The sequence below is a fragment of the Chitinophaga terrae (ex Kim and Jung 2007) genome, assembly GCF_900107795.1.
Lineage (GTDB): Bacteria > Bacteroidota > Bacteroidia > Chitinophagales > Chitinophagaceae > Chitinophaga > Chitinophaga terrae.
Genome location: NZ_FNRL01000020.1, coordinates 1 through 57,671 on the forward strand (window position 1 = coordinate 1; position 57,671 = coordinate 57,671).

At 47.6% G+C, this 57,671-nt stretch carries 37 protein-coding genes and 1 pseudogene; 16 read left to right on the plus strand and 22 right to left on the minus strand.

What is annotated here, in order from left to right:
• Positions 1–11 precede the first annotated feature (11 nt).
• Positions 12–272: pseudogene (locus BLV62_RS19190) on the minus strand (transposase); the annotation flags it as partial.
• Positions 273–389: 117 nt separating this feature from the next.
• Between BLV62_RS19190 and BLV62_RS19195 the strand changes: the two are divergent.
• The 3 genes from BLV62_RS19195 to BLV62_RS19205 all read left to right on the plus strand — a co-directional run bounded on the left by BLV62_RS19195 (position 390) and on the right by BLV62_RS19205 (position 3,044).
• Positions 390–1,394, plus strand: coding sequence for an aldo/keto reductase (locus BLV62_RS19195; RefSeq protein ID WP_089763591.1), 1,005 nt, complete (start codon positions 390–392; stop codon positions 1,392–1,394).
• A gap of 69 nt (positions 1,395–1,463) precedes the next feature.
• Positions 1,464–2,360 (plus strand): helix-turn-helix domain-containing protein, encoded by an 897-nt coding sequence (locus BLV62_RS19200; RefSeq protein WP_089763592.1) that lies wholly within the window; start codon positions 1,464–1,466, stop codon positions 2,358–2,360.
• A 45-nt stretch (positions 2,361–2,405) separates the two neighbouring features.
• Positions 2,406–3,044 (plus strand): class I SAM-dependent methyltransferase, encoded by a 639-nt coding sequence (locus tag BLV62_RS19205; protein ID WP_089763593.1) that lies wholly within the window; start codon positions 2,406–2,408, stop codon positions 3,042–3,044.
• A gap of 65 nt (positions 3,045–3,109) precedes the next feature.
• Here BLV62_RS19205 and BLV62_RS19210 read toward each other — a convergent pair whose 3' ends face one another.
• Positions 3,110–4,009 (minus strand): helix-turn-helix domain-containing protein, encoded by a 900-nt coding sequence (locus BLV62_RS19210; RefSeq protein ID WP_089763594.1) that lies wholly within the window; start codon positions 4,007–4,009, stop codon positions 3,110–3,112.
• Between the two features lie 252 nt (positions 4,010–4,261).
• On the opposite strand from BLV62_RS19210, the gene BLV62_RS19215 reads away from it, so the two are divergent.
• The 3 genes from BLV62_RS19215 (at position 4,262) to BLV62_RS19225 (ending at position 10,952) form a co-directional block, all read left to right on the plus strand.
• Complete coding sequence (locus BLV62_RS19215) at positions 4,262–8,488, plus strand: two-component regulator propeller domain-containing protein (RefSeq protein WP_168927913.1); 4,227 nt, start codon at positions 4,262–4,264, stop codon at positions 8,486–8,488.
• A gap of 66 nt (positions 8,489–8,554) precedes the next feature.
• Positions 8,555–10,237, plus strand: a complete 1,683-nt coding sequence (locus BLV62_RS19220; RefSeq protein WP_089763596.1) for a DUF5060 domain-containing protein — start codon at positions 8,555–8,557, stop codon at positions 10,235–10,237.
• A 49-nt stretch (positions 10,238–10,286) separates the two neighbouring features.
• Complete coding sequence (locus tag BLV62_RS19225; RefSeq protein ID WP_089763597.1) at positions 10,287–10,952, plus strand: hypothetical protein; 666 nt, start codon at positions 10,287–10,289, stop codon at positions 10,950–10,952.
• Positions 10,953–11,002: 50 nt separating this feature from the next.
• Here BLV62_RS19225 and BLV62_RS19230 read toward each other — a convergent pair whose 3' ends face one another.
• The 8 genes from BLV62_RS19230 to BLV62_RS19265 form a co-directional block, all read right to left on the minus strand.
• Positions 11,003–11,929: a hypothetical protein gene (locus tag BLV62_RS19230; RefSeq protein ID WP_139170287.1), complete on the minus strand. Its 927-nt coding sequence runs from the start codon at positions 11,927–11,929 to the stop codon at positions 11,003–11,005.
• Entirely contained in the window at positions 11,920–12,948 is a 1,029-nt protein-coding gene (locus BLV62_RS19235) for a glycoside hydrolase family 26 protein (protein ID WP_089763599.1), read from the minus strand. The genes BLV62_RS19230 and BLV62_RS19235 overlap by 10 nt, the downstream gene beginning before the upstream one ends.
• Before the next feature lie 9 nt (positions 12,949–12,957).
• Positions 12,958–13,881, minus strand: a complete 924-nt coding sequence (locus tag BLV62_RS19240; RefSeq protein ID WP_089763600.1) for a hypothetical protein — start codon at positions 13,879–13,881, stop codon at positions 12,958–12,960.
• 5 nt (positions 13,882–13,886) lie between these two features.
• Positions 13,887–15,410 (minus strand): RagB/SusD family nutrient uptake outer membrane protein, encoded by a 1,524-nt coding sequence (locus BLV62_RS19245; protein WP_089763601.1) that lies wholly within the window; start codon positions 15,408–15,410, stop codon positions 13,887–13,889.
• Positions 15,411–15,428: 18 nt separating this feature from the next.
• Positions 15,429–18,500, minus strand: coding sequence for a SusC/RagA family TonB-linked outer membrane protein (locus BLV62_RS19250; RefSeq protein ID WP_168927914.1), 3,072 nt, complete (start codon positions 18,498–18,500; stop codon positions 15,429–15,431).
• 464 nt (positions 18,501–18,964) lie between these two features.
• On the minus strand, positions 18,965–20,629 hold the full coding sequence (locus BLV62_RS19255) for a glycosyl hydrolase family 28-related protein (protein ID WP_089763603.1): 1,665 nt from the start codon (positions 20,627–20,629) through the stop codon (positions 18,965–18,967).
• A 132-nt stretch (positions 20,630–20,761) separates the two neighbouring features.
• On the minus strand, positions 20,762–21,631 hold the full coding sequence (locus tag BLV62_RS19260) for a nucleotidyltransferase domain-containing protein (RefSeq protein WP_089763604.1): 870 nt from the start codon (positions 21,629–21,631) through the stop codon (positions 20,762–20,764).
• A gap of 42 nt (positions 21,632–21,673) precedes the next feature.
• Complete coding sequence (locus BLV62_RS19265; protein WP_089763670.1) at positions 21,674–23,623, minus strand: alpha-L-arabinofuranosidase C-terminal domain-containing protein; 1,950 nt, start codon at positions 23,621–23,623, stop codon at positions 21,674–21,676.
• A 251-nt stretch (positions 23,624–23,874) separates the two neighbouring features.
• Here BLV62_RS19265 and BLV62_RS19270 point away from each other — a divergent pair, with 251 nt between their 5' ends.
• On the plus strand, positions 23,875–24,366 hold the full coding sequence (locus tag BLV62_RS19270; RefSeq protein ID WP_089763605.1) for a hypothetical protein: 492 nt from the start codon (positions 23,875–23,877) through the stop codon (positions 24,364–24,366).
• 70 nt (positions 24,367–24,436) lie between these two features.
• Here the strand turns inward: BLV62_RS19270 and BLV62_RS19275 are convergent, their stop codons facing one another.
• Together BLV62_RS19275 and BLV62_RS19280 are read right to left on the minus strand one after the other, a co-directional pair.
• Positions 24,437–25,336, minus strand: coding sequence for a DUF6892 domain-containing protein (locus BLV62_RS19275; protein ID WP_089763606.1), 900 nt, complete (start codon positions 25,334–25,336; stop codon positions 24,437–24,439).
• 206 nt (positions 25,337–25,542) lie between these two features.
• Entirely contained in the window at positions 25,543–26,601 is a 1,059-nt protein-coding gene (locus BLV62_RS19280) for a hypothetical protein (protein ID WP_089763607.1), read from the minus strand.
• Between the two features lie 176 nt (positions 26,602–26,777).
• Here BLV62_RS19280 and BLV62_RS19285 point away from each other — a divergent pair, with 176 nt between their 5' ends.
• Positions 26,778–29,225 (plus strand): beta-propeller fold lactonase family protein, encoded by a 2,448-nt coding sequence (locus tag BLV62_RS19285; RefSeq protein ID WP_089763608.1) that lies wholly within the window; start codon positions 26,778–26,780, stop codon positions 29,223–29,225.
• A 55-nt stretch (positions 29,226–29,280) separates the two neighbouring features.
• On the opposite strand, the gene BLV62_RS19290 is transcribed toward BLV62_RS19285, so the two are convergent.
• From BLV62_RS19290 to BLV62_RS19305, 5 genes are all read right to left on the minus strand, one after another.
• Positions 29,281–29,727, minus strand: coding sequence for an SRPBCC family protein (locus BLV62_RS19290; protein WP_089763609.1), 447 nt, complete (start codon positions 29,725–29,727; stop codon positions 29,281–29,283).
• Between the two features lie 200 nt (positions 29,728–29,927).
• Entirely contained in the window at positions 29,928–30,749 is an 822-nt protein-coding gene (locus tag BLV62_RS19295; protein ID WP_211117857.1) for a GH39 family glycosyl hydrolase, read from the minus strand.
• The gene (locus BLV62_RS28605; protein WP_211117859.1) at positions 30,683–31,186 is read right to left on the minus strand and encodes a GH39 family glycosyl hydrolase; all 504 of its coding nucleotides are present in this window, start codon (positions 31,184–31,186) and stop codon (positions 30,683–30,685) included. The genes BLV62_RS19295 and BLV62_RS28605 overlap by 67 nt, the downstream gene beginning before the upstream one ends.
• 80 nt (positions 31,187–31,266) lie before the next feature.
• A complete protein-coding gene (locus tag BLV62_RS19300) occupies positions 31,267–32,727 on the minus strand; it encodes a cellulase family glycosylhydrolase (RefSeq protein ID WP_211117864.1) in 1,461 nt (486 codons plus the stop codon).
• Between the two features lie 96 nt (positions 32,728–32,823).
• Positions 32,824–35,592: a substrate-binding domain-containing protein gene (locus BLV62_RS19305; RefSeq protein WP_089763610.1), complete on the minus strand. Its 2,769-nt coding sequence runs from the start codon at positions 35,590–35,592 to the stop codon at positions 32,824–32,826.
• Positions 35,593–35,801: 209 nt separating this feature from the next.
• Here BLV62_RS19305 and BLV62_RS19310 point away from each other — a divergent pair, with 209 nt between their 5' ends.
• Genes BLV62_RS19310 through BLV62_RS19345 form a run of 8 tightly spaced genes read left to right on the plus strand, consistent with a single transcriptional unit; the run spans position 35,802 to position 49,074 of the window.
• On the plus strand, positions 35,802–37,163 hold the full coding sequence (locus BLV62_RS19310) for a sugar porter family MFS transporter (RefSeq protein WP_089763672.1): 1,362 nt from the start codon (positions 35,802–35,804) through the stop codon (positions 37,161–37,163).
• A gap of 26 nt (positions 37,164–37,189) precedes the next feature.
• Positions 37,190–38,095 carry a carbohydrate kinase family protein gene (locus BLV62_RS19315; protein ID WP_089763611.1) on the plus strand — a complete coding sequence of 302 codons (906 nt, stop codon included), beginning with the start codon at positions 37,190–37,192 and terminating at the stop codon, positions 38,093–38,095.
• Positions 38,096–38,130: 35 nt separating this feature from the next.
• Positions 38,131–41,196 carry a SusC/RagA family TonB-linked outer membrane protein gene (locus tag BLV62_RS19320; protein ID WP_089763612.1) on the plus strand — a complete coding sequence of 1,022 codons (3,066 nt, stop codon included), beginning with the start codon at positions 38,131–38,133 and terminating at the stop codon, positions 41,194–41,196.
• A gap of 23 nt (positions 41,197–41,219) precedes the next feature.
• On the plus strand, positions 41,220–42,917 hold the full coding sequence (locus BLV62_RS19325; RefSeq protein WP_089763613.1) for a RagB/SusD family nutrient uptake outer membrane protein: 1,698 nt from the start codon (positions 41,220–41,222) through the stop codon (positions 42,915–42,917).
• Positions 42,918–42,940: 23 nt separating this feature from the next.
• Positions 42,941–44,329 (plus strand): DUF4960 domain-containing protein, encoded by a 1,389-nt coding sequence (locus BLV62_RS19330; protein ID WP_089763614.1) that lies wholly within the window; start codon positions 42,941–42,943, stop codon positions 44,327–44,329.
• A 28-nt stretch (positions 44,330–44,357) separates the two neighbouring features.
• Entirely contained in the window at positions 44,358–46,001 is a 1,644-nt protein-coding gene (locus tag BLV62_RS19335; RefSeq protein WP_089763615.1) for a glycoside hydrolase family 32 protein, read from the plus strand.
• A gap of 24 nt (positions 46,002–46,025) precedes the next feature.
• Complete coding sequence (locus BLV62_RS19340) at positions 46,026–47,591, plus strand: glycoside hydrolase family 32 protein (RefSeq protein WP_089763616.1); 1,566 nt, start codon at positions 46,026–46,028, stop codon at positions 47,589–47,591.
• A gap of 10 nt (positions 47,592–47,601) precedes the next feature.
• Complete coding sequence (locus BLV62_RS19345; protein ID WP_089763617.1) at positions 47,602–49,074, plus strand: glycoside hydrolase family 32 protein; 1,473 nt, start codon at positions 47,602–47,604, stop codon at positions 49,072–49,074.
• Between the two features lie 78 nt (positions 49,075–49,152).
• On the opposite strand, the gene BLV62_RS19350 is transcribed toward BLV62_RS19345, so the two are convergent.
• The 5 genes from BLV62_RS19350 to BLV62_RS19370 form a co-directional block, all read right to left on the minus strand.
• On the minus strand, positions 49,153–50,622 hold the full coding sequence (locus BLV62_RS19350) for a TlpA disulfide reductase family protein (RefSeq protein ID WP_089763618.1): 1,470 nt from the start codon (positions 50,620–50,622) through the stop codon (positions 49,153–49,155).
• Between the two features lie 96 nt (positions 50,623–50,718).
• A complete protein-coding gene (locus BLV62_RS19355) occupies positions 50,719–52,152 on the minus strand; it encodes a RagB/SusD family nutrient uptake outer membrane protein (RefSeq protein WP_089763619.1) in 1,434 nt (477 codons plus the stop codon).
• Positions 52,153–52,165: 13 nt separating this feature from the next.
• Positions 52,166–55,486, minus strand: a complete 3,321-nt coding sequence (locus tag BLV62_RS19360) for a TonB-dependent receptor (protein ID WP_089763620.1) — start codon at positions 55,484–55,486, stop codon at positions 52,166–52,168.
• A gap of 127 nt (positions 55,487–55,613) precedes the next feature.
• Positions 55,614–56,750 carry a FecR family protein gene (locus BLV62_RS19365; protein WP_089763621.1) on the minus strand — a complete coding sequence of 379 codons (1,137 nt, stop codon included), beginning with the start codon at positions 56,748–56,750 and terminating at the stop codon, positions 55,614–55,616.
• A 73-nt stretch (positions 56,751–56,823) separates the two neighbouring features.
• A complete protein-coding gene (locus BLV62_RS19370) occupies positions 56,824–57,417 on the minus strand; it encodes an RNA polymerase sigma-70 factor (RefSeq protein WP_139170290.1) in 594 nt (197 codons plus the stop codon).
• Positions 57,418–57,671: the final 254 nt, after the last annotated feature.

The window sequence follows — 57,671 nt, forward strand, 5'->3', positions numbered from 1 at the left end:
GGGCTTCAAAGCTTTTTTGCAATGACCTCCTTTGCCGCCTCCAAATCAAGGGCAAGATCAGCGTACATCCGCTTAAGCTTGCGGTTCTCTTCCTCCAGTTCCTTTACGCGTTTCAGCTCGCTGCCCTCAAGGCCACCGTATCGCTGCCGCCATTTGTAAAATGAGGCCGGACTAACTCCGTGTTCGCGCGTAATCTCCTGAACACTTTTACCCGCCTCGAATTCCTTAAGAATCTTACTGATCTGCTCCGGGTTGAATCGTTTACCTTTCATAATACACTGTTAAAGTTATCAATCATTTTTCTATTCTCTAACAGTCTTTTTTTAAGGGAAGCTTACACACCCATTAAAACACCCATAACGAAATTTGGCCTATAAAAATTCATATGTATGGTAACAAAAAAAATTAACTTGGGAAGCGAAGGCTTAGTTGTTCCGATCATAGGCTTGGGTTGTATGGGGATGACAGGTTTTGAAGAAGGAAATATGTATGGAGAGGCCGATGAGCAGGAAGCTATTGCCACAATTCACCGATCGCTGGAATTAGGCGGAAATTTCCTGGATACCGCGGATTTGTACGGCCCTTTGAAAAATGAGCAGTTGATCGCTAAAGCAATAAATGGTAATAGGAGTAAATATATTATAGCCACGAAATTCGGTTGGGAAATAGATGATAACAACAAAGTGACCTGGGCTATTAATGGTAAAAAAGAATATGTGAAAACAGCGGTGGAACGTTCTCTTAAAAATCTTGATACCGATTATATTGATTTGTATTATATGCACAGGCTTGATAAGAACACTCCCATCGAAGAAACCATTGAAGCAATGAGCAAGCTGGTAAAGGAAGGAAAAGTAGGGTATCTCGGCCTATCAGAAGTATCTTCAGAAACCATAAGAAGAGCTCATGCAGTTCACCCGATTACTGCTGTACAAAGTGAATATTCGTTGTTTGAGCGTACAACAGAAGAACGTGGCATACAGAATACTTTAAAGGAACTTGGGATAGGTTTTGTTGCGTATTCCCCCTTAGGTCGCGGCTTTTTGTCCGGACAGATCCGAACCATAGACGACTTACCTGAAAATGATTTTCGCCGGGCGATTCCCCGTTTCCAGGAAGCTCATTTTTACAAGAACCTTGAGCTGGTTAAAGCAATTGAGGCAATGGCCGAAGAGAAAAAAGTAACGGCATCACAGTTGGCGCTGGCCTGGATCATAAATAAAGGCATTGTACCTATTCCCGGCACTAAACGGAGAAAATATCTGGAACAGAACATTGCAGCCACCGAAATTGTATTAAGCGAGGCTGATATGTCGAAACTCGAAAGTATTGTGCCGTTGGGTACCGATACTGGTGACCCGTACGACGAGTTTAGCATGGGACTTATTGATTAGCCTTTTCGTACGGTTGCATTGTTAAAATGCAACCGCTACCTTTCACATTAAAATGTTTGAATCAGTGTTATGAACGTCATTGGATCAATTTCAGAATTTCACCGGTTACTTTCTTTGCCGGAGCCACGCCATCCATTGGTAAGTGTAATTAACCTTGCCGAAAGCATTTTCCTGGAAGATGATGTATGGAAAGGTTTTGTGAATAAATTTTATTGTGTTGCCCTCAAAAGGGAAGCCAGGGGGAAAATACGATATGGTCAGCAACATTATGATTACGACAAAGGTGTTCTGAGCTTTACCGCACCTAATCAGGTCCAATACCTGGATCTCAACAACATGGAATGCGGATCCGGTTACCTGCTTATTTTCCATCCCGACTTTTTACTGGCCCATCCTTTAGCAAGTACTATCAACGATTATAACTTCTTCTCTTATGCTGTAAATGAAGCACTGCATCTGTCTGCCGAAGAAGAAGATGATCTTATTGCAATATTGAACAAGATCGATAAAGAATGCCTGCATATAGATAAATATACCCAGGAAATTATCCTGTCGCAGATTGAGTTGTTGCTCAAATATTCCAATCGGTTTTACGAGCGGCAGTTTATCACGCGAAAAAACCACAATAATCAGCTGCTTGCTAAATTTGAACGCCTGCTTGATGAGTATTTTGACAACAACACGGCAACGCAACCAGAACTACTAACAGTACAACGTATAGCCGAACTCATGAACCTCTCTCCAAACTACCTGAGCGATCTGTTACGCATGCATACAGGGCAAAACACGCAACAACATATACATGAGAAGTTGATTGAAAAGGCAAAGGAAAAACTGTCGACTACCAATTTATCGGTAAGCGAAATTGCTTATGCATTGGGCTTTGAACACGCGCAGTCGTTCAGTACTTTATTTAAGAAGAAAACCAGTTTGTCGCCTCTTCAATTCCGGCAGGCCTTTAATTAATTAATTAATAAATGCAATACAAAAGTTTCTAAACCATAACTCCCCATGAACTCTACAGACAAAATACTCCATTGCTACAACCAGGTAGCCGAAGACTATGCCATCGAACGTTGGGACGAACTATCCAGGAAACGCATTGATCAACTGCTGCTAAAAGAGTTCGCATCTGTCAATAAAGACAAAGGACCGTGCGCCGATTTCGGCTGCGGCCCCGGACAAACAACAAAATTCCTGTACGATAATGGTTTGGAGAACATTGTCGGTATCGACCTGTCGCCAGCCATGGTGAAGGTAGCGCAGCGGCTTTCTCCTCACATTAAATTTGAAACAGGCGATCTGTTGAACATCGCTTTTCCTTCCGGGTACCTGGGCAGTGCGTTGGCCTTCTATGCAATCGTTCATTTTAACCACAACCAGATCCGGACCTGTTTTACAGAAATAAACCGGGTGCTGAAAACAGGAGGTGATTTCCTGTTCTCCTATCATGCAGGAGATGAAGTTGTGCATTTCGACAAGGCACATGACAAGGAAATTGATATTGACCTGTTTTTCTTTAAAACAGAGGATATTGTACAATTATTGAAGGAAACCGGTTTTAAAGTTATTGACGCCATAGAAAGGCGTCCGAATGAGGAAATGGAATATCCTACCAGGCGGGCTTATGTTTGGGCGGAGAAAAGATGATGTATCTTCCCGGCATCTCCTTATTAATTTCATCTCCTGAAAATCATCTCCCGTTAATCAATTCCTCATCCTACTCTCTTCAACAACTGTTTGCTGTATTTCATTTTATACTCTTTTGGCGTACAGCCTTTATGCCTTTTAAATAGTTTATTGAAGTTAGCCATGTTATTGAAGCCGCAATGATAGGCTATTTCCGCAATGGTCAGCTGGGTGGTGACCAGCATCCTCGTAACGTGACCCAGGCGGAGCTCCACCAGGTTTTCTGTAAACGTCATCCCGGTTTGGGCCTTCATAAACCGGCTGAACGAGGCCTCCGACATATGCAGTACCCTCGCAATATCCGTCAGGGCAATGGCGCTTCCATAATGCCGGTTCATATATTCAAAGGCCCGTTCCAACTGCCCGCTGTCGGGGCTGACTTCTTCTCTTTTAAACAATACACTGGAAAGCAGGGTGCTGTTGCCAGCCACGGCAAGTTCCTGCAACAATAACAGCAAACCAATAAAAGCCTCGAAGCCCCTGGTCTTTTGCAACTTTACTAACCGCCTGTACACCGTTTCGGCAAGCGTCGGCGTAAACATGATACCCCTGCCCGCGTTTTCCAACAGCTTCCGGATATTATGTAACTGATCTTTATACAGGAAATCGTCTGAAAACAGATCCTTCCTGAATTGCAGGGTTACTTCCAGGGCGTCGTCGTCCAGGTCGCCCTGCGTAAACCAGCCATGTGGGAGGTCCGGGCCCACCATCACCAGCTCGGCATGCCCGATATAACCAATATGGTCGCCTATGATCCTTTGTATACCCGCTCCTCCCAGCACCAGGTTTAACTCATATTCTTCATGGGTATGCAGCGGGAAGGTAAACTGTTTCTTATGGCGGAAATAAATAGAGAAACTTTCATGTTCGCTGATGGAGGTGATCTCGCGCAGCACCTTTTTCTGGAAAATAGTTGCGTTCAACATGGAATTCAGATTTTGTAGCTGCTCAATATTATTTCAGCTGCCCGACTCCCTGTTGAAACCGGGTTCAGGATACTTGAAAAATAGTTCAGACAATAAATAATTTATTAATTATCAGTACCTTCAGTATTGATTTTTAAAAAATACCCGTGAATATAGGTGAGGTGAATATATTTGAGATGACCAGGTAATCAGAAAGCTATTTTATCAACCAGCTCAATTCCACGGGAGAGTATAATGAGACCAAGCGTGTGTATGCCTGCTTTTTTGCGGATCAGTGTCCTGATATTTATGATATTTGTGGGAGCGCCGCTTGCGGCGTCGGGGCAATCATCGAACTTTAATATATACAGCATTTCTACAGACAATGGGTTGCCGACCAACGACTACCAGAAGATCTACTACGATTCAAAAGGTTTTCTGTGGCTGGCCTCTTTCGATGGTTTGTTTCGCTGGGATGGTTATTCCATTACCAAATATCTGCACCGGGAAAACGATTCCCTGACCTTAAATAACAATATTGTCTATTCCATTTTCGAAGACAGTCATCAGCGGCTGTGGATCGGTACCATTGATGGACTGAACTGCTATGACCCTGCCAGGAACGTGTTCCGGCGCATTCCATTGAACGGGGCAAACGATAAGATCCCTGTCAACGCCATCCTGGAAGACGACGATCATCAACTCTGGCTCGGAACCTCCAATGGCCTGTGCCGCTTTGATGCAGCACTGCAGAAAGCCACATGGTATGCAGGCCATGGCGATGAAAATATTATCTTCTGCCTGGCGCAGGGGCCCGATCATACTCTCTGGGCCGGTACATTTAATAAGGGAATTGTTCGCTTCAATACCCGTACTCACCGGTTCAATTACCTCCGTAACAGTCCTGGCACCCCTGAAATGCTACCCAGCAACAAGATTCAATGCATCCTTATCGACAAACAGCAGAGGGTTTGGGTTGGAACGGAAGACAGGGGGATTGCGGTGCTGGATCTCCAGGGCCGCCGGAAGGCCAGTTTTGATGGCATCAGCAGGCAATCTCTTTCTGCGCACAGCAACATCCGCTGTTTGTATGAAGACAAGGCTGGCGCCATCTGGATCGGCATTGGGCGCGAACCCTTATGCTTTGTGCGGGATAATGAACTGGCGCCGGCCACCATCAGCTATACCCTCCAGAATGGCAATCTGCCCTTAGCTTCCATTACCTCTATCACGGAAGACGACTTTGGCAACACCTGGTTCGCGACCGGCGGCAACGGCATTTTCAGCACCAATAAAAACAAGAATCATTTTACCAACCTGCTGGCCAGTACTGCCGCGCTGCCGGGCCTTGTGACCACCGTGGTAAGTGCCGTTCATGAAAGCCGCGACGGAACTATCTGGATAGGCACCGCCGGAAACGGGTTGGTGCGCTATAATATAAAAGGAAATACCCGCCCGCTGCAGCAAACGCCGTTGTTCGGCAACCTGGCCATCAACGATATACAGGAAGACAAAAATGGAGATCTCTGGATTGCTACCTGGGCCGAAGGTCTTATCCGGTACACGCCGGGCAACGGACAGGTACAACGATATTACCATCAACCCAGCGATTCAAATTCTTTGATCAATAACGATGTAAAGGCCCTGTTGCCAGACGACAGCCTGTTATGGATAGGCACCCATGGCGAAGGACTGACGGTTTATCATCTCAGCAAAGGCACATTCACGAACTACCGGAATAACCATTCCTTCCCGTTTAATATGCAATTGCCCGCCTGGGTAAATCATATCTTTAAAGACCACCGGAACAGGATCTGGATCAGTACCTACAGCGGGCTTTTTCGCTGGGACCGGAAAAAGTTTGTACAATTCAGCCATAATGCCGACAGCAGCAGCATCAACAGCAATTCAGTGAATATGGTCTGTTCCGACAGCAACGGGAATATATGGATAGTCACCGAACAAGGGTTAGACCGGTTCGATGAGCAAACGCAAAGCTTCATTCACCTGAATCAGCAGTATGAACTGCCTGCCTATATGAAATCCATTGTCTGCGATTTGCAGGATAACCTCTGGTTGGGAACAAACGAAGGCCTCATATTTTTTCAACCAGCCACCCATAAACTGCTGCGATATGATAAGAACGATGGTTTGCCGGAAAAGACCTTCTTCCAGAAAGCAGCCATCAGGTCGAACGATGGAACCTTATATTTTGGCGGCCCCAAGGGATTAAGCGGCTTCAATCCGGCTACCATTACGGCGCTGGAACTACCTGCCAGGTTTTACTTCAGCCACCTGTATGTGCTCGGAGAGGAGCAGCAACCAGGGAAGGCGAATAGTATACTTAGCCGTAGCCTGCACCTGACCGATACCATTACGCTTACCCAGAAGCAGTCTTTTTTTACGATAGAATTTGCCGCCATTAACCTGTATGCACCGCAGAAGATCAGGTACAGCTACAAATTGCTCAACCAGTTTTCTGACTGGATCAATGTGGTGGACGAACGAAAAATTTCGTTTGCCCACTTGCCCCCGGGGATATACGAACTGCAGGTGCGATGCACGGATATCAACGGCAACTGGCTTCCTCCCGCAAAGGGGCTTACTATACATATTCTGCCTTACTGGTGGCAAACATGGTGGTTTAAAGTATTGGCCATACTGGCAATCATTATCGGTATCACAGGCATGTTTTACTGGCGGGTGGCCAGCGTGAAGAAAAGAAACCGTCAACTGACGGCGGAAGTAAAGCGGCAGACCGCGCGCCTGGAGCAGTCTAATGCTTCGCTGGTAGAACAGCACGATAAAATTGCCCTGCAAAAAGAAAAACTGGAACACTCCTACGCGGAGATACTCCGGCAAACAGATAAGATACTGGAACAGCAACAGCAGATTTCCACGCAGAACAGGGAACTGGAAATAGCTGTGCAGCAACTGGAAAAGCTGAATAAGTCCAAAGATTACTTTTTCTCCATACTGGCGCATGACCTGAAAAACCCGGTGGCGGCGCTGAAAGAACTTTCAGGTTACCTCTATGGTCATATGCCGGAAATAGAAAGCGGCGCCCTGCGGCAGTACCTGAAAAATATGCATAGTTCCTCCGTGCATGTGTTTGAACTGCTGGTTAACCTGCTAAGCTGGTCTATGTCGCAGTCGCGGCAAATGCAATTGCAGCCTGCCGCCTGTAACGTGGCGGCCATGACAAAGACTATTGCCGCACTGCTGGAACCTGATCTTCATAAGAAAAACATTACCCTTATCAACCAGGTATCAGACTGCTGGATATACGCTGATCCGCAGATGCTGGAAGTCATTCTCCGGAACCTGCTGTCCAACGCCCTTAAGTTCACCGATTACGGCGGCCATGTGAAGATCAGCGCCCGTATGGAGGAGCAACAGGGAGTGCTGACGGTGGAAGATAATGGTATAGGCATGTCCGGCAATACCCTGCAACATCTTTTTGATATAGATAAACAGGAAGTGAGCCGCGGTACAGCAGGCGAGAAGGGGACGGGGCTGGGATTGGTGATCGTAAGAGATTTCCTGAACGCCAATAATGGTACTATCAGCGTAAGCAGCGAGGAGGGGAAAGGAAGTACTTTCCGTATCACGCTTCCGGCGGCCATCCCGGATGAAGATGAAAGTACGAAGGCGGTAGCTGTCCAACAGTCTATCGCGCTATGGCAGGACCTGCCTACAGAGAAATTCATGAAATTAAAAGGCCGGAAATTGTTGTTGGTGGAAGATAATAAGGAGATGCGCGATTACCTGCGACTGCTGCTTTCGGATATATTCGAAATTTTTGAAGCAGAAGACGGGCATGCAGGCTACGCCCTCGCCAAAGAAGTGATGCCGGCGCTGGTAATTGCCGACCTGCTGATGCCCGGCATCAACGGCATTGAATTTTGCCGGCAGCTGAAGGCCGATAGTGCATGCAGCCACATTCCTATCGTTATTCTCACCAGCCAGGAAAGCAGCGTTATGCAGGCATCCGGGTATGAAGCAGGGGCGGAGGCCTATCTTTCCAAACCGGTAAGCCCCGAATTGCTGGCACAGGTGCTGGTAAATATCCTTGGCAAACAGGATGCAACCTATCAGCGCCTGCGCGAACAGATATTCAGCGATATGCCGTTGACCGCCGAGCTACAGCAATTATCGGCTGCCGACCAGGAATTCCTCACACAGCTCATACGCCTGGTGGATGCGGAACTGGGTAACCAGGAACTTGATGCCACGCTGATTGCAAAGAAAATGTATGTTAGCCGAACCCTGTTATACAATAAAGTGAAAATGCTTACCGGGCAAACGGTACATGAATTCATTAAAGCGATCAGGCTGCGAAAGAGCGTACAGCTATTGCTGGAAGGAGATCTGAGCATCAGCCAGATTGCCTTTGAAGTAGGCTTCAACAGCCATTCCTATTTTAATAAATGTTTCATTCGTCAATATGGCGCAGGCCCAAAAGAGTACCTCAACCGCCGGAAAACAGGTATGAAATAGGTTAAACATCATAAACAGACAATTCAGCATTAATCGCCAGTTGCCTCTGCTGCTACCTTTGGCAGCATGAAAAACTATGTATACGCCCTTCCATGTTATGTGCTGCTGATGCTAACTGCGGCGGCTTACGCCAACGAATATACGAAGCTGCGGAATATTACACCGCCTCCCGCTCCTGTAAATCAATATGAGAAGGCCGAATGGAATATTGATCTCACTGCCGGGTATGACAATCCCTATGATCAACGGCAGGTGAAGCTGGACATGCTGCTGGTATCTCCCTCAGGGAAACCACTGCAACTGCCCGCCTATTTTGATCAGGCGGCAGGAAACTGGAAGTCGCGCTTTACCCCACAGGAGGCAGGCAGGTATCAATACTGTTTTGAGCTGGTTGCCGGGGGCGATACCGTAAAAAGCAGCACCGCTGTATTTACCGCAAATAAAAGCCAGCGGAAAGGTTTTCTTCATAAAAACGACCTGTGGACATTTCGATTCGACAACGGCGAATTATTCCGCGGCATCGGCGAAAACGTTGCCTGGGAATCCCGTTCCTTTGAAAACGATAAATGGACATACGATTACCTGCTCCCTTCACTGGCAAAAAATGGCGCTAACTTTTTCCGCACCTGGATGTGTTACTGGAACCTGCCCCTGGAATGGAAGCAGCCGCGCAATACCAAAAGATATCAGCCATCCGCCGACTACTTTCACCCCGGCGCTATCCGCCGTATGGATCAACTGGTAGAACTATGCGATTCGCTGGGCCTTTATTTCATGCTCACGCTCGACTGGCATGGCCACCTGATGGAACAGGGAGGATGGAAACACAGCAGCTACAACAAGGCTAACGGCGGCCCGGCCCACAATCCCACTGCCTTTTTCACCAGCCGGGAAGCAATGGAAAAGTATAAGAACAAGCTGCGTTACGTGGTAGCCCGCTGGGGATGCAGCACAAGTATAGCGGTGTGGGAGTTTTTCAACGAGGTGGATAATGCCGCGTTTACAGCATCCGACAGCATACTGATTCCGCCGCCGGTTATTGCACAATGGCACCTGGAAATGAGCCGCTATTTGAAAGATATCGACCCCTATGGGCACCTGGTCAGCACAAGCGTTTCACACCGGGATATTATCGGGATGAATTCTATTCCCTACATCGATTTCAACCAGAAACATATTTATAAGCATACAGAAAAAATACCGGGCATTTACCCTGAGTATATCCAGACCTATGGCAAACCATACGTGGTAGGCGAATTCGGTTACCGGTGGGAAGACCAGGACCCCAGGTATGCTGCCGAAGCGAATTATGACTACCGCCGTGGTTTATGGTATGGTATGTTTAGTCCTACGCCCATACTTCCCATGTCGTGGTGGTGGGAGCTGTTTGACGATCAGCATATGACACCTTACCTGCAAAGCGCAGCCACGATCAGCAATATGATGTTGCAGGCAGGTAATGGGCATTTTGAACAAATACCTGTACGGGCCGGGCTGCTGGAAGCGTACGCACTGAAATGCGGCGATACATTTTTTATATACGCGCTGAATAATACAAACAGTGAACAACCCGCCGAAATGCAGGTAGCCATTCCTTCCGCTTATTCTATGCAATATTTTCAACCCCTGCAACACAGCTGGCGTAAAACGACATACAGGCAGGCCGGTGGAAAGGTGACAATCAATAATATCGCGGTTCCCCCGAAGGAAGAGATAGTATTTGTCTTTACGCCGCAGAGCAAATTCTGAACGCCCTGAACAACCCTATAATTTGATCATTCCACAAAAATTAAATGTTATGAAAAAAATCTCAGTAGTAATGCTTGCATTCTCCTTATGCGTTGCTGTTGGCTGTAAAAAAGATGTAGCAGCAGATGGTGGTAAGGAAAAATCCCAGCCCCGCGCTGCGTTGCCTCAAAGTGCATTCAACCTGTGGAGCACCTGTAATGGCCATCCATACCTGATTTCAGGCAGCAACGGCATATGCGTACCCGTTGGCAACTGCAGTACCGACATTGATGCGGCGCAGCAAAATGGCGGTCAGAATGCCACCGGCCTGCAATTCTATGGTTGCTTCAAAGGAGGCAGCAACGCCTACAGCAGCGCCAGCGAACAGGCAGTGTTTGTATGCGACAATATTACCCAATGGAACGGTAATGAAATGGGCTTTGTAAAAACGCTCAACGATAATGTATTGAAAGGATATCTGCAGGGTGGGGGACAGTATATTTATCAAACCATCTCGGTAAATGACAACGGCTACCATACTTTCAAATGCCAGGCCAGGAGCACGAATACACACCAGGTTGATTTCTATGTAGACGGTACCTATAAGTTCACCCTTACCAACAACAGCGGTACCTATTACAACAACTGGTACTACTTTGTAGGTACGAACCACTGGTACGGGGGAAGCGACCCTACCGGCCAGCAGATTGAAATGTATAACATGACCACTTTCTGATAATCTTTATTACGGGGCGAAGGGATGTATCTTTTGGATGCATCCCTTTTTTAATGGATCAGGGTGAAGGGCAAGCCTGCGTGCAATGTCCAGCAACTGCTTCTCACATTGTTGAGGCGTGTAACGGCCACATCACCGTTATGCAGGTAGAGATGTTCTGCTCCATACCCGGTAACGCGGTAGTCGTAAGCCAGTTCCAGGTTTAGGTATGCCTTCCCGAACATCCGCATCTTCGCCTCGATCGTCGGATGAACTGCATAACCTTTTGCGGCATGCATGAAACTCAGCGGATGGCGAAAGCTGGGGATAAGGTTCCAGTCGGCTTCGGCATGGTACCACAGCTGGCTGTAAGCCATGCCGGCTACCAGTGAAGTATTGCCTGATACAAGCCATTCAGCGGTTGTTTTCATTATCAGTCCTTTCCATTTACTGGCATAAGTAGACCGCAGATCCGAAGGAGTGAACTGGTCTGCCGGCAGCAGGTAATTCAACTGCTGCTGATTCGTATAGCCGGACTGTATAAGCCATTTCAATTGCGGGGAAGCATGCAATACAAAACCGATCGTGCTGTTAAAATCGCGGAAGTATCCTTTATTGGCACTGAAACGGCCGGCATAGCTGGGATATTGCCGGTTATCTTCCTGGTAATCGTTATCTGTGGCATGGCCGCCTGCATATCCCATCCCGGCAAAACCAAGCGTGGCATACCATCTTCGTAAGGGCTGAAACGTAAGCCTGCTGTACATGCCGGCGCCCAGCAGGTTATGCCATTGTAATTCCGACATGATATTGGGAGATGTACCTGCGCTGTTTCCGGCCACTGACCACGAAAGGTTCGCGGTTGTTCCGGCGGCGCCAACTTCCGCACGCAGCAGGGGCTCAAGCGCAGCAGCCTGTTGCGCGGCTGCCGATGTAAAACATCCGCAGCACACACAACAGGCTGTAATTAGTTTTCCCAGCCGAGGTATTATTTCCATCCGGGCATTCTTTCTAATGTGACAACATTATCTGCGTTATATAATTGTTTGAGATCAGCATTCGTATTTTTCTCATAAGTGAGTTCGGACCAGCTCATGAAAAACACCCAGCTGGGTTGGTTCATCAGCGTTGCCGCTGAAGGCAGCTTATCACACTCGCCTATGGCAACAGGCTTTCCACGCGCCGCGCGCAGCATCGCTTCATATTTGGCCTGCGTATAGCCCGAACCGTCGTATACGTCCAGTGCTGCAATATCAAAGTATTCATCGCCAGGGTAGTAGTTCACTGCATCGGCCGAAAGAGAACCGAAGTCCTGTATATCCCATACCCAGATGAGGTTATTCAGCCCTTTCACTTTGGTCATGTAATCGTGCAGCATACGATACAGCTTCACAGTGCCTTCTGCTCCGGGGCGGCCGCCCCACCAGAATTTGCCCTGGTTCATTTCATGCATGGGCCGCCACAGCACTTCCACGCCTTTGCTTTTGAGCTGCTGCAGGAAAACGCAGATCTCATCTACTCTCAATTTCCAACGCTGGTTCAATGCACTCCCATCAGTACACAGTTCTCTCCATTGCGCATCCGAGAGGCGGCTCAACACCCCCGCACCATCATCCCAGGCGCAAGGTTCATCGTTTGCTGGGTTACAGGCATGCCACATGATGTTAACAACGGCGCCGCGTTCCCATTGTTTCACAGCTTCATCTATCATCAGCTGGCGGTTATTGATGTTATCCTGCTGAAACAGGAAGTCGCCGCTCCACAAAGCGGGGTAACGGCCGGTAGTATTGTATATCTCGTTGGTCCACCTGGCGGGAGTGCTATTCGGTTCGCGGTTGTGCATGCCCGACAGGGTCTTTTTTCCTGCGATGCTATATAAATACCGCATGGTGCGGAACGGACTTTTTACTGTATCCTTGCCTGGCTCGTTGCCCGGCGTACTGCCGGCATTTTTCGAACAGGCGCCAAAGGCCATCAGTACAGAAAGTATAATAATATTCAGGCTCATAATTTTCATACCTCTTGGTTATTGGTTCTTTTTAATATCTATCCAGAATCTGCGCGGGCGTTTTACAAACTTATCCAAATCGGAGTAGATATTCCCCCAGTCATCGGTTCCGCTGAGTGTAAAGTCAAGGGAATTATCCGTAACCGTTTTACTTAATCCATTTCCCAGGTCAATAGTGGTGGCGCCCAGGAAAGTACCGGTGGTTCTTTTGCCTGCTTTACTGATGAAAGTGACGGTGTTGTTTACATAATCTCTTTCCCAGGTGCTTTCGCCTGTGGGAATAAGGCGGTAAACATTATCCAGGTCCATAGCCGGGTTACTGAACATAAAGCTGGCATATAAGCCGTCGGGTCCTGCGTTATTGGTTACCTTACCGGTAGTTTTACCGTCTGCGGTAACGCCGCTAAATTCGAAGGTGATGGTATTGTCCAGTTCCTTATCAGGCGTATTGTTGCCTGCCCATACCCAGGGTTTATCTTTCAGGTTAATAACTGCGCCGCCGCCATATTCCGGTCCGGTGCCGCCATATAACACTAACGCCTGTACGGAGTAGGAGCCCAGCAGTGTTTCCGTGAAAGGAATGATCTCTACCGTCCATTCCCGGGTTGTGCCGGCTTCGGAGGTAATGGTGAACTTTGCCTGGTTGTTATTGCCGGAGAAGTTGATCGGCGTGCCGTTTGCCGGCGAAATATCCGACTTGTATGAAGTCTGGATCTGAGCAACCACGTTACTCAGATCAGTGCCTGGTTGCACCAGTACTTTCACGGTAGCCTTGGCCGCCGTTCTGTCGATAGCGGCTGGCCCAATCTGCACCAGCCCTCCGCCAAGGGTAATGGCTTCAATAGATCTTTCGTTGCTGGTAACGCCCCCGAAAGGGTCTTTGGTACAGGCGCAGCAGCAGGCGATCAGCAAAAAGGATATATAAAGAGATAAATGTTTCATGACAATTATTTATTTATTAAAGGATTCGTATCCAGCTCCCTTTGAGGAATAGGGAAGAAATAGGCGCCGCTGGTAATGACCTTGCCATATTGCTGTACCAGTACTTTTTCCATGTTATGTGTTCTGCGCAGGTCGAACAGCCGGTTGCCTTCAAAGGCAAGTTCCCATGCGCGTTCCTGCAATACTGCATTCCGGAAGGTGGCCGCATTCAGCCCCGGCTGCAGGTCGCCGATCCCTGCCCGGGCGCGTATTTTATTGATGGCAGCATAACCATCCGCAGTGGGGCCGCAGGCCTCAGCGTATACCAGCAGTATGTCGCTGTACCTGATAATAGGCGAATTAGCGCTGGTGGCATCGCCTATACGCGCGGGATCTATAAACTTGCGGGTAAACGGCCGGGAACTGCTGTTGATGTCGAGTTGATAGGTTTGCCCGTTGTTGGTGTAAGACGATACGATCAATTGCGTTTTACGCCTGTCGTTATCTGCATAACTGAAGTAAATGCCGGGCTCCGTCCGGAAGTGCCCCCAGCCCTGGCCGATATTGATGGTAGCACTGTCGGGCTTCAACTGGTTGTATGGAATGGTCATGGGCCTGTCTGCCGGCAGGAACATGTTTGGCAACTTTGAGAAACTTCCTTCCCGGTCCCCGCTTCTGTCTACAGCGGCATCAAAGATGTGTTCAGTAACTGCTGCTTTCTTGTAAATATCAATATTGAAGATATCAGGCAATACCGGCGTTAGTGCAAAGGCAGTTTGTCCCGTCACCACCTTTTCTGCATATGCTTTTGCCAGCGCATACATTTCATCGGGGTTAGCCACAAAATCATAACCCGGAGAAGCAGATGCCTTTGATGATGCCAGATGCAAATATACTTTTGCCAGTAAGGCCTGTGCGGCAGGGCGGTTAGCCCGTCCTTCGCTGATGCGTTCCTGCGTAATAAGAGAGTCTGCTGCTTTAAGATCGCTGATAACCTGGTTATACACGTCGCGGACCGGCGATTTGGCAATAGGTATCTGGGAAGCGTCATCTATCGTAGTTGTACGTAATGGCACTTCTCCGAACATGCGAACCAGGTTGAAAAAATGCAGTCCGCGCAGGAAGTATCCTTCGCCGGTGATCTGGTTGCGTTCTGCATCCGTCATACCTGGTATACCCGGCACGTTTGCAATTACCGCGTTGGCCCTGGCAATACCGCGGTAGAGGTATGTCCAGATATTATCCAGGTCAGGATTGGTAGAAGTGGTACGCAGTTCGTCCAGTTCGAAGTTGCCTACGCCTGCATCTCCCTTCTGCGTCAGATTTTCTGTAGGCAGTTCGGTGATGATATAGTAACCCCTGGAGTAGTAACCTACTTCAGGTAATATTGAATAGGCATAGATGATAGCCGCCCTGGCATCGTCGGCCGTTTTATAATAGGAACGGGAATTGATCATACCGTATGGCTGCTCCTCCATTTTAGAACAGGCAGGTAGTATTGTTGAGCCCAGGACGGCAGCCAGTATATATCTGTAAACAATCTTTTTCATGTCTTTGATTTTAGCTGATTAGAAAACTACGTTAGCTCCCAGCGATACGGCGCGGGGGCGTGGATAGGCTCCGTTGTTGATACCATTTTCTCCAACCTCCGGATCAAAGCCTTTGTTAAAACCGGTGAAGGTGTATAGGTTGTTGCCGGAGAGATAGATGCGAAGACTTTTTACAAATTTCACTGCATCTGTTTTCAGGTTGTATCCCAGGGTGATATTCTGTATTCTCAGGAAAGAACCATCAGTAAGGTAGAAGTCAGATGCTCTCCATCCGCGGGTACCGTTGGCCCTCGGGTATTCCGTGCTGGGGTTATCAGGCGTCCAGCGTTGCAGCCAGCGGCTGGCGGTCATTTTCTGGAAATCCCATACCTGTCCCCCCTGTACGCCATAGAGCTGCATTGAAAGATCAAATTGCCTGTAACGCAGGTTCGTATTCAGGCTATATATAAAATCGGGGTTTGGATTGCCGATAATGGTTCGGTCGTAAGAATCTACAATGCCATCGGGCTTGCCGCCGGGACCCGATAGATCCAGGTATTTGACTTCACCGGGTTGGGCATCCACGCCGGTCAGTCCTGCTTTAATACCTTCGTCGAGTGTTTGTATAATGCCTGCGGTTTTATAGCCGTAAAAAGAAAACATAGGTTGCCCAACCGTATAAGTGCTGATCTGCTGGCGTACAGATTCGTAGAGCGTTCCGATGAATACCTGGTTGCTCTCGCCCATCGACACTACCTTGTTGGTGTTTTTGGTGAACATTCCTCCCAGGCTCCAGGTGAAATTTGCCTGGTTAATGACGTTTGCATTCAAACCTATTTCGATACCGCGGTTCTCGATTTCGCCGTCGTTGATCCATTGCTGATCATAACCTGCGCTGGGGGCAATTGTTTTAAGGCGCAGCAGATCGCTGGTATGTTTGATATAATAATCTGCGCTGAGGGTCAGCCGTTGATCCAGGAAACCGAGATCCACACCAACATCCAGGGAGCGGGTGGTTTCCCATTTGAGGCTGTTGTTACCCAGTCCGCCAACAATAGTACGTCCCTGTTCATCGTTTGCGCCTGCAAGGCCAGGTCCGAAGCCTGTTTCAAAAACGGCGCCGGTGAAATACTTATTGGAACCATAGCGGTCCAGCGTTTGGTAAGGACTGATACCCTGGTTGCCTGTCAGGCCGTAGCTGGCCCTTACTTTTAATTCGGAAAAGAGGCCCAGGTTCCTGATAAACTGTTCTTCCCCTGCTTTCCAGGCCAGTGCGGCAGAAGGGAAGAAAGCCCATTTGTTGTTTGAACCGAATTTCGTGGATCCGTCGGCCCTGGCGGTAATGGTGAGCAGGTATTTATCATTGAATGTATAGTTGCCGCGTCCATACCAGGAGGCCAGGTCGAAACGCTGAAGCGAGTTTGAAATCAGCATCGTGCTTGCTGTTGCCAGGTTTTCGTTCTGCATCACGTCATTTACAAAGTTCTGACCGGTGAGAGTGCTGAACCTGTTTTCCGTTTTCTGGTAGGAGAAACCTGCAACGAGATTGGTTTTATGCCGTTTCCCGAAATCTTTGGTGATGGTAAAATAGTTTTCATTCAGCAGGTCGAAATAGTTGCCGTTCGATATGCTGCCATAACTTCCTTTGTTGTCCAGCGCCCGTTGGGTACTGTTTTTAGGATCGTACTGGTCCTGTATGCTGTTGCCGGATTTGGCATTAATGGAAGTTCGGAACTGCAACCAGCTGTTAATCCTGAAATTAACATAAAGGTTTCCCATTACGTCAGTTGTTTTTGTTTTATTCAGCAGCTGGTTGGCCAGTGCTATAGGATTACCGAAATCGGTATTGCTGTTGCGGAAATAGTTGCCGGTAGAATCATATACCGGCCAGATTCTTGACCTGCCCACACCGAGTTGTTGCCCGTAGGCTTTTGTATAAGCCAGGATTACGTTGGTACCTGCGGTGATGGCGTTGGTGAGTTTTTGTTCCAGGTTTAAACGGGAAGTATATTTTTCATACCCGTTTTTTATAACCATTCCCTGTTCATTATAATAATTGCCGGAGATGGCATACCTGGTTTTATCACTGCCGCCATCTGCTGTTAGGGTATAGTTCTGCGAATAAGGATGACGGTATACAAGGTCCACCCAATCCGTATTTACCGGCCATTTAGGCTTATTGGGGTCCAGTCCCCGGAGTTCTGCAATAGAGGGGAAATATACCATGCCTGTACCAACAGGCCTGTAAATACCGATGTAGGGCACATCTGTCGCAATAGCTCCTCCATTGATAGCAGCTTCGTTGGCAAAAGTGGCATCTTCTACGGGATCGCGCCATACGTCTGGTTTATTAGCGAGGAAGGAGACGGTTTGCAGGGTATTGAATGAAATACGGTGCTGCCCCTGTTTGCCTTTCCGGGTGGTTATCACTATAACCCCATTGGCGCCACGGGAACCGTAAATAGCCGCGCTGGACGCATCTTTCAGTACTTCTATCGACTCGATATCTTCGGGGTTTATCTGTTTCAGGTTGCCCGCATCGCCCCATGGATAACCATCTACTACTACCAGCGGATCTTTGGACCCATTGAGGGAACTGGCGCCGCGGATACGGATAGTGGCGCCAGCGCCAGGCGCGCCGCCGCCGGTTGTAACCTGCACACCCGCTATCTTTCCCTGTAAAAGCTGATCAACGGAAGAAGAAGGCGTTCTGTTCAGATCGCTGCCTTTGAGTGTAGCAACAGCGCCGGTAAGGTCGCTCTTTTTTACAGCGCCGTAACCTACTACCACTACGTCGTTCAGGTTGCCCGGAGCCAGCTGCATGTGAACAGTGATGTCTGACTGCGCACCCAGCGGGATTTCTTTGGTTTGCATACCAACATAAGAGACCAGCAATATTTTACCGCTGGGAGGAATACTAAGGACAAATTTGCCATCGCCATCGCTGACGGTAGCCGTCTTTGTCTCTTTTACGACCACGGTAGCACCCGGGAGTGGTTTGGCCTGTTCATCAAAGACCGTCCCGGTAATTTTTCGTTGCTGCGCATGCACTATAATGGTTGGCAGGCATAGGAATAAGACCACACTACAGCGTGCAATGAAATTTTTCATAACGCATTCAGTTTTAAACGTAGAAACAATGCAGCAAAAGTAATGGGCATTACCAGGCATTTCTGGTGTTATTCCGTCATATCATGATCCTGAAACGATATAGGCGTTAGAAATAGTGGTTTCAGCATTGCTTGCCGGATTTGCAGGTAGGGTGATTTTGAGGCAGGCAACTCCTTGTAGCGGATTTTATAGAGGGGCCTGAATGATGCCCACCATGGAGGGGTGTTTATATTTCGCAACATGGCTTATGCCATACCTGCATTTGGTAGCCGTCTAAAGTAAAAGAAGCTGTTTTCCAAATACAATAGCATTTTATTGAATCTTTAATTATTGCTAATCCATAAAGAAGGATTACCAGTTACGATTTTATTCTTATGCATATTAATGTATGCAATAGCGAATAACGCTACTGTTCCGACATTAATTGGAATATCGGGACAGTAGCGAAAACAAATGACCATTTATTAAACCTGGTAAATAATAGTACCAGTAATAGAAAATCCGTTAACACAACCAGCTGCGGGTAAAAGAAGCGCTGGGCTGCCACTACCATTTTGCATAAAATGAAGGTTGGGAGTACCACTAGCTACACCAATTCCTAATTGTGTAAATCCCGTTTGCAAGGTAACGCCACTGTAGTTATAAATAGAACCAGAATAAGCTTCATGAGTAACGGTTTTGGCAGCAGGAAGGTTGTTTAGCAAAATATAGGCTACACCTGCCCTTGCGGTATCGACAGTGGTGACTTTAACTTTGAAGCTGGCAGTTATCATATTGCCACTTCGGGTATAGGTGCCTGATTGGATTTCATAAATGTTATTGCTGGTTCCGGATGTGAACTTAAGTTCCGGGGTCCATGTACCTTCTTCCGGAAATATTTGCCCCTGCTTGGGATAGCTGGATGAAGGGGTACCAGAAATTCTGTTGCCTGCGAAACATGAAAAACCTTTGTTGTCTCCTCCTATTCCGCTACTTATATTTTTGTTATCAAGATTAGTTAGACGGTTGTTATTGAAAATGATACCGCCAACTGCACCCAACATACGTACGAATGAAAGATTGTTAGGACTTAATTGTGCGTAGGAACCGGTAATAGACACTGCATAGCATGATGTAGCGTTGGTTGAGTCATTGCTAAGTATTATGGGATACAAGGTTCCAATACCGTTGCAATTTTCAAAATAGCAATCGCTGATATTAACTTTTGCGATACCAAGACAACGAATTGTTGCGTCGGCGAAACAAGATTCAAAGCGGCACTCCCTAATAACAAGATCTGTACCTGCCTCAAAATATATGGTGTCACTCCCTCCGGAATGTAGAATATAACAACCCTCGACTGTATTCGCATTACTCTGCAAAGCGGAAATATTACCTTTTGAATATATAGGTAAAAACGATGTTGGTTTGGTATTGCCCAGGTACCCAAAAATGCAGTTAATCCATTTTGTAAGAATGAAATTCCCGTAAAATCCTCCAGCCATATCAGACCAGATATTACAGTTATCGAACAAGCATCTTGCAGAATAAAGAGTAAGGTTGCTTTGCTTGTAAGCATATGCGACGCCTTTCCCTGCACCGACGGCAGTGAATCCTATTGATTTAATACTGACTGATTGCATGGAGGCTGCTGTGAAAACTGCGGTATTGTTGTTTGCTACAAGTAGGGTTGGGTATAAACCTGCTGCACCGTTGCTGTCACCAATCAATGTAAGGAAACTAGGCAACGTAACCGCACTGTTAAAGAGGTATCTGCCTGCTGGAACATATAGCGTGTCAGTGTGAGTTGCTGCAAGAAAGCTGAATGCCCTTTGAAAATATAAAACGTCATCATTGCCCGAAGTGCCGTTCCAGTTGCCTCTCGCGCCAAACCATTTTACATTCACAGGTTCATTGTATAAACGTTTCCATCTACCGGTAAGGTTAGGCGAAATTGTTTGAGTTTCACAAACTGCATTTGTATCAGTATCAAATATAGTCCCGTAGTCAGGAGTCTCATTTGATGTGGCATCCCAATAAAAATCGCCACCGCCACCATCTCCTGGTTTATAGTAACCTAATACATGGTATACCTCATTGGCAATAGGGGTTGGCGTAGCGAGTAATGCACAAATGTTTTGCACCGTCATAGAATAAATATTTGGTTAACAATAACCTAAATTAACACATTGATACGCATTGGAAATACGCAGAGAAAGTGCCGATATTTATTCTGAAACTCCTTCCTGGCTTTTGCTGGACATGCATATCCCGACGCATGATCAAAGCCTGTAATACGGCTTATATCTCCCTTCGGCCAACCCAACAACCTCCTCGAAAAGTTTTTTTAACAACACAACATTATCTGTCAACCCGCCTTCAATACAACATAAAATTTTATTGATCCTTTGTGAAAAATCCTCGGGTTTGGTTGTCGACTGCTCAAGGATGTTGATAGCTCTTTTGTCGCCCATCGGATAGCGTTCATTGATGGCAAAAAGCGCCATTACGATATTTTTCACCGCTCTTGTCAGGCAACCAACGGTATTATAGGTATCATCTTTTGCTGCAAAGCTTTCCGCTTGCCAGATAGTAAAGTCTGCCGACCAAAGTGATTGCTGAACAACAGATTGTTTCAGCTTCGGAGGATATTCTATTACGCGTTCCTTTAATTTCTTAATTAAATTATCAGGGTCATAAACGGGGATACAGTTGTTTGTTTCGGCAAGAAAAATAAGGGATGAAAATCCATAAGGAGGTTGTTGTTCAAAATCATTCTCCCAAATACCCTCTTTTGCTTTCTCTATAGTCCTGGAAATCTGGTCTATGTTTTTATAGAGAAAATCTACTTTGCCATATTTCGTTTTAATCCATGCCCCGCCGTTCACCCAGGGCCCCCATTCGTAAAAAGCAGTGACAACCGGTTGTTCCTTATCTGCGATTTTCTCAGCTATCAATTTTATGCTTTCAATATCAAAAGGGTTCTGTTCAGAATAATAAATACCAATATCAAGGTCGGAGGTCTCCGTTGCCATACCCATTGCAAAGGAACCTCCAAGAACAACTGCCTTAACGCCTTCGATGTTTTTAAGTTCGTTAGTAATGCCGTCTAGCAGTTGATGCTGGTCGTTCGATAATTGGGTTAGCGCCATATCATTTATCCGTTTAATGTAAATAGGAGCGGTTCATAGAAACTACGGCTTCCTGGTTTTGATCCGGATCACCGTTAGCGACATTGGAGGCGCCTCATACCTGAGATCTTTCTTCACTTCAAGAGTTGATCTTACAGGAACAACAGCATTCGGTTTATCCATGCTATTGATCGCTGCCGGGTCGCCTTGCAGTATGGTGCAATCCGCGTTTGAAACGATATTCCCGAACTTCGACAGGTTCGCGTTCACTTTTTTAACGGTTGAGCCGGCGTTAACCAGTTTCAGGATAATATCACCGGTTCTTTTATCCTGTACGCATCCCCCCGCAAAGAGTGAATCTGCAGTCTCATATTTTACCACATTATCAAAGTAGGTATCGCCCTGGTTGGTTGAAAACAGTTGCTGTACATAATAGTTAACGCTTGGGCTAACACGGGTATTATCGAAATAGATCATATCCGGCTTCCATTGTGTAAAGCCATTTTTAGCCAATAAAGGCGCATAGGAAGCCATTGCTACCACATCGCCATTCCGCTCAAGGGAGATCATATACAATGCCTCTGCAATCGCGTTTTTGACGGTATTGCCCCATGAAGCATATTCGCCGATATACACTCTTGTTGCATTCCGCTTGTAGGTATCGTACCTGTACTGGTTCGATACAAACCATTCAGGTTTGCTGTAATAATGTTCGTCCACCACCGGCAAACTCAATGATTTGGCAATTTCCCAGCCTTTGGAGAAATCTTCTCCCTCGGGGAACGGTCCCACAGTGCCAACAATGGTGATCTCGGGGTGTTTTGCTTTTACCGCCTGGTAGATCATTTCAAAGCGTTGTTGAAACTCCGGGGTGATCTTGTCTTCATTCCCGATGCCAATATATTGCAGGTTGAAAGGAGCGGGGTGACCTGCTGCCACGCGTTTGCTTCCCCAGAAGGAGGTGGCCGGTCCGTTTGCCCATTCAACAAGGTCCAGCACTTCCTGGATGTAGCTTTGCATGCTGTCCATAGGTAATGCCTGCTGGCCCGTGCTGCCGATCCGCCAGGTACCGCCGGAGTTCTGGCAGCTTACTGCCGCCGGTAGCACAGGCAACGGTTTAGCGCCTATATCTTCACAGAACTGGAAGTACTCGTAATACCCAAGGCCCATGGTTTGGTGATATCCCCAGATATTTCTCTGTTCCAGCCGTTCTTCAATCGGGCCTATTGTATTCTTCCAGCGATACATATTCCCAAGTCCATCCCCATGCACCAGGCAGCCGCCGGGGAAGCGGATGAATTTCGGATGAATATCAGCCAGGAGTTGCGCCAGGTCTGCACGTAAGCCATTAGCACGGTTTTTAAAGGTCTTTTGAGGAAAGAGGGAGATGACATCCAACGCAAGTTTCCCCTTGCTGGTAGCGAGAACAACTAACGTGGCGCTATCGTCTGTCTCCGAAGGAACAAGGCTGCAATTATATTGCTTCCATTCACTGGCTGCAATTTCAAAAACATGCTGCGCCAGCATCTTTCCATTCTTTCCTTCTATACTAACCTGCAAGCTCACCGGCGCGCCGCTCATTCTTTTGGCGAAAAGCGACAGGTTATAACCGTCGCCCGCCCTGACCGGAATTTTGCCGAACCCCTGGTTCCTGATCCCAACACCGCTATCGCCAACATGCTCCGCATTCAATACCAGGTAGTGCGGGTTATTAGGATGAATGGGAGACGAAGTTTCAACACTCACTGTGCCATAGGAATAGCCAGGCGTGATATATTGCCAGAACGAGAAAGGATGCCAGTCCCTCCTGTCGCCGGGCGCGTATTCAAAAGACCGGTTCTGCACCAGCTCGGCATACAAACCGCCATCGGCCGCGTAGTTGATGTCTTCAAAAAAAAGTCCGAATAAGTCAGCGCTGATTTTCCTGCCGCCCGGTGATTTTTTCTTCGATATATCCTGTGCCCAGGTACAACAGGTACTTAGCAAACAGGCTGCGAACAAGAGTGCTTTCATTCTTTTTATGGGGAGTGTGTGGGCCGTGGAATATTTAGACTTATTCATTCTGATTGTTTATTTAAAAAAAAGCGTGGGATAATATATAAAAAGATTATGAGAAATAATATTCATCAGGTGAGAACTTAGGACTCAGACAGGCATTCTACCAGGTTTATCTGCATATGCCACTAGAAAAGTTTAAAACAAGCGATTGAAAGCGCCTGTAACATTTTACGGTACCGGCACGCTTTACGATCAAACAAAACGTTATGAAATTCGTATCTGTACTTATCGTAAGTGTATTTTTAATGACTGCCTGCAGCAAACCAGCCGTCAGGCCCGAGCCTATAAAATCAACACTCACTATACAAAAGAATGATAGTACCTGGGCGCAGGACGGCGTTGTAGCCAATTATAACGTGGACGAGGATATCGTTCATGTAACGACGGGGAAGGATAATGAAACGCTTATTATTTCATTAAAAAAGGGAAGTATTCCATTTGACGGCAACATAAAAGATTATTCTGCGAGTGTGTTGGTTGCACCTTTTAAAGGCAGCGCAGCTATTTCAGCAGGCTATTTGCTGGATTCAACAAAAGCAAATAAGCTCAGGTTACTGGTTATTGATAATCCAGAGAAACGTGTGGCCTGCGATTTTGTTTTACATTTTAAGAAAGATGATCGCTATCCCAACGGAGAAGATACCCTGATGTTTAAGGGACGGTTTGATGTGCGGTATAAGGAATTTTCTTTAAGGTGATCATACAGGGCGCTCCTTTCAATAACCATTTAGTTGTTGGTGAAGCGCCCGTATCTGGCTTCGCTCGTTGTTAGATCGCTTCTGCAATAATCCCTTTCTCTGCCAACTGCGCCTGTATTTCTGCTAGATTATCAGCATAAAAAAGATTCATTCGCTTCAAATTAGGGAAGTGCTTTACATCCTCAAAATTCTGAATATTGAAAGTATCATCTTCCCCGTCCCAGAACCGTAATAGCTGACCGTATATATCATCTCCGCCGTCCTGTGACAGTTCTGTGATTTCAGGAGCAAACTTCTTGTCGATCTCCAACGCTTCGAAGTAGGCAGTCACTTCAGGTATAAATTCATACCCTTCTTCCTCTATATCAATTTCACGGGCCGCATAGTTCTCCACAAATTCATACAAATCAAACTTAGGCTTCAGCAGCTCTTTGTTATACATCAGTTCCTGTATTACAGCCAGCTTGAAGTTAAAGTCCGCGAATTCGATCTTGTCTCCCGCAATGGGCTGATATTTATATTTGTCGGAGTATACCTTAGGCGCCGGGGGCACATGCCGGCTGATGGCTACTGTAGTCATCACGCCGTCTTCAACATCTATCCACACATCAAAATCGCCGACCGTAAGGGTTCCGCCTTCATCCCGCTTATTAACCTTCCTGGCCGATGATTTATGCTGTTCAAAGTATGTACGATACCCTGTTTCGTTGATCGTAAACGAGGCTGTGAAAATGCTTGCCGGTGAGAAATCATATTTAGTGGGTGTAAGCTCCAGCACAAAGCTCTCCACTTCCTTGCCATTCTTTGAATAAGCCAGTATGCCTAACGTATCCCAGGTATAAATGTGATTGTATTTTTTGGCAACGTGCCGGGCTTCACCCAATATGCTTCTTAATTGCTGTATATCCAACGGAAACTGCACCTCTACGCCATTCAGGGCAAACCGGTTATCTGCGATTGTTAGTTGCATAACTAAATTGTTTTTGGTAACAAACTGGCGCAAATATAGAATATTTACGAAAACTGCAACCGGGGGTTACTGCTCCGGGATACCAGCAACACGCGTCAGCCAGGAACGCTTTTATTTATATAATAATCGGGCATGATTCAAATGGAGACAGAATTATTCTTTGCCAGAAAAAGTGCCGCCGGGCGTGAAGGCGCCCAAAACATTTATCACACCGGCAGGTCATAACTCCGCAACTGTCCTTCGCTCGTCGTCAGCAACAGCTTGTCATGCACGATCAGCACATTGATAATATTGCTGCTGTAATCGTAAATGTAATCGGGGTTGGTCGTAGGATTGCCTTCCTCGTCATAAGCTGTAAACTCAATGCCCTCCGGCATTACTTCTGCTTTGCAACGAAGGTCGTTTCTATCCAGCAATAACAATCTTCCAAACCGAGATACAACCAGGATGTTGCTGTCATCTACAAAGAAAACGCTATAGTTGATGTAATCCGGCTCGGAAGAGGGAAAATCTTTACTGCCATCGAAAATGGCTTCCTGGCTTTGTTCCGCCAGCTTGGCGATTTCAGGGAAGGAGTATACTTCCAGCGGTCCGTCATAATGCGGAGCCATCACAAACTCTTTGCCTGATGGCGCAAAATTCCCCATGATCACATCGTCGCATTGAGGAAATTCGGTCAGGGAGATAACGTTGTTTTTCAGCTGCAACTGCATCAGGATGCACTGTTCCTGGCCTGCGGCGGCTTCCAGCAGGATCGTATCGTTTTCCGGTGTTGCATGAAATAAATACGCGTATTGCTGGCTTTCCAGCAGCGGGTAAGATGCAATTATTTCAAAAGTAAAGGCATCCATTACCTGCAGTTCGTCGGTGTCGTTTTCGTTGCCCGGCAGGGTGTACCAGATTGTTTTATTATCTTTCGAAAAATAACAGGCCGCCCCCAGGAACCAGCTCCAGGAACCATGTTCCACTGTGTGCAGGATCTTTGTTCCTTCGGCATCCAGAATACGGATGTCTGTCATACCTGCAATGGCGATCAGCCGGCCATCAGGAGAGGCAGACAGCTTACTGCTTACATAATTGGCATTCTGTCCAAGTATGATCTTCTCCCAGATAATTTCAAGATTGCCACTGAGCTTTGTGATCAGCGGCTGACTGGCAAAGTTCATCAGCATCTCCCCATTCGGTAATGGCGCTACGTTTACCGGGTTGGCGGTGAATGTTAGTTTGCTTTTTAAAGGCAGGTTTATATGTAGAAATTGACTCATATCTTTTGATTAAACCGTCGCAAAGGTAATACACAAACCACTTTTCTGGCAACCTCATCTATTAAGAATATTCATTTCAGGTTATATCTCCCACATCTGATATTTCCTGGTTATCTTTTTCTTAATTTTAGAAACCGCCCTTCCATTTTCCTCCCGGAATCTATAATTATGCTCCTATGAAAAATATAAAAGGTTTATTGCTGGCCAAATGTTTTTTGGTATTGCCTTCTTTGCTTTGGGCGCAGGACAGGATAAAACAGGAATTGGAAACACGGAAAACCGGGCTGCCTAACGGATGGACGATCACGCCCGCCGGCGCCCAGCTTCAACTGGGAGATCTGCCCTTAAACCTCGTGATCAGCCATAATAAAAAACTGGCTGCGGTTACCAACAACGGGCAAAGTACGCAGACCATTGAACTGATAGATATTGCTCAAAAAAAGAAGGTCGACAGCATCGTGATTGCAAAATCGTGGTATGGACTGGCTTTCTCGTCTAAAGACGACCTGTTGTATGCATCCGGGGGGCACGACAATATGATCAGGATCTATGGCATCAACAAGGGCAAATTATCCCTGAACGATTCCATTGTATTAGGTAAGCCCTGGCCCAACAAAATTGGTATAGCCGGGCTGGAGATCGACGACAAGATCCGGAAAGAGTTGTATGTAGTCACCAGGGAAGATAAACAGCTTTATGTGATAGATCTTCTTCATAAAACAATAAAAACAAAGATCGATCTAGGAGCGGAAGGTTATACCTGTAAACTGTCGCCCGATCTCAAACGTTTATACGTCAGTGTTTGGGGCGCGAAAAAATTGCTGGTATGGGATACAGACCAGGGAAAAGTAGTGCAGGAGATTGCCGTAGGAAGCCATCCGAACGAAATTACCTTCAGCAGGAATGGCAAATGGTTATATGTTGCGAATGCAAACGATAACTCTGTTTCTGTGATCAATACCGCGAAAGGCCAGGTGGTGGAAACCCTGAATGCAGCTTTGTACCCAAACGCGCCTAGCGGTTCTACAAGTAATGGAGTAGCGCTGTCTGACGATGGAAAAACATTGTATATAGCTAATGCAGATAATAATTGCCTGGCGGTTTTTGATGTCAGTCAACCTGGCAAGTCGCAGTCTAAAGGCTTTATTCCTGTAGGCTGGTACCCTACCAACGTGAAAGTGGTGAATAAGGAGATATTGGTAACCAATGGCAAGGGGATGTCTTCCATGGCTAATCCGCATGGTCCGAATCCGACCGACAGAAAGGAGAAGGTGGATAGGCATGCCGGCGACAGGAACAAGCCGCAGGAAATTCAATATATAGCCGGTCTTTTTAAAGGAACACTGAGTTTTATTGACCAACCGGGACCAGGAGTACTGTCGGTCTATTCGCAGGCTGTTTACCGGAATACGCCTTACTCGAAAGATAAGGAGCTTAATGCAGAAGGCGAAGTGGGGAACCCGGTACCGATGAAGGTGGGAGAGCCTTCGCCGATCAAATATATTTTTTATGTGATCAAGGAGAACCGGACTTACGACCAGGTGTTGGGAGATCTGGCCCAGGGAAACGGTGATCCGAACCTTTGCCTGTTCGGTGAAAAGATAACGCCTAATCAGCATAAGATAGTTAGGGACTTTGTATTGCTGGATAATTTTTATGTAGATGCAGAAGTGAGTGCAGATGGACATAACTGGAGCATGGGCGCCTATGCGACGGATTACCTGGAAAAAACCTGGCCTTCAAGTTATGGAGGCAGGGGAGGAACCTATGGAGGAGAAGGGGAAAGGGAGATAGCCAACAACAGGGACGGTTTCATCTGGGACAATGCAAAACGTCATAATATCACATACCGGTCGTATGGCGAATTTGCGGACGATGGAAAAGCGAATGTCAAATCGCTGGAAGGTCATTTTGCAACGAACTATTCGGGCTACGATCTCAGCATCGCCGATACCACCCGTTTCAGGCAGTGGAAAGCCGATTTTGATGAATTGATTAAAGAAGGAAGAGTACCGCAATTGACTACCCTTCGTTTCGGTAACGATCATACCGAGGGAATGAGAGCCGGCAAAAAAACGCCTTATGCACATGTTGCAGACAATGACCTGGCGGTAGGTATGTTCGTTGATTATATCAGTAAAAGCCCGGTTTGGAAAGAATGTGTAATTTTTATCCTGGAAGATGATGCGCAGAATGGGCCCGATCATGTGGATGCGCATCGGAGCCCGGCCTATGTGATCAGCCCTTACGTTAAAAGAAAATACGTTGATCATACCATGTACTCAACTTCAGGAATGCTGAGAACCATTGAACTGATCCTGGGAATGAAACCAATGACCCAGTTCGATGCCGCCGCAAAACCAATGTGGAGAGCGTTTACGAATACGCCTGATTATACGGCGTTTGATCATCTTCCGGCCAATGTTGATCTTACCGAAAGAAACCCGGAAAGCGGGAAACTCGCGCAGTTAAGCAGCAAGTTCGACTGGTCTAAGGAAGATGCGGTTCCGGACCTGATCTTTAACGAGATCCTCTGGCAGGGTTTGAAAGGCGAAAGCGCGCCGTCTCCCACACGGGCAGCCTTCTTAAAGGTGAACAGCAAAAAGGAGGAGGATGATGATTGATAAACGATAAAAAAGAGCCGCTTAGACTTCGTAAGTTAAGCGGCTTTTTTATTACTTAATTCCAGTTATCGATCTTGACATCAAACGGGTGGGGATTGCCTTTCCCTGTTTCAACCAACGACTTCAGGCTCATAAGAAATATAGCCCATTTAGTGCTGCAATGATACATGAACTCAACCGGCTCTCTCCAGTTTTGTTGACTGAATAAGAGGATCACATAGTCGCCGTCCTTTTTCAGTTCAAAATTCAGGGTTGTACCTACCCATTCCCGGGGGCCGGCTACTACTTCCCATTGAACCAGGCGGTTAGTATCGAGCTTCGTAACTTCCATATCAAACCCATCTGTACCGAACCTGAATTCGATAACATTCCCTACTTTGTCGCCTTCCCCTTTAGTGTCGGTAGTCCACCAGCCTGCGAGGCCATCCCTGGTCGTCAACGCGCGGTAAACATCATCGATTGATGCGTTTTTAAACCCTATACGGTGTAAGATATTTGCCATCGGTCATTGTTTTTATAAAGGTATTTTTTTAAATGATAGTACATGGGGGTAAAATGGACAATGTTAGGGGGGAGGATGGACAAGTGCGGGAAAGCAAAACCCTATCAACTATTTCTGTTCATCATCTTTTAAGATCAGATGTTGAAAAAAGAATGTTGATAGGGTTTATAAGTAGGAGTTCGACTATGCAGCTATGACATTTACAGCCTCACAATATTCACCAGGCAAACATCATTCTCCCGCATATCAATCGTTTCTGCAAACGATTCGTTTTTATTGATTGTTACAATCTTTCTATAGATAGCCGCTCCGTCGTTCTGCTTTTTGATCTGCTCTACCGCTGTCCTGTTAAGCTGTGCAGGCCGGCCCATCGCCAGGTAGGTGGTATACGCGTCGTTGCATCCATAGCCGACTTTATAGAGCTCTACTGAATAGGCGCCTGCGGGAAGCTCTTTGATATTGAGTCTGAGCTTTCCTTTAGATTTTGAAGGCAGGTCGCGGATATAATATTTCTGGTTATGTACCGAGTCGCCCGGATGGGTGTTGGTAAAATCCCATACCAATGCCTGTACATTACCTGAACTGTCGCGGCACACCCAGGACGACGAATCTTTATTCGTAAGTTCCGTACTTCCCAGGCGGTTCATAAACTGGTAGGCGTAGAACACAGGTTTATTAATGCCCTGGATGGTCAGCATACCGAAGCCCCCATGGAAAGGAGTGAAACGCGGCCCAGGTTCTTCGAAGATATCTGTGAACACCCAGTACGACATGGAATTAGCCGCATGCCCTACTTGCTTGAGTTTTTGCAACACATATGCTGCTTCATGGTAACTGTCGTGGATCGGATCGGCAGGCGTATAGGAGGCGCTCCATTCTGTATAATGCAGTTCCAGTTCAGGCATGCCGGCTGCCTGGATTTCGGACCTCGACTGGAGTACTTCTCCACTTACACTCATCGGGTTTTTGTCGAGCACCGTTCCCGATTGACCGAATTTGGCGGCGTTACATTTCCCCGCCACCAGAAGATGGTCTTGTTTCCGCTGGCCAGCCTGGATGGCATGAAACCCAGTTCAACGAAGGGCTTCATGCCTATGCTATGCAGGAAGTCGAACAAGGCGTCTACATACATAAAGTTATACTGCGGGTTTCCTTTTTCATCTTCTGTATAAATAGCCATTTCATCCCCCAATAAACCATGCATACGGATATACCTGAAACCACATTCTTTCCTGACATAAGCCAGCTGCTGCTGCCAGTCGGCCCGTAATCCTTCCGCTGCGCGTCCCGCGCCCACGCATTCATTCAGCATAGTGGTAAGTGGTCCTGCAACGGCGTTGTAGTTTACATCCACTATCCGTTCTGGTTGGGTTGCTGCACGTTTCCCGTGGTTTTGCGCCAGGAGGCTGTTTGTTGCCATTACCAGCGTCATTACCATCAAACTTAATTTTCTATTCATTTGTTTATTATTAATTAATCTCTACCACTCAGCGAGCCATTGATCTGTCTTGCAGCTTTAACAGCAGGCAATGCCTGTTGTTATTTCGTTCCTGCCATAATCGCATTAATAGTACGTTGGTCGCGAACTGTATTATTACGTCTGTCCAGCGCCCCGCCCGTATCCCAGAAGAACGGTTTTAATCCATTGGAGACAGCCTGTTTTGTTGAGAAGGTAATCCAGTAATCAACTGATGCGTTGTGTTTATCCAGCTCCTTGGGCGTGGTTCGGCGATACGCTCCGTATTCGCCCAGCAGAACGGGGATCTCTTTATCTATGAACTGTTGTTTTATTTGGCGGTAGTAGGCGATCAAATCCGGTTCTTCGCCATAGGTAGGATTTCTATCGGGTTCAATGGCAGAATGGTTGCCCTCACCCCAATAATAAACCATCTTGCCCCATGATACGTCTTCATTCAGGAAGGTGAACTGGGAAGGGGTATAGTTATGATCTTCATACATCAGGCGTTTGGGAGTGGAATCTGCAGGCATGGATTTAAAATAATGCGGAGAGCCCTGTACAACTAATGCACGGTACGTATTTCGGCCGCCGGTGGAGCGAACGGCATCAACAAAGGTCTGGTGGTAGGTTGCGAGTACCGCCATGTTCGTTGGGTTGTCGGCGTTCGGCTCATTGGCGCTGGCAAACATCAGGTGTTCGTCAAAGTCGCGCATCGCGGTGGCAATCTGTTCCCAGAAAGCCTTTTGCTTGGCGTTTACAGAATCCTGTTTCGCCGGGGTACAGTTGTTTTCCAGCCAGCCGCCATCCCAGTGAATGTTAAGCAAAACATACATGTCGTTATTGACGCAGTATTGCACTACCTGTTTTACCCTGTTCATCCAGTTGTCGTCTATCTTCCCTGTGAGTTTGTCTGAATACTGGTTCCATGAACATGGAAGTCTTATGGCATTGAACCCTTGTTGCTTAACGAATTTTATATAGCTCTCCGAGATCAGCGGATTGCCCCAGGCTGTTTCGCCGCCTATTGCTTCGAGGGTGTTGCCGATATTCCATCCGACTTTGATCTTTGCTGCAAGTTGAACGGCGTTGCTTTCCATACCGTTGATATCCGCAGGCTTGGGAGATGTATTATAACTCGGATATAACCTGCCTGGCTGGCTAACGGAAACTCTCTGGGCCAGGCCGTTATCTGCCGAAATTGTTAAGATCACAGACCGTGTAGTGCCTGATGTATTGGGCGATGCGGTTAGTTTTATGCTGGTTTTCGGACCGCTTCCTTTTGTTGAACTGACTTCCAGCCAGGAAGCCATGTTTACGATATTCCATTGTGCGTTTGCGGATACCACCAGGTCCGATGTTCCTCCCTCGGGAAGGAACGAGATCTCTGTCGCGGAAACTCCCAATTCGGGTGCGGGGTTTCCTTTCTTCCCGCATTGAATGGAAGAAATAATGGCAATGAGGAAAAAGAAGAATGTGATTGCAGCGGGTATGCGGATACGCATTTGAGTCACTAAACTGGCGCTTAGGAGGTTTTTTTTCATGTACGTGGATTTTTTGGGGTAAATCTATAATGCAGGCGGCTCAAACAGGGTCGTGTAATGTTTCAAATCGGGGTATAAATGTTGCAAATCCATTTTCTACATCTTCGCTCCATACTTCTCCTTATACGCTTTCGGCGTCATTCCTGTAATTTTTTTAAAGGAAGTAGAAAAATAAGAAGGAGTAGAGAAACCTGTTTCGTAAGCTATTTCAGCAAAAGACAGGTTATCGTACTGTATCAGGTACTTCGCTTTTTGTACCCGTTGTAAAAGAATGTATTCTGTAATGCTTACATCCAGCAAAGGTTTGGTTTTCCTGTACAACTGGATCTTGGAAAGTCCCATTTCATCGCAGAGATCCTGGATCGAGAAATTCTCGTTCGAGAGGTTCTTTTCTATGATCGCGTTGAAACCGGAGAGGAACGCTTTTTCACTTTTGTTGGCCTGTGGCAGCGCCTCCCTGGGTATGTCGGCTGTCAGGTGGGTTTTCAACCGCTGGCGGTTTTCCAGCAGGTTGTTAATGGTTTCTTCTAATACTTCGCTGTTGAATGGTTTGGTGATATAGGCGTCGACGTTTGTTTTCAGTCCTGCAACTTTTTGTTCGTCGGTTGTTTTAGCCGTTAACAGGATGATGGGAATATGAGAGGTCCGGATATCTGCTTTCAGTACCTGGGCCATTTCCAAACCATCGGTTTGCGGCATCATGATATCTGAAATGACCAGGTCGGGCATTTCTTCGAACGTCAGGCGGGCGCCTTCGGTACCGTTTTTTGCTGTGATAACTGCAAACCTGGAACTGAGGCGGTTAGCGAGGAAGGCCCTCAGGTCGTCGTTGTCTTCCACGATAAGGATAGTGTTGCCGGTAGAAGAACCGTGTTCGGCGGGTTGCGGATGAATGGCCTGTGGAATAGCGCCTATGTTGTAATCGGCGATCCAGGTATCCATTTCGCTGTTGTAGCCCCAGTCTTTGACCGGTACGATCTGGTCGTCGGTGTACTGGTCTTTTCCCATAGGAAGGGTAATGGTAAATGCGGTGCCCTTGTTCTTTTCGCTGTCAGCCACAATGGTTCCGTGGTGCAGTTCTACCAACTCTTTCGAAAGCGCAAGACCGATGCCGCTGCCATTTTGATTATGCACATCTCCATAGTAAAAGAAATCGAAAATCCGTTCTTTATCCTGTGCGCTTAACCCGAACCCCGAATCTGCCACTTTTATGGATACGGTGTTCGAGTCGTCATGTTTTTCCACGATCACATAAATATGCCCCGCGTCGGCGGTGAACTTAAAGGCATTGGATAATATATTGAAGAATACTTTCTCGATTTTCTCGGGGTCGATCCAGAGTTTGACAGATGATTCTTTGGTGATCATCCGGCAGTCGATCTGGTGCTGCCTGGCCAGTCCTTTAAATGCGTCGATAATGTCGTTAATGAAAGGAAGCATATCCACTTCCTGTATCTTCAGCCGCATTTTGTTCAACTCCAGCTTGCGGAAATCCATCAATTGGTTTACCAGCAGCGAGAGGCGGGATGCGCTTTTCTTGATGAGGGCAAACTGCGAGCGTATATGCGGAGGCGTTCTAGGATTTTGCAGGCATTCGTCTGTTGGCGCAAGGATGAGGGTAAGCGGTGTTTTTAATTCGTGCGAGATATTAGTGAAAAAGTTGCTCTTTTGTTCGCTGGCTTGTTGCACCTGCTGGGCCATTTCCTTAATCTGCTCGCTCTGGGAGCGGATTTCATGGTTTTGCGACTGAAGCAGCTTATATGCTTTTATATTCTTCCTTCTTAAATAGATCAACAGGCCGGAGAGCATCAGGAGCAGGGCCAGGTTGCCAATTAATATAAGGATGAGGTTTTTCTGCGTCCTGAACGTTCTTGCCTGTTCTTTTAGCAGGCCGTCCTGGCGTACAATGTCCTTCTGTTGGGCAATCACCCTGTTGAACTGCTGTTGCAGCATTACCACGTTGGTACTGTCTACGATAATGGTTCTCAGGAAATCGCGTTTCGGCGCTTCCTGCCCGTGAAGGATCTTTGCGGCTGCCCTGATAGCCTCGCCTCCCCCGGTCGGGTAGAGTACCGAAGCCAATAATGACCTGTTTTCCACGAATTCCAGGCCTGTCCGGGGCTGTGCATCTACCCCGATAACCTTGATACCCGGAAATCCCAGTTCTTTACAGATGGCGGCGGCAGTATTGGCCATCACATCGTTATGGGCAAATATCAGCCTGGTGTTCTGCAGCTCTTTTTTCATCCGGGGAAGCTGCCGTTGCACGCTGCCTTCCAGCCAGTCGCCCTGTATTACAGTAACGTTGATATGCGGGTAACGGGCAATTTCATCCCCGAATCCTTTTTCCCTTTGCAGGGCGGGAGTAGAGGAAGGAAGCCCGGTGATCTCTATAATATTGCCTGTTTTATCCAGGTAGCTTGCGGCATACTGCCCTGCCAGCCTGCCCACTTCAATATTATCGGCCCCGATAAATGAATTATAGGAATCAGAAGAAATGTTCCGGTCAACCACTACAACAGGGATACCTTGTTTATATAAACTGTCTATAACCGGTGTTAACGGCGCCGCCTCATTGGGCGAAACGATCAGCAGGTCTATTTTCCTGGCAGCCAGCTCCCTGATCTGCTGCACCTGTTCGGCGCTATTGTAGTTAGCCTGCCTGTAAAGAATTTTCAGGTCTGGGTTAAATACCAGTTCCCGGTCGATCTCCTCCTTCATTTCCCTGCGCCAGGCATCCGCATCTCCCAGTTGGGAGATACCTATTAAATAAATCTTCTCCTGCTTTTCCTGGCAGGCCGGAAGCAGCAGGAGAGAAAGCAGGGAAACCCATAGCAGGCGCCTAAAAGCTGTTTTGGAGATCATCGTTGCCAAAAATAGAAATAAAGCGATACAATTTTAAAATCTGCTGATACAAAAATTAAAAACGCCTTTCTGTAATGATCATTAATGAATTGATAATCAAATATATAACCTGTTTTTAAAAGTTTGTAAGTAATAGAAACAAAATTGAAATGAACGAGGAGCTGCCAGGGGTTATTTTCAGGCCATCAAAAGTGATTTATTTCAACGTTATGAAAAACAGACTTTTATTTTGGAGCATAGTGATTGCTCTGGGAGGCTTACTCTTTGGAATGGATGTAGCGGTCATCTCCGGGGCCGAACAACAAATACAGCATATCTGGAATTTAAGTGATGTCGTCCACGGCCAGGCTTTAGCAGCAGCATTATATGGAACCATTATAGGCGCTTTGCTGGGAGGTATTCCGGCAGAAAGATACGGGCGCAAAAAAGTACTGCTCTGGATAGGGATCATATTCTTTATATCTTCTGTAGGCTCCGCCCTGGCGCATGATGTTATCACCTTTATGGTTTTCCGCTTTATTGGGGGGCTGGGAGTAGGAGCATCTTCCGTAGTGGCGCCTATGTTTATTTCTGAAATTGCGCCGGCCAAAAGCAGGGGAAAACTGGTAGCCACTTTCCAGTTCAATATCGTATTCGGTATCTTACTCGCTTACTTTTCCAATTTCCTGTTAGCCTCGCAGGGCGATGAAGCCTGGCGCTGGATGCTGGGAGTACTCGCCATACCGGCAGCCCTCTTCGTTGCGCTGCTGTTCTTCGTACCTGAAAGTCCCCGTTGGCTGATGGTTCACAGGAACGACTATACCGCCGCCCGTAAAATCCTGGAAGTTTCTGATCCCGAAGGGGTCGACGACGCCATCCAGGCGATCCGCCAGGAAGTAGAGGCAGATAAAAAGAAAGCCAGTTTGTCCGCCTTCTTTTCAAAACGCTATGCCAGGCCTATTATCATGGCGGTATTAGTGGCCATGTTCAACCAGCTTTCCGGGATCAATGCCATTATCTATTTCGCGCCACGGGTCTTTGAACTGGCTGGTCTGGGAAAAAGCGCCGCTTTCCTCCAGAGTGCGGGAGTAGGTTTGGTAAACATGATCTTCACCATGCTGGGCCTCCGGTTAATCGACCAACTTGGCCGCAGAAGCCTGATGCTTATTGGTTCCATCGGGTATATCATCTCCCTGGGGGCTATTGCCGCCGCGTTCTACTTTCAATACCTGGGCGGGATGGTAGTGCCGGTGCTGGTGTTCCTATTTATCGCTTCTCACGCCATCGGACAGGGCGCTGTGATCTGGGTATTTATTTCAGAAATATTTCCCAACCAGGTTCGTTCCTATGGTCAATCGCTGGGCAGCTCCGTTCACTGGATCATGGCGGCCATCATCACCAGCGTATTCCCATTCTTTGCCAACAACCCGGCTATCGGCCCTGCCAAGATCTTCCTCTTTTTCATGGTAATGATGACGGCCCAATTGCTTTGGGTCTTGTTCCGGATGCCTGAAACGAAAGGCGTGTCGCTGGAAGAGATGGAAGAGAAGTTAGGCGTAAAGAACACGGAAAGCGCCACCCAGCCGGTTTAAGATTTTATTATTAAGAAACGATTATCATGATGAATAAGAAAAACGAGGTTGTCTGTTTTGGTGAGATCCTCTGGGATGTACTGCCGGGCCAGGAACTGCCCGGAGGAGCGCCGATGAATGTTACTTACCACTTGTCCAAACTTGGACGTAAAGCCACGCTTATCTCCCGTTTAGGAAACGATGAAAGGGGAATTGCTTTAAGAAAGATCTTTGAAGACAAAGGTATCGACACCAGTTTTGTACAGGTAGATGCCCTTCACAAAACCAGTATTGTGCTTGCCACTCCCAACGAAGCGGGCGATATGAAATATGATATAGTGGAAGATGTAGCCTGGGATTATATAGAAAAACAGCCCGATCATGAAACGCTCATTTCCCAATCCCGCTATTTTGTTTTTGGCAGCCTGGCCATGCGTAACAAAGGGTCCAGGGATACCCTGCTGGCTTTAATGGAACTTCCCTGCACCAAAGTATTGGACATCAACCTGCGGGCGCCTTTTATTAACAAGGAACATATCACCTACCTGTTGAGGAAGGCAGATATAGTTAAGATGAACGAGGAAGAGCTGGGACTTGTAACAGGCTGGTACGGCGACTATATCGGCATAGAAGAAAAGATGCAGCTGCTGCAACACAGGTTCAACATCGAAACGCTTATTGTCACCCGCGGCGCAAAAGGAGCGGCTATCAAACACCAGGATCATTCTTATTTACATGATGGCTTTAAAGTACAGGTTGCTGATACCATTGGGAGCGGCGACAGCTTCCTGGCGGCATTTCTTTCAAAATTTATGGAAAACAAAAATGTAGATGCAGCATTGACATTTGCCTGCAAAGTAGGGGCTTTCGTTGCTACAAAAAAAGGCGGCTGCCCTGATTACGATGTCAGTGAAATAGACAGGACTAATATCATCTGCTCCATTCCCGATTAATTAACACTATTTCATTGTAAAACATTTCCACGACTATGAAAAGATTTCTAACAATGATCTTTCTTGGCATCGCCATTCATGGTTTTGCCCAGCAAAAGAAGGTCGGAGGCCTGGTAACAGATAAGAATACACGCACACCTGTTATCGGCGCTACTGTGATCTCGCAGAAACAGACCGTTACTACAGACAGTACAGGGCATTTCTCCCTGGCAGCCGAGGCAAATGAACTGATCACCATCTCCTGTATCGGGATGAACACCATCAGGGTACCGGTGCCGGCATCCGGACAGATCGTAGCAGAGCTATCGGCCAACATTTCAGATCTCAACCAGGTAGTGATCACGGGTTACCAGACGCAACGCAAAGCCGATCTTACCGGCGCTGTAAGCGTGGTGAACGTGGGCGACCTGAAGAAACAGGCAGTGGCCAATCCTGTTAAAGCGTTGCAGGGACAGGTGTCCGGCGTCTTTATCACTTCCAGCGGTTCGCCCAGCGCGCCGGTAACGGTGCGCATCAGGGGAGTTGGTACGCTGAACGATAACGACCCGTTATATATCATCGACGGCGTGCCAACCAAAGCGGGATTGCATGAGCTCAACTCCAGCGATATTGAAACCATGCAGGTGCTGAAAGATGCGTCGGCAGCCAGCATTTACGGCGCCCGCGCTGCCAACGGCGTGATTATCATTACAACCAAACAAGGCCGCTCCGGCCGCATGCAGGTTAACGTAAACGCCTATACCGCCGTACAAACCTATACAACCAAACCCAAAATGCTGAATGCGGGAGGCTATGGCCAGGCCTATTGGCAGGCTGCCGTTAATACCGGCAGAGATCCTAATGCCAACAGCATCGGTTACAATTTCCAATGGCATGCGGATGACAACGGAACTCCTGTGCTGGATAAGATCCTCTTGCCGGAATATATCGACGGCGACAGGAGAACAATGCGGACTTCCAACACCAACTGGTTCGACGAGATCTCACAGACTGGCATCGTGCAATCGTACGACCTCTCTGTTACCAACGGAACAGAGAACGGGAGCTACCTGTTTTCTGTGGGGTACTTCGATAACAAAGGCGTGATAAAAACAACCAATTTCAATCGTCTTTCCGCCCGCATGAATGCCAATTACAAACTCCTGAAAGGACGTTTGCAGGTAGGAGAGAACTTCACCATCAACCGTACAAAAGAAGTACAGGACCCGGGCGTATTGAACCTCTCCCTGCAGGCATTGCCTATTGTGCCCGTGCATACCGTAGATGGCATCGGCTGGGGAGGCCCCTGGGGCGGGATGAACGACAGGCAAAACCCTGTGAGGCTATTGATGGATAACCAGCAGAACGGGTACAAGTACCTAAGGTTATTCGGCAACGTTTATGCGGACCTGTCCATCATTCCCGGCCTGAACCTCCGCACCAGCGCGGGTATTGACTACGGCAATTACCTGGCGGATAACTTCCTGAAAAAGTACCAGTCGGGATACCTGGTAGGGAACGAGAACCAGCTAACAATGAACTATTCCAACAGCTCCAGGGTTACATGGACCAACACCCTGAACTATAACCGTACCATCGGCAAACACCTGGTGAACGCGGTATTGGGAACTGAATTCTATAAACAGAACGACCTCTCGTTCTGGGCCAGCAGGAAGAATTACGCGATAGAAGATCCGAACTATACATACCTGGATGCCGGAACCGGCGAGAAAAACAATGGAGGGGGCGGCGCTATCAACGCGTTGATGTCGTACTTCGGAAAAGTGAACTATACTTATGATTCAAGATACCTTGCTTCCTTTACCATACGCCGGGACGGATCTTCCAGGTTTGGTATCCACAACCAGTTCGGTACTTTCCCAGCCTTCTCGCTTGGCTGGCGCGTAAGCCAGGAAGAGTTCTTCAGGAAAAATGCTCCTTCCTTCATCAGCGATCTTAAACTCCGCTATGGCTGGGGACAAACGGGCAACCAGGAGATCAGCAACGTGGGCGCTTACTCCATTTATGTAACAGATTATAATGGCACCTCTTATGACATAGCGGGCGCGAATACGGGCACGCTTCCTTCCGGTTATCATATCACCCAACGGGGTAATGATAACCTCAAATGGGAAGCAACTACCATGAGCAACTACGGAATAGACGTGGGCTTCTGGGAACAGAAACTGACAGGAAGCTTCGAATACTTTACCAAAAAGACCAGCGACATATTGGTACTGCCCCCTTACATCGCCGTACTGGGCGAAGCCGGCAACCAATGGGTGAACGGCGCATCAATGGAGAACAGGGGCTGGGAAGCGGCGCTTACTTATAACGGCAGTATCGGCGAAGTGGAATTCCAGGTATCCGGGAATATCTCGGGGTATAAAAATAAAGTCACCAAACTGCCGGAATCTGTCGTGAACAATTACGGCGGCAATGGCCTGGACGATAATATTCTCGGGCGCCCTGTAAACTCCTACTACGGCTACGTAACAGATGGGTTGTTCAGAACGCAGAAAGAAGTGGACGAATCGGCCAGGCAGTTAGGCAAAGGCCTGGGCCGGATCCGGTACAAAGACCTGAACGACGATGGAGTGATCGACGACCGGGATCGCACCTGGATAGGAGCGCCACATCCTGATTTTATTTATGGACTTAACCTGGCCGTACAATGGAAAGGCTTTGATCTTTCTGCTTTCTTCCAGGGAGTGCAGGGCAACGCTGTTATCAATGATGTAAAATACAATACGGATTTCTGGAGCGTGAGAGAAACAGGTTCCAACAAAGGAAGCCGCCTGCTGAACGCATGGTCGCCGCAAAACCCGAATTCGTCTATCCCTGCCATATCGGCAACCGACGACAACTTCGAGTCAAGGTTTTCTACCTACTTCATAGAACGGGGCGATTACCTGAAACTGCGGAATATTCAACTGGGTTATACCTTCCCGAAACAACTGCTTAACAGGCTCAGTATCCAAAAATTAAGGGTGTATGTAGGTGGCGATAACGTATGGCTTGTGCATAAGAACAAGTCATTCACCGGCCTGGATCCTGAGAACCCGGGCTTTGGATATCCCAATCCTGTTGTGTTTACAGGCGGTGTAAGTGTAACCTTTTAATCTTTACCAAGAACGTCTTTACCATGAAACGATTAGTGTACAGTCTCGTTATCACGGGCTTTTTAATAACAAGCTGCAATAAGCAGTTGAATATAGTACCACAGGGAGTATTAAGTCCCGACCAGGTAGCGACACCTGAGAACGCGGATAAGTTTGTAACGGCAGCTTACGCGATCTTAACAAGCGGAGATATCAACGTGTCATACAGTTTGTGGGAGTATGGAGATGTACGGTCCGACGATGCGTATAAGGGAGGCCGTGATGAAGGCGATGGGCAGGAATTCCATTTTATGGAAACGTTTGCCAATACCCGTGCAGACTTCTGGCCTTTCGACGGGCAATGGTTTAAGATCTATACAGGCGTAGGCCGTGCCAATACTGCGTTATCGTATCTCAATAAGATAGATAAGTCGGTATTCCCGTTGAAAGAACAACGCATCGGTGAAGCCAGGTTCCTGAGAGGCCTGTATTATTTTATGCTGAAAGAATTGTTTAACAGGATACCATACCTGGATGAGAATGTGCCATTGGATGATTATGGAAAAGTATCTAATACTGCTTTGAGCAGCGACAGCCTTTGGGAAAAGATCGCGGGCGATTTTCAATATGCCGCCGATCATTTGCCGGATATACAGGCAGATAAAGGCAGGGTTTCGAAAGCCGCCGCGTATGCCTTCCTGGCTAAAACAAGGCTCTACCAGGGATTCAGGCAGGACGAGCATTATAATGTTACAGGCGTGGATATGCAGAAGATGCAGCAGGTAATAGACGCCTGCGACCAGGCTATGACTTCATCCTATCGCCTGGAAGATGATTATGCTGCCAACTTTTTACCCGGCAGGTACGAAAACGGGCCGGAAAGCATGTTTGCAATCCAGTTCTCACAGAATGACGGTACGGATGTAGGCCATCTCAATTTCGGAGATGCGTTGAGCGTACCGCAGGGATTGGGATGTTGCGATTTTCATAAACCCAGCCAGAATTTTGTAAATGCTTTCAGAACAGATGTGAACGGGCTTCCCCTGCTGGACGCCTTCAACGACGTGAATGTGAATCCCTACCAGGATAACGTTGATCCGCGTTTGAACCATACTGTAGGCATCCCGGAATTTAACTGGAAGTACGAACCTGCAAGGGTGTATAAAGAAACCTGGAACCGCAACCCGGCTGTTTACGGGATCTACGCGTCGATGAAAGAAAACGTATCGCCGGATGGGGAATATTTTGTAGCCCGTCCTCCTTTCTTCCCAAATTCAAAGAACAAAATACTGATGCGTTTTGCAGAAGTGCTTTTAATGAAGGCAGAAGCGCAGATAGAGATGGGACGCCAGGCCGATGCGCTGCCGCTGATCAATGCAATACGCCAGCGGGCCGCCAATAGTACCGGGCGGTTGAAGAAGGCCGATGGCAGCTATGAAGCCCATTACAAAGTAGGTTTATATGTACCGGGAGTGAATGTTACCTGGGACCAGGCAACAGCACGAAAAGCATTGCGGTTTGAACGCCGCCTCGAACTGGGGCAGGAGAACCAACGTTTCTTCGATCTTGTTCGCTGGGGCATTGCGGCCGAAACATTGAACAAATATTTCCTCGTTGAAAAAACACGGCGTTCTTTCCTGAACAGCGCGAATTTCACGAAGAACAAACATGAATACCTGCCTATTCCGCAGAATCAACTGAACTTCAGCAGGGGCGTGTACAAACAGAATATCAACTACTAAGTAAACTGACAAATCGCTGCGTTATGAAAAGATTCCTGTCTTATATGACAGCTGTTTGCCAGCTGTTGCTGCTCTTCTCCTGCGAACGGAATGACGGAGGCATAGCCCTGGACCTTTCCGGCAATACGGCTATTACCTCTTTTGAGGTAGCAGGGGCAAAGGGCGCTATTGATACAATAAAAGGAACCATTGACATCACATTGCCCTTCGGAACCGATTTCACCAAAGTGATACCAACTATCACATTGCCCCAGGGAGCCAGTGTAACGCCGGCATCCGGCGCAACTGTGAACCTGAAGAACGCGGTACGCTTCAGGGTGATCAACGGTAATATTTATAAAGATTACACGGTGACAGCTTCTGAAGAAAAAGTCATCCAGTCGTTCGTGGTAAAGGGAGTGAATGCAGATATCGACAATAATGCCCGCACGATAAGGGCGGTAGTGCCATCCGGTACTGACCTGACAGCGCTGACGCCGGAAATAAAACTGGCGGCCGGCGCAACTGTTGATCCTGCCAGCGGCCAGGCTACAGATTTCACCAACCCGGTGGTATACAGGATCAGCAAAGGGCAGGTAGCTATCGATTATACAGTAACTGTTACCACGCCCGTAAAAGTGGCCTTCCTGAGCACTGCCGCTACGGCAAATGATATTACCAATCCTGATGAGAAAGCAGCCTGGGTATGGTTGAGCGGAGATAACCCGGAAGCGCAGTTCCTGTCTTTCGATCACGTCAAAGATCATAGCGTTGATCTGGGCGTGTTCGCAGCAATCTGGTGGCATGAAGATAATACCCAGGACCTGCCTGCCATCGCGTTGGATGCAGATATACTTGCTGCGCTGAAAACCTACTACTCGAAAGGCGGATCGTTCCTCCTTACTTCTTATGGCGCCAGGTATGTGGAAGCATTGGGTATAGTGCCCGCAGGAAAAGCGCCTAACAATAATTTTGGCGACCCAACAGGCAAACAATGGCTGGAGCCAAATTGGGCCTGGGGTATATCTTTTAAAGGGCATGAAAACCATCCGGCCTTTGCCGGGCTTTCCCTCACGCCCGATAAACCTTATGCCACGGTGTATATGCTTTCCAATGGCGTTTACCGCCTCAATCATACCGCCCAGTGGTATGTGCCTGATTGGGGAGGTTATGGAACTATTGCCAACTGGCGCGCGCAAACAGGCGGTATCGACCTGGGAAGTACAGAGTGGGACGGCGATCATAATACCGTTGTAACAATGGCCGAATTTCCTAGAACTGCCGCGCATGGTAAAACTATTACCATCAGTTCCGGGTGTTACGACTGGTATTCAGAACCCGATCCATCCAACAGCGGCAACCAGCCTGCGAACAGTTATCTTCCCAACATAAAGAAGATGACGGCCAACACCCTGAAGTACCTGAGCAAATAAGTTATTTATAACAATAAATCTTAACGGTATGAATATACATCTCTTTCATTTTGCGTTGTTGGTTACAGTGGCGTTGAACGCCTGCAACAAACGGTCATACGACCCTATGGCATCCGACAACAGGAAGACGTTAAGCAGCGTTGCCACCAGCGCCACAACGCTTCAGTGCACGGCCATGCCGGAGAGCATCAATTATTCCATCTACCGCATGTGCTCCGATAATGTTCGGGTAGGCGATATTACCCCGTTCTATGATTCTGTTGCCGGTAATTATAAACTGTATTTTTTAAAGAATATCTGGAGCGCCGCGGGTCAGAAACACCCCTGGTTCGGCTTTGTAACTTCCGACTTTCATAACTATACGGAAACTGCTTCCATTATTGCATCGGCCAGCGATCCGTGCGCCCAGGATAACTCCATAGGCGCAGGCAGCCTGGTTAAGAACGGCAACACTTACTACGCATTCTATACAGGTCATAACCCCGACATTACAGGATGTACGAATGGGGTGAGGAGAGAAGGCGTTATGCTGGCCACTTCCTCCAACCCGGTATCCGGCTTTGTGAAGAACGCCGGTTTTGCTACTATCAATACGCCGGCCGGTATCGGGTATGATGAAAACGATAACTGGCGCGATCCGTTCGTGATCCGCGATAATGTAAACAACAACTGGCTGATGCTGATCACCGCCCGCAAGAACCACAATGGTGCATGGCGCGGCGTGATAGCGAAGTATACGTCCACCGACCTGCTGAACTGGAGCTACCAGGGCGTTTTTTATGATGGAGGCAGCAATAATTACTTCAACATGGAATGCCCTTCCGTTTTTAAATATGGCAGTTATTATTACCTGATGTTCTCGGACCAGAGTGTGAATGATGCCAGCCAACGCTATGTTCATTACAGGAAAAGCACGTCGCTGAACGGCCCCTGGAGCATGCCCGCAGGGCCCGACCGGATAGATGGTAACGCATATTATGCCGCTAAAGCCGTTCCGGATGGCTACGGCGATGCCTATATATTTGCCTGGTGTCATACCTTGTCGGGGAATACGGATAGCGGCACTCCCGATTGGGGCGGCAACCTGGTGACCCATAAGATATACGCCTTGCCCAACGGCGATCTCGCTACCGCGATCCCTCACACTGTAAAAGCCTGGCTGGAAACGGCATCGGAACCATTCACCAAAAACAGCCAATGGGGAAATGTAACGAATACAGTGCCGGGTACGGAATCATACCGCCTTATCAGCAATGCAGACCTGGATGTGGCCAACGTGTTATACAATCCCGTTAACAGGGATCAGTACATGATCACTGCCACTGTATCGTATGCCAGTTCATCAAAAGATTTCGGGTTTTTCATCGGCGCCTGCGATGGGTATGAAAATACCTACCAGCTTCGTTTTGTACCCTCGCTCAATAAATTCAAGTTCGAGACGAAGCCCAGGAGCCAGTTGGATAGCACGCCGGTAAACGATGTGCCGGTAACGCTTGCGCCGAATACGAACTATAAAATCCAGATTGTAGTAGAACACTCGGTTGTTGTGGTATACATCAACGACCAGGTAGCTTTTACCAACCGGATTTACCGTGCGCCAAATACTAACTGGGGCATCTTTGTTGATCACAGCGATGCTACTTTCAGCAATATCACGGTAACGCATCCTTAAAAATATTTGTACGAAAACGAGAACATGAAAAGTAGTCTGTATATCACATATAAACATCTTTGGTGCTTATGCACTGTAGTAGCTTTATTTGCCTGCAAGAAAAGCGGGAAGGGAGGGCTGACGCCCGATGTTATCGCCGGAAGCCCGGTGTACCCTGCGCCCCCGGCCATGTGGATGCAACCTGCCGGCGGCCAGCCATATTATTCTTCCGGCTTTGCAGGGGATCCCATGCCCTTTTATGATAATGGCGTTTACCATATTTTTTACCTGCACGACGGCGACTGGACCTCTTACGGTTACCATCCCATTCATACTTTTGAAACGAACGATTTTTCCCGCTACCAGTATAAAGGAAGAGTAATGCCTTTTGGAAATGCAGACCAGCCGGATACAAAGATCGGAACAGGATCGGTGATCAAAGCAGGGGATAAGTATTACATGTATTATACTTATTCGGATGAAAAGAACTGGGCTTTCGGGAAATCGAGAGAATGTATCATGTATGCTACCAGCACCGACCTGAAGAGCTGGACTAAACATTACGGTTATACGATCTATTCGCCGGAGGGATTTACGGACCTGTATAATTTCAGGGATGCAGAAGTTATATACAACAAAGAAGCCAACGAGTACCTGATGCTGGTTGCCTCCAGGTATAATAACAGGGCCGTTATCACGCAATTCACTACAAAAGATCCGGCGGCGGATAACTGGACCTACAAGGGTTTGTTTTATACGGCGGATGTTGATAATTATGTGATGATGGAATGTCCTAACCTGTTTAAATTCGGTAATTACTGGTATCTTGTATTCTCCGAAAACGGCGCGCATCCTATGGTGCATTATCGCTACAGCAATTCAATGAACGGGCCATGGACCAAACCGGCGAACGATATATTGGACGGTTCCTATTTTTACGCGGGTAAAACTGCCGGTAATGAAACGGAACGCTACCTCGTTGGTTGGACGCCCCGGAATGCCGACAACGGCGACAATGGCGACAGGCTTTGGGGCGGCAACCTGGTTTCGCACCAATTGTCGCAGAACCCCGATGGTACGCTGAATGTAAAACTGCCGGCGGCGACAGAGAAAAGGATTTCAGATCCGATCGCTCCACGTACGGTATTTAAAGATGCGGCAATCCAGCAGGACCAGGAAAATATTATTTTTAAAACGGCTGCTGATCCTGCATACATCGTTTTCGACCAGGTAAGCGGGAAGAAAATGATAACAGCCACCATTACGGGAGCAGATATCAATGCACAGTTTGGCCTGGCTTTCGGGATGGATAAATCGTTTGGCCAGGGTAACCGTTACATACTTGACATCAATGGGGTGGCGAAGCGTATTGCCAGCGTTTATATGAATGGCGGCGCAGCGCGCACCAATGCCGCTGTAAATTATTCCCTGGCCCCGGGAAGGGAGTACCAATTGAAGGTCGTGATAGATGGCACTGTTTGTACCCTGTATATAGATGATAAAGTGGCGCTGACTTCCAGGATCTATTCGTTGTCTAACAGCTTTTGGGGAATTTACGCCGCCAACAGCAACCTGCAGGTTAAAAATTTGAAATTATACCAGATCAACTAATTTATATGCTATGAGAATACGACACGTTATTATCGCATTGCTTTTGCCGGCACTGGCCTGGGCGCAGGATAAGACAGGGGAATTGCATCGCCCGAAGATCCATTTCAGCCCTAAGAAGGGATGGATGAACGATCCCAACGGCATGGTTTATTTCAACGGAACCTACCACCTTTTCTTCCAGCATAATCCTCATAACACGGTTTGGGGACCTATGCACTGGGGCCATGCTACCAGTAAAGACCTTATTCACTGGAAAGAGCAACCCATCGCACTCTATCCCGACACCCTGGGAACTATTTTTTCCGGAAGCGCGGTGATAGATACAAAGAATACCGCAGGTTTTGGAAAGAACGCAATGGTAGCGATCTATACCAATCACAATCATAGCCAGGAGCAGGCGGGATCTGATAAGTTCCAGAACCAGAGTATTGCGTATAGCCTTGATGAAGGAAAGACCTGGACAAAGTATAAAGGCAACCCCGTATTATCTAACCCGGGCATCCGCGATTTCCGCGATCCTAAAGTCTCCTGGTATGAAGCCGGTAAGAAGTGGATCATGACGCTGGCTACGAAAGATCACATCACCTTCTATTCTTCCCCTGATCTGAAACAATGGAAAGAAGAAAGCCGGTTTGGTGAGAACCTGGGAGCGCATGGCGGGGTGTGGGAATGCCCTGACCTTTTCCCTTTAAATGATAAAGGAAAGGAGATATGGGTATTGATCGTGAACATCAATCCCGGCGGGCCTAACGGCGGATCTGCTACCCAGTATTTTACAGGAAGTTTCGACGGGCATGTATTTAAGGCTGACCATACGGACATTAAATGGTTGGATTACGGGCCTGATGAATATGCAGGTATCACCTGGTCCAATACGCCTGGCCGCAGGATATTTCTTGGTTGGATGAGCAACTGGCAATATGCGAATGTTGTTCCTACCGGCAACTGGCGCAGTGCTACTACCATTGCCAGGGATCTGAAACTGGTTAAAACAGGAAAGGGATACCTGGTAGCTTCCGAGCCGGTGAGGGAATTTAACCGTATCGGCGGCAAGGTATTTAAGGCAGAAAATGTGAGTGCGGATAATTACCAGCTCACCTCGAAAGCAGGTAAACTGGCTGGCGCTGCCAGGGTAAGCGTATCGCTTCCCAAAGCAGCATCCTTTACCATCACATTGTCGAACAACCAGGGCGAACAAACGGTGATAGGGTATGATGAGGGAAAACAGGAATATTTCATTGACAGGACGAAATCGGGGGAAACTGGTTTCGAAAAAGGTTTCGCTGGCCGGCACACTGTTCCCCGTTTCGCAACCGGCGATCCTATGAACCTGACATTGGTTATCGACGATGCATCGGTTGAGTTATTTGCCGACAACGGATTGTCTGTTATGACCAGCATATTTTTCCCGAAGAATACCTATACGGATATTACGATTTCCGGAGGAGCTCAACTCGGTAAGGTAACTTACCAGGCTTTATAACAAACCCGGATCACGAAAAAGGGGAAAGTTGCGTAATGCAGCTTTCCCCTTTTTAGCTATGGATTCCGGTCCTTTCGTTTATTGCTTGTTTGCAAGCCAGATCATGGCAGCTACTTCTGCTACCGCAGCGTCATCGCCGCCGGCAAAGCCGGTAAAACGGAAACGGATATTCCCGTTCTTGTCTATTACGAACTTCGTAGGAATGCCTGATACTTTGTAACTTTCTACGACTTTATTCGCACCGGTTTCAGGATCTTTCAGATCCATCAGCACTTCAAAAGGGTAGTTGTTTTGCGTGATGAATTTTTTTGCACTGGCAGTTGCATTGGCTTCTTTTTCCCAGGTATGTACAAACAGGAATTTTACGTTAGGATCGTTCCTGAATTTTTCCTGCGCTTTTTTCATTGCCGGGAAAGAAGCTTTGCATGGACCGCACCAGGTTGCCCAGAAGTCCAGTACCACTGTTTTACCTTTAAGTTCTGATAAGGTTACTTTGTTGCCATCTACATCTGTAAGGGTAAAGTCGGGCGCTTTCTCGTTGATGATCTGGCGGGCAAACTCTTCACGCATTTTAGCGTCAAGGCCTCCTCTCAGGGAGTCGAGATATGCTTCAAATCCGCTGCCGCCGCGAACTTTAGCATAGGCATCGGCCAGCATTTGCCTGCTGTTGTTGTTCAGCATACCGGCAGCGCCGATTTCAGACAGGCGTTGGAAAGCGCCGGCATCATCTCCTTTCGCAAGAAGGATCTTGGCATATGTTTCATTCACAACCGGTCTTACAGGCGTTTCAGCTTCTATTGCACGTTTGATATATACGATCGCTGAATCATACTGTTTTTCTTCAAACAGGACATTCACGTATGCGGCCAGGTAACCTGGATAGCCGGTAGCGGCAAACCTGGCCCCGTTTTCATCTTTCTTCGTTGTACGATAGGAGTAAGACAGATCAATGGCTTTCTTAAACAGTTCTGCGGCTTCTTTATAATGTTTGCCTTTCGCCAGCCGGTAAGCGGGTCCTGCCCAGCCTTCGCCTTTCCAAAGGTCTGTTTCCGTCATATTCGCATATTCCACTGCCTTGGCCACGTTATCGGCTTCCGCATAAGCGCTTGCCACACTGTTACGGGCGTAATCATAAGCAATCCTTTCTTTACCGAACTTTTCAGGAGGGAACTTTTTGATCCAGGCTTTGTACAGCGCTTCTTTTTTTACAGGGTCTTTCTCGTCATACACTACCTGTACTTCGTCGCCGCGTACCAGTTCTCCCATCGGGTAACGTTTTTTTGCTGCCACAAGGATAGAATCACTTGTTTTGTTCTTCTTCATTGCATAGAACATGTTAGCGGCAAGTATGTAATCTTCTTCTTTTTTTGCCTGCTTTAACAAAGCATACATCTTTGTTTCCAGCAAAGCCTTGTCTTTATCTTCACCTTGCGCCAGCTTAAAATAATATTGCCTGAGCGTGTCGGCATTGTTCTTTTGCTGGGCGCCTGCGGTAACCGCTGTAGTAAGCAGGCCTCCGCAGAGTAAAATAGGAATTAGCTTTTTCATAATTGGTGATTGGTTTATTGATAGTGTGATGAAATGACCACTGGTTGTCGTTGTTCGAAGGAATGTTGACAACCAGTGGCCGGAGCATGGTAATTATTATTTGTAGCCCGGGTTCTGCGTGAGGGCAGGATTGGCTACCCGCTGAGCGTCAGGGATCGGGTACAGGATGTCTGTACTGTTCCATGTAGCAGGGCGCAGGACGCTCATAACGTCATCTGCCCTTGTTTTATCAGCGGGGCTCACCAGGCTTGGGGTACGTTTAAGGTCAAACCAGCGATGTCCCCATTCCCCGAATAATTCAGCTTTGCGTTCCTGCTCCACTGCTGCCAGCAAAGCGGCTTTACCAAGACTATTGTCCAGCATTGGCAGTCCCGCCCGGCTGCGGATACTATCCAGGTCGGCAATGGCATTGGCGTTGGCGCCCAGTTGTGCGCGGGCCTCTGCGCGGATCAGGAACTGCTCTGCATAGCGCAGCATTACATTAAATTCGGTTCCTGTTGTGGCGCCGCTGGGTAATACGCGCAGTTTATATTTGGTAATAACATTGTAGTTGCTGCCTGCAATCGGCGTACGGGCAACCCAGTTAGCCTTGCGCAGGTCGCCGGCTTCAAATGTATTGTATATGGTATCTTTCAGCGTAACGCCGGGAATAGTACCTGCAGGTGCAGCAAAGCTGCCGCCTGAATTGTCGGCATTGGTAGTATAGATAGAAAGGCCTGTAATGGTTGCCAGTTGCCAGATGATCTCGTTGCTGGTGTTGCTGAAAACACTGTTAAGGTCTTTATTCAGGCTGTATAAACCGGAGTTGATCACCAGGCTGGCTGTTGCTTCTGCATTTTTATAATCCCTGGTGTAGAGATAAGCTCTTGCCAGCAGGGCATTGGCTACCTGTTTGTTGATCCTGCCTCTTAATGCGCTTGGATAGGCATCTGTCAGCAGGCCCTGGGCTTCTGTAAGGTCTTTGATCACCTGTGCCCACACCGTAGCGGCAGGCGTACGCGCCAGCGTAGCGTTGCCGATAGGATCATCTGTTAACGGCATTGGCACATCGCCGAAGTAATTAACCAGTTGGAACAATACAAAAGCTCTCCATACCCTGGCTTCTCCCATCAGCTGATTCTTTACAGCCGTCGAAAGCGTGTTGCTTCGTTCAATACCGGCCAACATCGCATTTGCCTGGTTCAGGCTACCGTAGTTGTTATACCACAGCGTGTTTTCTACCAGGCTGTTGGTAATGGTAATAGCGCTGCTTCCAAATTCATCGTAAAAGGCAGAAGGTATATTGTTCTGCAATTCATCAGAAGAAAGGCCTGGTAATTCCGTCATCGGGAATAATACTGACCTGACGCTGCTGGCATTGTAAAGTCCCAGGATTGCGCTGGTTGCCGTTGCATCGGAGGCAAATACCTGGTCTAATCCTACCTGGTTCACAGGAGGACCAATTTCTACCAGTTTCCGGCAGGATGAAAGTGTACAGCCGCTCAGCAACAAAATTGCAATGGCTTTCTTATTTATTTTAAATGAAAACATGAGTAATTAGATTTTAGAATGAACAGTTAATACCAAATACAATTGTTCTTAACGGCGGCATGGCAATAGCGCCGGTGCCCAGGCCGGGTGCGCCGCCGGAAACGCTGGTTTCAGGATCGTAAATGTATTTGTTCTTTGCCCAGGTGAACAGGTTCTGCGCTTCTGCATATACCCTGAAGTTGCTGAACCGTATTGTTTTCAGCCATTCTTGCGGGAAGCTGTAGCTAAGACTCGCTGATCTGAGTTTCAGGTAACTGGCATCCCCCCATAATGCAGTAGAACTGCTGTATTGCGTATAGCCGTTATAGATAGGAGTGCCGGAAGTTGATGTGGCCGCCGGGAAGGTAGCTACATCCCCTTCTTTTCTCCACCTGTCCAGTACGCTGGTGTTCTGGTTGTTCCTGCTGCTGCCGATCGGGGTGGAGATGTTGTTGATAACTCCATTGCGGTGATTGAACTGCAGGAAGAAACTAAAGTCCCAGTTCTTGTAACTGATGGTATTGCTCATACCTCCGAAGAACGGGGTACCGGCGTTGATCACTTTCCGGTCGTTGTTAAAATCGATTGATCCGTCGCCGTTCTGGTCCTGGTATTGCGGGATACCTGTTTTAGGATCATAACCGGTGTATATATATCTTCTTACCACATCAATAGGCTGGCCTATCAGGTAGCTGCTGGCATAAAAAGATTTCTCTATACCCGGGAAGCTAACCAGTTTATTTGCAGGGAAGGTGATGTTGAAGGAAGTGGTCCACCCGAAATCATAGCGTTTCAGGTTCAGTGTATTCAGTTCCAGTTCTATCCCGCTGTTCTGTACAAGCGCCGGCATGTTAGCAGCGTAACTGTTATAACCCGATTGGGTAGGCAACGCGGCGTATAACAACTGATCGCCCGACCTGTTCCGGTAATAATCGCCGCTGAATTTGATCCTGTCGTTCAGCACATTGAATTCAAGACCGAACTCGAGTTTTTTGGTAGTTTCCCATTTCACGCCGGGGTTAGGCAAGGTACCCCGGTAGAGTGCCAGTTGGTTCTGGTAGGTACCCGCGCTGGAAAGCAGTGCCAGGTAAGTGTAATTGGTGATCTGGTCATTACCCGTAGTTCCGTAACTGGCCCTTACTTTACCATAATCCAGCCAGCTTAAATGTTCCTTGAAGAAGTTTTCTTCTGTGAATATCCAGGCGGCTCCTACTGCGCCGAAGTTGCCAATGGCGTTATCAGGTCCGAACCTTGAACTGGCATCACGGCGGAAAGTTAAATTCAACAGGTATTTTTTATCCCAGTTATAATTAACACGGCCGTAGAGGGAAGCGAATTTATAATCGAAGTAGTTATTGTAACTAACGGTTACCAGGCCGGCTCCCATTAATGTGCCCAACAGCGCTTCGCTGCTGTAATTAGCGCCATTCAGGAAATTGCCGTTGGCGAGGCTGCGTTGTAAAGTACCGCCAACCATGGCATTCAGCGAAGATTTACCCCAGTCGTAAGAATAATCCAACGTTGGTTCTATGATGTAATTCTGTGTTTTGTTGGTAGTAAATACTGCTGAAGAAGTAGGGTTATTGGCAGGGTTGTATGAGGATGCAGGATTTCTTGTATTCTGTTCCAACCCTGTATTGGTATACCCCACGTTCAATTTGAAATTAAGGTTTTTGATAATGGTATAGCGGAGATTAGCGCTGGCCATGAAATTGGTGGTGGTATTATAGATCTTCCTGTTGAGCAGGGCGAGGGGATTGGTGAAACCGGTAACCCAGGCCAGCTTACCATCTTTGTCGTACAATGGCATGTTAGGAGGAAGATTATAGGAAGAAGTAAGATCGCTTGTCGGCAATACTCCTTTATCGTTGGAGTAATTGACAGTGGTGCTGATAGAGAATTTATTGTTGGCTGAAGTATGATCAGCAGATAACCTGCCCGTGAGCCGCATATCGTTGAAATCGCCGGGAAATACCGTTGTTTCTTTATGATAGCCGCCGCTCAGGAGGTAATGTGTTTTGGTATCGCCGCCTGAAACAGAGGCCTGTGCATCGGTTGACCTGGCAGTACCGCCGATCAGGAGCCGTTGCCAGTCGGTATAGGCATTCTGATCCCACTGCGTCAGTTCAGGCGCATTGGCTGTAGTGGGGGTGAGGCCATCGTTGGCAAAAGCTTCTCTTCTCAGGTCCAGGTATTGCTGGGTGTTCATCATTGGGATGAAGCGGGCTACTTTTCCTGAACCGGTATATACGTTAGCGTTAACTTTTGTTTTGCCGGATTTACCTTTTTTAGTGGTAATGAGGATAACGCCATTGGCGCCCCTTGCTCCGTAGATAGCGGTAGCATCTGCATCTTTGAGGATGTCCATACGCTCGATGTCATCCGGGTTGATCATGCTGAACGGGCTGATCCCGCCATTGGCGCCGCTGGTACCCCAGGCATTCAGGTTGTCTGTTACCGGCTGGCCTCCGCTGTAGTTGGTGAACGGAACGCCGTCGATCACGTACAACGGCAGGTTACCACTGTTCATAGAGCCCTGGCCGCGGATCTGCACTACTGCAGCGCTGCCCGGCAAACCGTTCTGCTGGGTGATCTGTACGCCGGGGATGCGGCCAGGCAACGCAGCCAGTACGTTAGACACAGGCTGGGTGCTGATCTCGGCGGCTGTGATACTGCTCACTGAGCCGGTGTTCATACGTTTGGTGGTGGTGCCGTAACCGATCACCACTGCTTCGTCAAGCCCTTTTACCGCCTGCGTCAGCGCCTGGTCGATCACAGTGCGGTTGTTAACAGGAACGCGTACAACGTCGTACGATACATAGGAAAACACGATCTGTGCATTTGGCGGCACATTCCTGAGCGTATATTGTCCTGCGTCGTTCGTCATCGTGCCAAAAGGGGTTCCGGGGATAACAACGGATACAGAAGGCAAACGATTGCCCTTCTCGTCTGTTACCACACCGCTGACGGTGATCCCTTTTTCCTGTTGCGGCGCCGTTGCATTATGGGCGTCTTTGGCCCTGATAATAATAAAGTTGCCGGATCTTGAATAAGTGAACGGCTGGTTGCTGAACAACAACCTCAGTACTGTATTCAATTCCTCGTTCTTTACCAGGAGGGTAACAGGAGCCGCCTGTTTCAACTGGTTCTTACCATAAATGAAACTAAGTCCTGTCTTTTTCTCGATTTCCTGGATCGCCTTTTCCATGCTATCCCCGTTCAGGTTCATGGTTACTTTCTGGGCAAATGACTGTACTCCTGCAAGCAGGCAGCAACACAACAGGCATAAGCTGAAAATCGTTGTCTTTACTGATCGCTGCGAAAGGAGTCGTCTCCCTGGCTGTTTTACATGCATAGCTTTGTTTGGTTGATAATTGATTAAAATCCCGTTTGTTTTAACGGTTGGTTTTTGACAATACTTTCCCTGCCTTTAAAGCTTGGTGGACTTTATAGGAAGTAACCTGGTTTGGTGCATGCTTACGTTACTGAATAACTGTAATCTTTCGTCCTTCGATCTTGAAATGCACAAGATTTGTCATCTCCAGTAAATTCAATAGTTGAGAAACCGGGACATCTCTTGGGATTTTTGCGACGAACAGGTCGTTGACATTTGTTTGGTACACAACCTCTACGTTGTAGTACCGTTGAACTTCCGACATGATGGTGGTGATGTCGGCTCCATTGAAATAGAAGAGACCTTCTTTCCACGCCAGTATGGCCGCTATATCGGTGGCTTCCTGGACGTTGATATTACCGTTGTTGCTGGTTACGGCCTGTTGACCAGGTTCCAGTATACGCGTTGTTTTGGCGGTGTTCACCTTAATGGAACCGCTTACAAGTGTTACTTTGGTGGCGGAATCAGTGGCAAAGGCTTTTAAGTTGAAACTGGTTCCGAGTACTTCAATGGTTGTTCTGTCTGAGCTGTTATAAACTGTAAATGGTTGATTGCTGTTCTGTGCTACTTCGAAATATACCTGGCCGGAAACCGTCACAGTACGTTTTTTTCCTGTGAAAGCAACCGGGTAGGTAAGCGAGGATCCGGCGTCGATACATACCTTCGTTCCGTCGCTCAGCATAATGGTCAATGCCCGGCTGCCCGCAGGCAGCTGGATGGTATTGTTCCCGATATCCTGGTCGGACCCTGTGTAAACAATAGTGCCGTCGGCGCCTTTTGCTACCTTGATCTTTCCCTGTATGGCCAGCATTCCAAGGCCGGCGCTATCCAGCATCACTTTTTGCCCGTTGCTGAGCGTAAGAACAGCATGGTTCCCGGTTGGCGCGGGGATATCGTTCCTGAAGCGTTCTACCTGCGGTAATAACCGCGGCTGTGTATAACGTTGTTCCAGCAAATAACCTCCCACACCCAGCAGTATGGCTACACTGGCTGCAGCTGCCCAGGTACGCCAGTTGTTTAACCTCCGCGTCCGCGACCGCCCGATCACAGGTTGCAAGCGTGCACGGATAGCCTGGCCTATCTCTTCTTCTTTGCCCAGCAACTCTTCATTCCATTGCTGCCCGCCGAAAGAATCGAATAACCTGTTAAATTGCACCAGCTCCGCATCTGTGGCGATTCCTGTCGCAACTTTTTCTGCAAGTGATATGATTTCCTCTCTCGTCATGTAAATGCTGTCATATACTTAGGCACTTATAAAATGCCTGACCCCTAAAACAGGAAAAAAATTTTTCCGGAGCCTAATAATGGTAGTGGGTAAGGATAGGACAAAGTAACATCGCGAGCAGGTGAGGCTCCACTACGGCGCGGATCCTTTTAAGGGCGATGGTTTTCTGGGCTTCCACGGTTTTAATGGAAAGGCCCAGCAGATCGGCGATCTGTTGATTCGAAAGCTGCCTGTCCCGGCTTAGCAGGAAGATCTGCCTGCATTTTTCAGGAAGGGTATTGATGGCTTGCTGGATGATGGTTTTGAGGTCGTTCAGCTCCAGGAGTTCCTGGGAGCCGATGGTTGTTTCCGTTTCAAGTGTTGCCAGATCTGCATAAAATGACTCCCGTATTTTCCCCGAGCGGATGTAATTAGCTACTTTAAACCGGACTGCCGACCGCAGGTAAGAAGGAACTGCCTGGATGTCGAGCTCCCGGCGCTTCTCCCACAGCCATGTGAAAATGTCCTGCACAATATCCATGCAGGCTTCTTCATCTCTCAGCAGGTAAAAAGCAGACCTGTACATTGCTGACCAATGTCGTGCATACAACTGATCGAAAGCATAGGTATCGTCTCTTTTTAAAAGACTAATCAGCTCGAGGTCACTATGAGTACTGTCTATTCTCAAAATTTCGCTCTTTCTCGTGCGAAAATAAAGAAACAGCAATATAATCAGGCATAGAAGTTAAAAAAATCAACCAGGCGGAAGGATGACGTTATATTAAAGGCTAAATATAAATGTGTTAATTGTTATGTGTACAGTTATTCGTTCGGCTATTTGAAGATGCAGTTTGTTGCTGTCGGCACGGATGTTGAAAAAGCTGGCGCGGAGGCGCGCTTTTTTGCTTGGCAAACGAAAAGCTTTCCTTTAATTTTAGCAGG

Bases quoted from the DNA above. Each gene is read 5' to 3' on its own strand.
- BLV62_RS19360 (WP_089763620.1), bottom strand. From the start codon at position 55,486: ATGCATGTAAAACAGCCAGGGAGACGACTCCTTTCGCAGCGATCAGTA.
- BLV62_RS19320 (WP_089763612.1), top strand. From the start codon at position 38,131: ATGAAAAGATTTCTAACAATGATCTTTCTTGGCATCGCCATTCATGGT.
- BLV62_RS19195 (WP_089763591.1), top strand. From the start codon at position 390: ATGGTAACAAAAAAAATTAACTTGGGAAGCGAAGGCTTAGTTGTTCCG.
- BLV62_RS19200 (WP_089763592.1), top strand. From the start codon at position 1,464: ATGAACGTCATTGGATCAATTTCAGAATTTCACCGGTTACTTTCTTTG.
- BLV62_RS19305 (WP_089763610.1), bottom strand. From the start codon at position 35,592: ATGATCTCCAAAACAGCTTTTAGGCGCCTGCTATGGGTTTCCCTGCTT.
- BLV62_RS19245 (WP_089763601.1), bottom strand. From the start codon at position 15,410: ATGAAAAAGATTGTTTACAGATATATACTGGCTGCCGTCCTGGGCTCA.
- BLV62_RS19355 (WP_089763619.1), bottom strand. From the start codon at position 52,152: ATGTTTTCATTTAAAATAAATAAGAAAGCCATTGCAATTTTGTTGCTG.
- BLV62_RS19290 (WP_089763609.1), bottom strand. From the start codon at position 29,727: ATGGCAAATATCTTACACCGTATAGGGTTTAAAAACGCATCAATCGAT.
- BLV62_RS19285 (WP_089763608.1), top strand. From the start codon at position 26,778: ATGAAAAATATAAAAGGTTTATTGCTGGCCAAATGTTTTTTGGTATTG.
- BLV62_RS19230 (WP_139170287.1), bottom strand. From the start codon at position 11,929: ATGGAAATAATACCTCGGCTGGGAAAACTAATTACAGCCTGTTGTGTG.
- BLV62_RS19335 (WP_089763615.1), top strand. From the start codon at position 44,358: ATGAATATACATCTCTTTCATTTTGCGTTGTTGGTTACAGTGGCGTTG.
- BLV62_RS19315 (WP_089763611.1), top strand. From the start codon at position 37,190: ATGATGAATAAGAAAAACGAGGTTGTCTGTTTTGGTGAGATCCTCTGG.
- BLV62_RS19255 (WP_089763603.1), bottom strand. From the start codon at position 20,629: ATGACGGTGCAAAACATTTGTGCATTACTCGCTACGCCAACCCCTATT.
- BLV62_RS19220 (WP_089763596.1), top strand. From the start codon at position 8,555: ATGAAAAACTATGTATACGCCCTTCCATGTTATGTGCTGCTGATGCTA.
- BLV62_RS19350 (WP_089763618.1), bottom strand. From the start codon at position 50,622: ATGAAAAAGCTAATTCCTATTTTACTCTGCGGAGGCCTGCTTACTACA.
- BLV62_RS19260 (WP_089763604.1), bottom strand. From the start codon at position 21,631: ATGGCGCTAACCCAATTATCGAACGACCAGCATCAACTGCTAGACGGC.
- BLV62_RS19310 (WP_089763672.1), top strand. From the start codon at position 35,802: ATGAAAAACAGACTTTTATTTTGGAGCATAGTGATTGCTCTGGGAGGC.
- BLV62_RS19240 (WP_089763600.1), bottom strand. From the start codon at position 13,881: ATGAAACATTTATCTCTTTATATATCCTTTTTGCTGATCGCCTGCTGC.
- BLV62_RS19330 (WP_089763614.1), top strand. From the start codon at position 42,941: ATGAAAAGATTCCTGTCTTATATGACAGCTGTTTGCCAGCTGTTGCTG.
- BLV62_RS19250 (WP_168927914.1), bottom strand. From the start codon at position 18,500: ATGAAAAATTTCATTGCACGCTGTAGTGTGGTCTTATTCCTATGCCTG.
- BLV62_RS19300 (WP_211117864.1), bottom strand. From the start codon at position 32,727: ATGAAAAAAAACCTCCTAAGCGCCAGTTTAGTGACTCAAATGCGTATC.
- BLV62_RS19210 (WP_089763594.1), bottom strand. From the start codon at position 4,009: ATGTTGAACGCAACTATTTTCCAGAAAAAGGTGCTGCGCGAGATCACC.
- BLV62_RS19205 (WP_089763593.1), top strand. From the start codon at position 2,406: ATGAACTCTACAGACAAAATACTCCATTGCTACAACCAGGTAGCCGAA.
- BLV62_RS19275 (WP_089763606.1), bottom strand. From the start codon at position 25,336: ATGCAACTAACAATCGCAGATAACCGGTTTGCCCTGAATGGCGTAGAG.
- BLV62_RS19215 (WP_168927913.1), top strand. From the start codon at position 4,262: ATGCCTGCTTTTTTGCGGATCAGTGTCCTGATATTTATGATATTTGTG.
- BLV62_RS19235 (WP_089763599.1), bottom strand. From the start codon at position 12,948: ATGAAAATTATGAGCCTGAATATTATTATACTTTCTGTACTGATGGCC.
- BLV62_RS19265 (WP_089763670.1), bottom strand. From the start codon at position 23,623: ATGAAAGCACTCTTGTTCGCAGCCTGTTTGCTAAGTACCTGTTGTACC.
- BLV62_RS19345 (WP_089763617.1), top strand. From the start codon at position 47,602: ATGAGAATACGACACGTTATTATCGCATTGCTTTTGCCGGCACTGGCC.
- BLV62_RS19225 (WP_089763597.1), top strand. From the start codon at position 10,287: ATGAAAAAAATCTCAGTAGTAATGCTTGCATTCTCCTTATGCGTTGCT.
- BLV62_RS28605 (WP_211117859.1), bottom strand. From the start codon at position 31,186: ATGAATAGAAAATTAAGTTTGATGGTAATGACGCTGGTAATGGCAACA.
- BLV62_RS19270 (WP_089763605.1), top strand. From the start codon at position 23,875: ATGAAATTCGTATCTGTACTTATCGTAAGTGTATTTTTAATGACTGCC.
- BLV62_RS19280 (WP_089763607.1), bottom strand. From the start codon at position 26,601: ATGAGTCAATTTCTACATATAAACCTGCCTTTAAAAAGCAAACTAACA.
- BLV62_RS19325 (WP_089763613.1), top strand. From the start codon at position 41,220: ATGAAACGATTAGTGTACAGTCTCGTTATCACGGGCTTTTTAATAACA.
- BLV62_RS19340 (WP_089763616.1), top strand. From the start codon at position 46,026: ATGAAAAGTAGTCTGTATATCACATATAAACATCTTTGGTGCTTATGC.
- BLV62_RS19365 (WP_089763621.1), bottom strand. From the start codon at position 56,750: ATGACGAGAGAGGAAATCATATCACTTGCAGAAAAAGTTGCGACAGGA.